This is a genomic window from Bradyrhizobium sp. B025, from assembly GCF_042257955.1.
Taxonomy (GTDB): domain Bacteria; phylum Pseudomonadota; class Alphaproteobacteria; order Rhizobiales; family Xanthobacteraceae; genus Bradyrhizobium; species Bradyrhizobium diazoefficiens.
In genome coordinates, this window is sequence record NZ_CP170150.1 from 5,719,407 (window position 1) to 5,776,661 (window position 57,255).

General features: G+C 63.4%; 49 protein-coding genes and 3 pseudogenes (2 of these 52 running past the window's edge). 21 read left to right on the forward strand and 31 right to left on the reverse strand.

Going from position 1 to position 57,255, the window contains the following annotated elements:
* The 3 genes in view from ACE10W_RS26785 to ACE10W_RS26795 are tightly spaced (at most 32 nt apart) and all read left to right on the forward strand, a layout consistent with a single transcriptional unit that may run on beyond the window.
* On the forward strand, positions 1-513 hold the 3' portion of the coding sequence (locus ACE10W_RS26785; RefSeq protein ID WP_011088678.1) for an SDR family NAD(P)-dependent oxidoreductase. Its footprint begins 198 nt before the window's first position; 513 of the gene's 711 nt are visible here — the last part of the coding sequence; its start codon lies off the left edge, out of view; its stop codon occupies positions 511-513.
* Between the two features lie 19 nt (positions 514-532).
* Positions 533-769 (forward strand): 4-oxalocrotonate tautomerase family protein, encoded by a 237-nt coding sequence (locus tag ACE10W_RS26790; RefSeq protein WP_028173203.1) that lies wholly within the window; start codon positions 533-535, stop codon positions 767-769.
* Positions 770-801: 32 nt separating this feature from the next.
* Positions 802-2,034: a YbfB/YjiJ family MFS transporter gene (locus ACE10W_RS26795; protein ID WP_038967043.1), complete on the forward strand. Its 1,233-nt coding sequence runs from the start codon at positions 802-804 to the stop codon at positions 2,032-2,034.
* A gap of 25 nt (positions 2,035-2,059) precedes the next feature.
* On the opposite strand, the gene ACE10W_RS26800 is transcribed toward ACE10W_RS26795, so the two are convergent.
* The 7 genes from ACE10W_RS26800 to ACE10W_RS26830 form a co-directional block, all read right to left on the reverse strand.
* Positions 2,060-2,701, reverse strand: a complete 642-nt coding sequence (locus ACE10W_RS26800; protein WP_162494130.1) for a phasin family protein — start codon at positions 2,699-2,701, stop codon at positions 2,060-2,062.
* Positions 2,670-3,332: an AAA family ATPase gene (locus tag ACE10W_RS26805; RefSeq protein ID WP_375762077.1), complete on the reverse strand. Its 663-nt coding sequence runs from the start codon at positions 3,330-3,332 to the stop codon at positions 2,670-2,672. Before ACE10W_RS26805 ends, ACE10W_RS26800 begins: the two co-directional genes overlap by 32 nt.
* Before the next feature lie 142 nt (positions 3,333-3,474).
* Entirely contained in the window at positions 3,475-4,941 is a 1,467-nt protein-coding gene (locus ACE10W_RS26810; protein ID WP_161534285.1) for an NAD(P)/FAD-dependent oxidoreductase, read from the reverse strand.
* A gap of 51 nt (positions 4,942-4,992) precedes the next feature.
* Entirely contained in the window at positions 4,993-5,412 is a 420-nt protein-coding gene (locus ACE10W_RS26815) for a nuclear transport factor 2 family protein (protein WP_011088684.1), read from the reverse strand.
* 169 nt (positions 5,413-5,581) lie between these two features.
* On the reverse strand, positions 5,582-7,003 hold the full coding sequence (gene ahcY, locus ACE10W_RS26820; RefSeq protein WP_011088685.1) for an adenosylhomocysteinase: 1,422 nt from the start codon (positions 7,001-7,003) through the stop codon (positions 5,582-5,584).
* A 123-nt stretch (positions 7,004-7,126) separates the two neighbouring features.
* On the reverse strand, positions 7,127-8,323 hold the full coding sequence (metK, locus tag ACE10W_RS26825) for a methionine adenosyltransferase (protein ID WP_011088686.1): 1,197 nt from the start codon (positions 8,321-8,323) through the stop codon (positions 7,127-7,129).
* Positions 8,324-8,386: 63 nt separating this feature from the next.
* Positions 8,387-9,742 (reverse strand): hypothetical protein, encoded by a 1,356-nt coding sequence (locus tag ACE10W_RS26830; protein ID WP_028173200.1) that lies wholly within the window; start codon positions 9,740-9,742, stop codon positions 8,387-8,389.
* A gap of 166 nt (positions 9,743-9,908) precedes the next feature.
* Between ACE10W_RS26830 and ACE10W_RS26835 the strand changes: the two genes are divergently transcribed.
* On the forward strand, positions 9,909-11,627 hold the full coding sequence (locus ACE10W_RS26835; protein ID WP_375762078.1) for a caspase family protein: 1,719 nt from the start codon (positions 9,909-9,911) through the stop codon (positions 11,625-11,627).
* A gap of 125 nt (positions 11,628-11,752) precedes the next feature.
* Here ACE10W_RS26835 and ACE10W_RS26840 read toward each other — a convergent pair whose 3' ends face one another.
* The 6 genes from ACE10W_RS26840 to ACE10W_RS26865 all read right to left on the reverse strand — a co-directional run bounded on the left by ACE10W_RS26840 (position 11,753) and on the right by ACE10W_RS26865 (position 17,631).
* Positions 11,753-12,871: a cobalamin-independent methionine synthase II family protein gene (locus ACE10W_RS26840; RefSeq protein ID WP_011088689.1), complete on the reverse strand. Its 1,119-nt coding sequence runs from the start codon at positions 12,869-12,871 to the stop codon at positions 11,753-11,755.
* A gap of 21 nt (positions 12,872-12,892) precedes the next feature.
* Positions 12,893-13,609, reverse strand: a complete 717-nt coding sequence (locus ACE10W_RS26845) for an ABC transporter ATP-binding protein (protein ID WP_028173199.1) — start codon at positions 13,607-13,609, stop codon at positions 12,893-12,895.
* Positions 13,602-14,357, reverse strand: coding sequence for an ABC transporter ATP-binding protein (locus ACE10W_RS26850; RefSeq protein WP_304547836.1), 756 nt, complete (start codon positions 14,355-14,357; stop codon positions 13,602-13,604). The genes ACE10W_RS26845 and ACE10W_RS26850 overlap by 8 nt, the downstream gene beginning before the upstream one ends.
* Entirely contained in the window at positions 14,354-15,382 is a 1,029-nt protein-coding gene (locus ACE10W_RS26855) for a branched-chain amino acid ABC transporter permease (RefSeq protein WP_060908257.1), read from the reverse strand. The genes ACE10W_RS26850 and ACE10W_RS26855 overlap by 4 nt, the downstream gene beginning before the upstream one ends.
* Positions 15,383-15,390: 8 nt before the next feature.
* The gene (locus ACE10W_RS26860; RefSeq protein WP_011088693.1) at positions 15,391-16,260 is read right to left on the reverse strand and encodes a branched-chain amino acid ABC transporter permease; all 870 of its coding nucleotides are present in this window, start codon (positions 16,258-16,260) and stop codon (positions 15,391-15,393) included.
* A gap of 192 nt (positions 16,261-16,452) precedes the next feature.
* A complete protein-coding gene (locus ACE10W_RS26865) occupies positions 16,453-17,631 on the reverse strand; it encodes an ABC transporter substrate-binding protein (protein ID WP_375762079.1) in 1,179 nt (392 codons plus the stop codon).
* Positions 17,632-18,159: 528 nt separating this feature from the next.
* On the opposite strand from ACE10W_RS26865, the gene ACE10W_RS26870 reads away from it, so the two are divergent.
* On the forward strand, positions 18,160-18,444 hold the full coding sequence (locus tag ACE10W_RS26870) for a hypothetical protein (RefSeq protein WP_060908259.1): 285 nt from the start codon (positions 18,160-18,162) through the stop codon (positions 18,442-18,444).
* Positions 18,445-18,605: 161 nt separating this feature from the next.
* Here the strand turns inward: ACE10W_RS26870 and purU are convergent, their stop codons facing one another.
* Positions 18,606-19,469 carry a formyltetrahydrofolate deformylase gene (gene purU / locus ACE10W_RS26875; RefSeq protein WP_060908260.1) on the reverse strand — a complete coding sequence of 288 codons (864 nt, stop codon included), beginning with the start codon at positions 19,467-19,469 and terminating at the stop codon, positions 18,606-18,608.
* 159 nt (positions 19,470-19,628) lie between these two features.
* On the opposite strand from purU, the gene ACE10W_RS26880 reads away from it, so the two are divergent.
* Positions 19,629-20,468, forward strand: coding sequence for a uroporphyrinogen-III synthase (locus tag ACE10W_RS26880; RefSeq protein ID WP_375762080.1), 840 nt, complete (start codon positions 19,629-19,631; stop codon positions 20,466-20,468).
* Positions 20,469-20,485: 17 nt separating this feature from the next.
* On the opposite strand, the gene ACE10W_RS26885 is transcribed toward ACE10W_RS26880, so the two are convergent.
* Positions 20,486-21,166 (reverse strand): redoxin domain-containing protein, encoded by a 681-nt coding sequence (locus ACE10W_RS26885; protein WP_011088698.1) that lies wholly within the window; start codon positions 21,164-21,166, stop codon positions 20,486-20,488.
* Between the two features lie 21 nt (positions 21,167-21,187).
* Positions 21,188-24,505 (reverse strand): adenylate/guanylate cyclase domain-containing protein, encoded by a 3,318-nt coding sequence (locus ACE10W_RS26890; RefSeq protein WP_375762081.1) that lies wholly within the window; start codon positions 24,503-24,505, stop codon positions 21,188-21,190.
* A 504-nt stretch (positions 24,506-25,009) separates the two neighbouring features.
* Between ACE10W_RS26890 and ACE10W_RS26895 the strand changes: the two genes are divergently transcribed.
* Positions 25,010-26,260 (forward strand): MFS transporter, encoded by a 1,251-nt coding sequence (locus tag ACE10W_RS26895; RefSeq protein WP_375762082.1) that lies wholly within the window; start codon positions 25,010-25,012, stop codon positions 26,258-26,260.
* 9 nt (positions 26,261-26,269) lie between these two features.
* Here ACE10W_RS26895 and ACE10W_RS26900 read toward each other — a convergent pair whose 3' ends face one another.
* Positions 26,270-26,944: a Crp/Fnr family transcriptional regulator gene (locus ACE10W_RS26900; protein ID WP_375762083.1), complete on the reverse strand. Its 675-nt coding sequence runs from the start codon at positions 26,942-26,944 to the stop codon at positions 26,270-26,272.
* Between the two features lie 337 nt (positions 26,945-27,281).
* Here ACE10W_RS26900 and ACE10W_RS26905 point away from each other — a divergent pair, with 337 nt between their 5' ends.
* The 6 genes from ACE10W_RS26905 to ACE10W_RS26930 all read left to right on the forward strand — a co-directional run bounded on the left by ACE10W_RS26905 (position 27,282) and on the right by ACE10W_RS26930 (position 34,403).
* Positions 27,282-28,103, forward strand: coding sequence for an ABC transporter ATP-binding protein (locus ACE10W_RS26905; RefSeq protein WP_011088703.1), 822 nt, complete (start codon positions 27,282-27,284; stop codon positions 28,101-28,103).
* Positions 28,100-30,031, forward strand: coding sequence for a long-chain fatty acid--CoA ligase (locus tag ACE10W_RS26910; protein ID WP_375762084.1), 1,932 nt, complete (start codon positions 28,100-28,102; stop codon positions 30,029-30,031). The genes ACE10W_RS26905 and ACE10W_RS26910 overlap by 4 nt, the downstream gene beginning before the upstream one ends.
* A gap of 68 nt (positions 30,032-30,099) precedes the next feature.
* Positions 30,100-30,993, forward strand: coding sequence for a branched-chain amino acid ABC transporter permease (locus tag ACE10W_RS26915; RefSeq protein WP_011088705.1), 894 nt, complete (start codon positions 30,100-30,102; stop codon positions 30,991-30,993).
* A gap of 3 nt (positions 30,994-30,996) precedes the next feature.
* Positions 30,997-32,070, forward strand: a complete 1,074-nt coding sequence (locus ACE10W_RS26920; RefSeq protein ID WP_011088706.1) for a branched-chain amino acid ABC transporter permease — start codon at positions 30,997-30,999, stop codon at positions 32,068-32,070.
* Positions 32,071-32,116: 46 nt separating this feature from the next.
* Positions 32,117-33,400: an ABC transporter substrate-binding protein gene (locus tag ACE10W_RS26925; protein WP_375762085.1), complete on the forward strand. Its 1,284-nt coding sequence runs from the start codon at positions 32,117-32,119 to the stop codon at positions 33,398-33,400.
* A 163-nt stretch (positions 33,401-33,563) separates the two neighbouring features.
* A complete protein-coding gene (locus tag ACE10W_RS26930; RefSeq protein WP_375762086.1) occupies positions 33,564-34,403 on the forward strand; it encodes an ABC transporter ATP-binding protein in 840 nt (279 codons plus the stop codon).
* A 60-nt stretch (positions 34,404-34,463) separates the two neighbouring features.
* On the opposite strand, the gene ACE10W_RS26935 is transcribed toward ACE10W_RS26930, so the two are convergent.
* The gene (locus tag ACE10W_RS26935; protein WP_375762087.1) at positions 34,464-35,618 is read right to left on the reverse strand and encodes an AGE family epimerase/isomerase; all 1,155 of its coding nucleotides are present in this window, start codon (positions 35,616-35,618) and stop codon (positions 34,464-34,466) included.
* Between the two features lie 86 nt (positions 35,619-35,704).
* Here ACE10W_RS26935 and ACE10W_RS26940 point away from each other — a divergent pair, with 86 nt between their 5' ends.
* Complete coding sequence (locus tag ACE10W_RS26940) at positions 35,705-36,928, forward strand: phenylacetate--CoA ligase family protein (protein WP_375762088.1); 1,224 nt, start codon at positions 35,705-35,707, stop codon at positions 36,926-36,928.
* A 2-nt stretch (positions 36,929-36,930) separates the two neighbouring features.
* On the opposite strand, the gene ACE10W_RS26945 is transcribed toward ACE10W_RS26940, so the two are convergent.
* The 4 genes from ACE10W_RS26945 to rfbF are packed head-to-tail and all read right to left on the reverse strand — an operon-like array spanning position 36,931 to position 40,984.
* Positions 36,931-37,896 carry a hypothetical protein gene (locus tag ACE10W_RS26945; RefSeq protein WP_375762089.1) on the reverse strand — a complete coding sequence of 322 codons (966 nt, stop codon included), beginning with the start codon at positions 37,894-37,896 and terminating at the stop codon, positions 36,931-36,933.
* The gene (locus tag ACE10W_RS26950; protein ID WP_375762090.1) at positions 37,889-39,130 is read right to left on the reverse strand and encodes a class I SAM-dependent methyltransferase; all 1,242 of its coding nucleotides are present in this window, start codon (positions 39,128-39,130) and stop codon (positions 37,889-37,891) included. The genes ACE10W_RS26945 and ACE10W_RS26950 overlap by 8 nt, the downstream gene beginning before the upstream one ends.
* 25 nt (positions 39,131-39,155) lie before the next feature.
* Positions 39,156-40,217 (reverse strand): CDP-glucose 4,6-dehydratase, encoded by a 1,062-nt coding sequence (rfbG, locus tag ACE10W_RS26955; RefSeq protein ID WP_375762091.1) that lies wholly within the window; start codon positions 40,215-40,217, stop codon positions 39,156-39,158.
* Positions 40,214-40,984: a glucose-1-phosphate cytidylyltransferase gene (gene rfbF, locus ACE10W_RS26960; RefSeq protein ID WP_375762092.1), complete on the reverse strand. Its 771-nt coding sequence runs from the start codon at positions 40,982-40,984 to the stop codon at positions 40,214-40,216. Before rfbF ends, rfbG begins: the two co-directional genes overlap by 4 nt.
* 202 nt (positions 40,985-41,186) lie before the next feature.
* Between rfbF and ACE10W_RS26965 the strand changes: the two genes are divergently transcribed.
* Complete coding sequence (locus ACE10W_RS26965; protein WP_375762093.1) at positions 41,187-42,125, forward strand: glycosyltransferase family 2 protein; 939 nt, start codon at positions 41,187-41,189, stop codon at positions 42,123-42,125.
* A gap of 298 nt (positions 42,126-42,423) precedes the next feature.
* Positions 42,424-42,630: a hypothetical protein gene (locus ACE10W_RS26970; protein ID WP_375762094.1), complete on the forward strand. Its 207-nt coding sequence runs from the start codon at positions 42,424-42,426 to the stop codon at positions 42,628-42,630.
* A gap of 695 nt (positions 42,631-43,325) precedes the next feature.
* Here the strand turns inward: ACE10W_RS26970 and ACE10W_RS26975 are convergent.
* A complete protein-coding gene (locus tag ACE10W_RS26975; RefSeq protein ID WP_375762095.1) occupies positions 43,326-43,883 on the reverse strand; it encodes a D-glycero-alpha-D-manno-heptose-1,7-bisphosphate 7-phosphatase in 558 nt (185 codons plus the stop codon).
* A gap of 400 nt (positions 43,884-44,283) precedes the next feature.
* Between ACE10W_RS26975 and ACE10W_RS26980 the strand changes: the two are divergent.
* From ACE10W_RS26980 to ACE10W_RS26990, 3 genes and pseudogenes are all read left to right on the forward strand, one after another.
* A pseudogene (locus ACE10W_RS26980) lies at positions 44,284-44,476 on the forward strand (endonuclease); the annotation flags it as partial.
* An 895-nt stretch (positions 44,477-45,371) separates the two neighbouring features.
* Positions 45,372-47,258, forward strand: coding sequence for an acyltransferase family protein (locus ACE10W_RS26985; RefSeq protein WP_375762096.1), 1,887 nt, complete (start codon positions 45,372-45,374; stop codon positions 47,256-47,258).
* Between the two features lie 204 nt (positions 47,259-47,462).
* A pseudogene (locus tag ACE10W_RS26990) lies at positions 47,463-47,671 on the forward strand (transposase); the annotation flags it as partial.
* A 641-nt stretch (positions 47,672-48,312) separates the two neighbouring features.
* Here ACE10W_RS26990 and ACE10W_RS26995 read toward each other — a convergent pair.
* The 3 genes from ACE10W_RS26995 to gmd form a co-directional block, all read right to left on the reverse strand.
* Complete coding sequence (locus tag ACE10W_RS26995; RefSeq protein ID WP_375762097.1) at positions 48,313-48,501, reverse strand: hypothetical protein; 189 nt, start codon at positions 48,499-48,501, stop codon at positions 48,313-48,315.
* Between the two features lie 199 nt (positions 48,502-48,700).
* Positions 48,701-49,675, reverse strand: coding sequence for a GDP-L-fucose synthase family protein (locus tag ACE10W_RS27000; RefSeq protein ID WP_375762098.1), 975 nt, complete (start codon positions 49,673-49,675; stop codon positions 48,701-48,703).
* Complete coding sequence (gene gmd, locus ACE10W_RS27005; RefSeq protein ID WP_375762099.1) at positions 49,656-50,726, reverse strand: GDP-mannose 4,6-dehydratase; 1,071 nt, start codon at positions 50,724-50,726, stop codon at positions 49,656-49,658. Before gmd ends, ACE10W_RS27000 begins: the two co-directional genes overlap by 20 nt.
* Before the next feature lie 209 nt (positions 50,727-50,935).
* Here gmd and ACE10W_RS27010 point away from each other — a divergent pair, with 209 nt between their 5' ends.
* Together ACE10W_RS27010 and ACE10W_RS27015 are read left to right on the forward strand one after the other, a co-directional pair.
* On the forward strand, positions 50,936-51,496 hold the full coding sequence (locus ACE10W_RS27010; protein ID WP_375762100.1) for a D-glycero-alpha-D-manno-heptose-1,7-bisphosphate 7-phosphatase: 561 nt from the start codon (positions 50,936-50,938) through the stop codon (positions 51,494-51,496).
* Positions 51,493-52,719: a glycosyltransferase family 4 protein gene (locus ACE10W_RS27015; protein ID WP_375762101.1), complete on the forward strand. Its 1,227-nt coding sequence runs from the start codon at positions 51,493-51,495 to the stop codon at positions 52,717-52,719. The genes ACE10W_RS27010 and ACE10W_RS27015 overlap by 4 nt, the downstream gene beginning before the upstream one ends.
* 39 nt (positions 52,720-52,758) lie before the next feature.
* On the opposite strand, the gene ACE10W_RS27020 is transcribed toward ACE10W_RS27015, so the two are convergent.
* The 5 genes and pseudogenes from ACE10W_RS27020 to ACE10W_RS27040 all read right to left on the reverse strand — a co-directional run.
* Positions 52,759-53,949: a glycosyltransferase family 4 protein gene (locus tag ACE10W_RS27020; protein WP_375762102.1), complete on the reverse strand. Its 1,191-nt coding sequence runs from the start codon at positions 53,947-53,949 to the stop codon at positions 52,759-52,761.
* Complete coding sequence (locus ACE10W_RS27025) at positions 53,946-54,875, reverse strand: NAD-dependent epimerase/dehydratase family protein (protein ID WP_375762103.1); 930 nt, start codon at positions 54,873-54,875, stop codon at positions 53,946-53,948. Before ACE10W_RS27025 ends, ACE10W_RS27020 begins: the two co-directional genes overlap by 4 nt.
* 199 nt (positions 54,876-55,074) lie before the next feature.
* Positions 55,075-56,136, reverse strand: coding sequence for a Gfo/Idh/MocA family protein (locus tag ACE10W_RS27030; RefSeq protein ID WP_375762104.1), 1,062 nt, complete (start codon positions 56,134-56,136; stop codon positions 55,075-55,077).
* 219 nt (positions 56,137-56,355) lie between these two features.
* Positions 56,356-56,505: pseudogene (locus tag ACE10W_RS27035) on the reverse strand (DapH/DapD/GlmU-related protein); the annotation flags it as partial.
* Positions 56,506-56,897: 392 nt separating this feature from the next.
* A protein-coding gene (locus ACE10W_RS27040; protein WP_375762105.1) for a methyltransferase domain-containing protein crosses the window boundary here: on the reverse strand, positions 56,898-57,255 show its end. 494 nt of this gene lie beyond the right edge of the window; 358 of the gene's 852 nt are visible here — the last part of the coding sequence; its start codon lies beyond the right edge, outside the window — the gene reads right to left on this strand; the stop codon is at positions 56,898-56,900.

Sequence of the window (57,255 nt, forward strand, 5' to 3'; positions counted from 1 at the left end):
GCCGTCGCCCGCTTCGGCCGCGTCGACACGCTGGTCAACAATGCCGGCATCTTCGTCGCAAAGCCGTTCACGCAGTACACCGCCGAGGACTATGCGGCGGTGATGGGCACCAACGTCGCGGGCTTCTTCAACATCACGCAGCTCGCCATCGCCGAGATGGAGAAGCAGGGTTCTGGCCATATCGTGCAGATCACGACGACCCTGGTCGATCACGCCAATTCGAACGTGCCCTCGGTGCTGGCTTCGCTGAGCAAGGGCGGCCTCAACGCCGCGACCAAGTCGCTCGCGATCGAATACGCAAAGCGCGGCATCCGCGTGAACGCAGTGGCGCCCGGCGTCATCAGGTCGCCGATGCATCCGGTTTCGACGCATGCCGAGCTCAGCGCGCTGCATCCTGTCGGCCACATGGGCGAGATGTCCGACATCGTCGATGCCGTGCTCTATCTCGAGGGTGCGTCCTTCGTCACCGGTGAGATCCTGCATGTCGACGGCGGCCAGAGCGCCGGCCACTGAGCGCGAGAGGAGAGACACCATGCCCATCGTCACCATTCAAGTGACCCGCGAGGGAACGACGCCGGGCGCGGCGTCACTCACGGCGGAAGAGAAGGCCGCGCTGATCAAGGGATCGAGCCAGCTCCTGCTCGACGTGCTCGGCAAGCCGCTCGATTCCACCTTCGTCGTGATCGAGGAAGTCGACACCGACAATTGGGGCTGGGGCGGCCTGCCCGTGCCGGAATTCCGGCGTCGCCGCGCCGCCCAGACAGGATGATTCGCGCGCGATCGAGCGCGCAGGAGGATGACATGACCAACGCAGATACGAAGCAGCACGTTGAGACCCGGCCGCATCAGCGGCCGGGATCGGAATCACGGCAGATTTGGCGATATGCGGTGGCGGGCTTGTCCGCCTCGCTGGTCGGACTTGGCCTCGCCCGCTTCTCCTACACGCCTCTGATCCCGGCGCTGATCGCGGCAAAGTGGTTCAGCGCGTCGGATGTCGTCTATCTCGGCGCGGCGAATCTTGCCGGTTACCTTGCGGGCGCACTCGCGGCCCGGGCCGTCGCCACCCGCGTCGGCGCGGTCGGCGCGTTGCGTGCGATGATGCTGCTCGCAACGCTCTCTTTCTTTGCCAGCTCCGCCCCGGTGTCGTTCTCCTGGTTCTTCGCCTGGCGCTTCCTGTCGGGTCTCACCGGCGGCGTCATCATGGTGCTGGCGGCGTCCGTCATCCTGCCGCACATTTCTGCCGCGAGGCGCGGCATCGTCGGCGGCGTGATCTTCGCGGGTGTCGGCCTTGGCGTCGCCGCGTCGGGCACGCTGGTGCCGCTGCTGCTGCAACAAGGCCTGCAGCAGAGCTGGTATGGTCTTGGCGCCCTCTCCGCCCTGCTCACCCTCGCAAGCTGGTGGAACTGGCCTGCGGAAACGAAGGCTAGTGCTGCGCCTTTGCATCACGCGAAGCACCACCATGCATCGACGGCGGCCCGCGCGCTGCTGGTCCAATACGGCCTCAACGCGGTGGCGCTGGTGCCGCACATGGTGTTCATCGTCGATTTCGTGGCGCGCGGGCTCGGCCAGGGCATTGCCGCGGGATCGCGCTACTGGGTGCTGTATGGTCTCGGCGCGATCGTCGGCCCGCTCGTCACCGGCCATCTTGGCGACCGGTCAGGCTTCGGTCCGGCGCTGCGCGCAGCCTTCCTGATCGAGGCGGCGGCCGTGCTGCTGCCGACCGTCAGCACCGCGCCGGTTTCGCTGATCGTGTCGAGCGTCGTGGTCGGCGGCTTCACGCCCGGCATCGTGCCGCTGGTGCTCGGACGAATCCACGAGCTGGTCCCGCACGCAACCGAGCAGCAGCGCGCGACATGGAGCCATGCCACCACCAGCTTTGCGCTGTTCCAGGCGGCCGCGGCTTACGGCTTCTCCTGGATCTATGCGCAGACCGGGGGCGACTATCTCGTGCTGTTCGGTTTAGGCGGCGGCGCAGCGGTCCTGGCGCTCGCGATTGATCTCGGCCTCGCACTGATCGTCCCGCGCAGATCCTGAGCGCGATGACGGCAGGCGAGCGGTGCTACCCGGCACCGGGCTTTGTCATGATTTGAGCAAGCGATCGCAGCAGCTCGGTTTGCTTCAGGACCAACTCACATTGCTGTCGCGCATGCGTGCTCGACAGCTCAACCAACTCCGCCAGGGTTCTCGCACGGCCCAACTCCCGCGCATACTCCAAGGTCGCGCCCGCATTGACTTTCATCAGTTCGAGCACGACGACGCGACACTCAGCCGCCGTTCCAATTGCCTCGATGAGGTGGCCTTCTCCGGCGGCGATTCCATTGGCCTCCGATACCACATCGGCCAGCCGTGGCTTGGCGAGGTCCCTGGCATAATCCAGCGCAGCGTGAGCACCAGTCTTCATGCCGTCCAAAGCACGCGCCTGACAATCCTTGGCGATGTCCACGATGAGATCAATGGTGGTAGTGCCCGGAGGTTCAGGTCTTGCAGCGATGACGCCGGCCGCTTCTTGTACCGGAACAATCATCGGAGCGGGCACAGCTTGCGCGATCTGCGGCGCATCTTGCAGGACGGCGGAGACCGAGCCCGGCGGCATCGCCAAGCCCTCGTCGACGGCGCGGCTCACTTCGGCCGCCAGCTCCACCAGCGAGCGACGCCCGGCGCGTGCAACGTCAGCAGGCTGTCTTGAGCGCGGCTTGCCCATGATCATTCGACTCCACGATAAGGCGCTCCGAGATCCAACCCCACAGGGCCGCAATTTCCTCCGAGGCTTTTCCCTCCGGCGCGTACTCGGTTACGCCCAGCCCTGCCCCGAGCGCATCCTGGTGGTCGTTGCGCTGCCCAATGAAGGGGAGCGCAAGCAAGCCGAGCGAGTTGAGCGACGTGGCAGCTTCGCTCAACCGCCCCCTCCGTGTGGGCGCCTGATTGAGGATGAAGGCAAACCGGCGATCGAGCCTGCGGGTAGCGATCAGCGTTGGTATTGCGGCTTCGATATCGGCCGGGCTCGGACGAGCCGGGATGAGACAAAGATCGGCACTGGCAATGGCGCGCGTCGCCAAGGCATTGTTCGTGGCAGCTGTGTCGATGATTGCGAGCCAAACCCCTTCGGCCTTGAGGCGGGATATCACCGGCTCGATTTCGCTGGGATCGGTGACGCAATCGACGCGAGGATAGGGCTTCTCACGGCGCCCTTTCCATCTCGAGATCGTACCTTGCGCATCCGCCTCAATGAGAGCGACGCGCTCGCCGCGCTGCATCGCTGCCACCGCCAGCCCAACGGACAGCGTACTCTTGCCGCTTCCGCCTTTCTGCGTGACCAGAGCAAGGATGTACATGTTCCGCGTTCTCCTCAGGACGGCAACAACGTGGAACTCAGACCCCGCCGGAAATAAACTTCTTGCAGCGCAAAAATTCTACCCCAAGTCGCGATTCGTCTCAAGCGATCGCGAGCCTCTCCCGGTAATTTACGTAGCAAGATCAGGAGTATTGCATCACACCGTCGTCGATCCGGCCGAAGCGCAAGGAGACGATGTCGAGGGCATAGTTCTGGTACAGCCGCCACGGCTGCTTCGAGCCCTGCTTCGGCATCTTGGCGACCGAGCGCTGCACGTAACCCGAGGTGAAATCGAGCGACGGCTGCGCGGTGATCGTCGGATCGTCATTGTGCGGCATGCACTGGCGGAAATTGTGCCGGTCCATGTAGTTGATGAGCCGGCAGACATATTCGCAGGTGAGATCGCATTTCAGCGTCCAGGACGCGTTGGTGTAGCCGAAAGCCGACGCCATGTTGGGCACGTCGGCATACATCATGCCCTTGTAAGTCAGCGTATTGGCGAAATCGACAGCGCGGCCGTCGACGCTGATCTCGAGACCGCCGACGACCTGGAGCACCAGCCCCGTCGCGGTGACGATGATATCGGCCGCGAGCTCCCGGCCGTCCTTCAGGCGGATCCCGTCGCGGGTAAAATTGTCGATCTCGCTCGTGACGACGGAAGCCCGCTGCTCGCGGATCGCCTTGAACAGGTCGCCATCCGGCACGAGGCACAGCCGCTGGTCCCAGGGATTGTAGCGCGGCGTGAAATGGGTCGCGACGTCGTAGTCCGGGCCGAGCGCCATCTGCACGCCTTTGAGAATGAGGTCCTTCACCTTCGCGGGCCTGCGCCGGCTGAGCTGGAAGAAGAACATCCCCCACATCACGTTGCGCCAGCGGATCAGATGATAGGCAAGCCGCGCCGGCAGGTTGCGGCGCAATTTGTTGGCGACGGGGTCCTGCGCCGGACGCGACACCACATAGGTCGGCGAGCGCTGGAGCATGGTGACCTGCGCCGCCTTCTTGGCGAGCTCCGGCACCAGCGTCACCGCGGTCGCGCCCGAGCCGATCACGACGACGCGCTTGCCGGCGTAGTCGATGTCCTCGGTCCATTTCTGCGGATGCACGATGCGGCCGGCGAAATCCGCCGCGCCCTTGAACTCCGGCGTATAGCCCGCCTCGTATTTGTAATAGCCCGAGCACATGAACAGGAAATTGCAGGTGAAGCGCACGACCTCGGTCGCGTCCTCGCCCGTGATGCGCTCGGCCTCCACGGTCCAGCGCGCATCCGGCGTCGACCACGCCGCACGCTTGACGCGATGGCGGAAGCGGATGTGCTTCGCGATGCCGTTCTCGGCCGCGGTTTCGCGCACATAGTTCAGGATCTGCGGCCCGTCGGCGATCGCCTTCGGATCAGTCCAAGGCTTGAACGAATAGCCGAGCGTGAACATGTCGCTGTCCGAACGGATGCCGGGATAGCGGAACAGATCCCAGGTGCCGCCGATGCAGTCGCGGCCCTCGAGAATGACGTAGCTCTTGCCCGGGCACTTCGCCTGAAGATGATAGCCCGCGCCGATGCCGGACAGGCCGGCACCGACGATCAGCACGTCGACATGTTCTTTGGCTTCGGCCATCGCGTTTCTCCCTCCACACAGGATGGGCGGCGCCGCGCCGAATTGCAACCGTCAGGTCGCTGCGGCGACTACGCAGGCCGTATCGAAATACTCGTAGAATTCGATCGCCTTGCCGTCCTTGAAGCGCCAGAAATCGAGCTTGGGCGTTTCGGCGAGTTTTCCGGTCCGCTTGTTGATCCAGGCGCAGGAGCCTCGCGCGACGACCGCGTCGCCCTGCGCCACGTATTCATTTATCGTGTAATGCTGCATGCTCCACTCGGACAGCAGCGTGTCGAAATAATCGCGGAGCTTCACGCTGTCGTGGTATTCCGTGGCAAATGCCAGCGGCTCGACGCCGCGCGGGATCGAGGCAAAGTTGATCTTCGGAGCAACGACGACGTCGAACCAATGGTCGACGCTACCTCCCTTGCTCTCGTTCCACCGGTGATAGGCGTCCTGCAAGATCTTGACGTTAGCGGCCTCGTTGGACATCGCACTTCCTCCACAATGCTTTCGGTGTCAGACAATATGTGCCGGGCAATGGGCCGCCCGCTGCGAAGGTGGCAGGCTTTTTCTGGCTCTACCTGAGAGCGTATCAGACGGGTGGGCAACAAAAAAGCCCCGGATCGCTCCGGGGCTTTGATGTTTCGATGAGGTCGGATCAGTAGCGGTAGTGATCGCTCTTGTACGGGCCTTCCTGCTTCACGCCGATATAGTCGGCCTGGTCCTTGCGCAGCTCGGTGAGCTTGACGCCGATCTTGGCGAGGTGCAGGCGCGCGACCTTCTCGTCGAGGGTCTTCGGCAGCACGTAGACTTCCTTCTTGTACTTGCCGTCCTTGTTGTTGGCGAACAGCTCGATCTGCGCCAGCGTCTGGTTGGTGAAGGACGCCGACATCACAAAGGACGGATGACCCATCGCGTTGCCGAGGTTCACGAGGCGCCCCTCCGACAGCATGATGATGCGGTGCTTGTCGGGGAATTCGATCTCGTCGACCTGCGGCTTGATGTTGGTCCACTTCAGGTTACGCAGACCCGCGATCTGGATCTCGTTGTCGAAGTGGCCGATGTTGCAGACGATGGCGCGATCCTTCATCGCGCGCATGTGCTCGATGGTGATGATGTCCTTGTTGCCGGTCGCGGTGACGAAGATGTCGGCGCGCGGGGCGGCGTCCTCCATGGTCACGACCTCGTAGCCTTCCATCGCGGCCTGGAGCGCGCAGATCGGATCGACTTCGGAGACCATCACGCGGCAGCCGGCCTGGCGCAGCGAGGCGGCCGAGCCCTTGCCGACGTCGCCGAAGCCCGCGACCATCGCGACCTTGCCCGACATCATCACGTCGGTGCCGCGGCGGATGCCGTCGACCAGCGATTCACGGCAGCCATAGAGGTTGTCGAACTTGGACTTGGTGACGCTGTCGTTGACGTTGATCGCCGGCCACAGCAGCGTGCCGGCCTTCTGCATGTCATAGAGACGATGCACGCCCGTGGTGGTCTCTTCGGAAACGCCCTTGATGCTCTTGGCGATCTCGGCGAAGTAGCCCTTCGGCTTTTCCTTGAGCTGCTTCTTCAGAAGCGCGAAGAAGACTTCCTCTTCCTCGGAGCCGGGCTTGTCGAGGAAGGCGGTGTCGCCGTTCTCGGCACGCAGACCGAGATGGACGTACATGGTGGCATCACCGCCGTCATCGAGGATCATGTTCGGATGACCGCCGCCGTGCCAGTCGAACAGCTTGGCGGTGTAGTCCCAGTATTCGGTCAGCGTCTCGCCCTTGACGGCGAAGACGGGAATGCCAGCGGCCGCGATCGCGGCGGCAGCGTGGTCCTGCGTCGAATAGATGTTGCAGGAGACCCAGCGAATGTCGGCGCCGAGTGCTGCCAGCGTCTCGATCAGCACCCCGGTCTGGATCGTCATGTGCAGCGAGCCGGCGATGCGCGCGCCCTTCAGCGGCTGCTTCGGGCCGAACTCCTCGCGGGTGGCCATCAGGCCGGGCATCTCGGTCTCGGCGAGCGAGAGTTCCTTGCGGCCGAAATCGGCGAGCGAAATGTCCTTGACGATGTAATCGGTGAAGCCGGGCTTCGCGTTCATAGGGGGTTCCTGTTTGTTTGACTCGTCATTCCGGGGCGCTCGCGAAAAGAGCGAACCCGGAATCCGGAGGATCGAGATTCCGGGTTCGCCGCTGTCGCGGCGCCCCGGAATGACGCAAGTGAACTAGAGCGCGCGCTTCAGCTGCTCGACGAGATCGGTCTTCTCCCAGGAGAAGCCGCCCTCGTTGTCGGGCGTGCGGCCGAAATGGCCGTAGGCCGAGGTGCGCGCGTAGATCGGGCGGTTGAGGTCGAGATGGCTGCGGATGCCGCGGGGCGTGAGATCCATCGCCTGCGCCGCCGCCTTCTCGAGCTGTTCCTCCGGCACTTTGCCGGTGCCGTGGGTGTCGATGTAGATCGACAGCGGCCGCGCCACGCCGATGGCATAGGCAAGCTGCAGCGTGCAGCGGTCGGCGAGACCGGCGGCAACGATGTTCTTGGCGACGTAGCGCGCGGCGTAGGCCGCAGAACGGTCGACCTTGGTCGGATCCTTGCCGGAGAACGCACCGCCGCCATGCGGGGCCGCGCCACCATAGGTGTCGACGATGATCTTGCGGCCGGTCAGGCCGGCGTCGCCGTCGGGACCGCCGATGTAGAACTTGCCGGTCGGGTTGATGTGCCAGATGGTCTTCGGCGTGATCCAGTCCTTCGGCAGCGCCTCGCGCACATAGGGCTCGACGATGTCGCGCACCTGGCTGGAGGTGAGGTCCGGCACCAGATGCTGGTGGGAGACCACGATCTCGCGCACGCCGACCGGCTTGCCGTTCTCGTACTGCACGGTGACCTGGCTCTTGGAATCCGGGCCCAGCACCTTCTCGCGGCCGGAGTGGCGCGCTTCGGAGATGAGGCGCAGGATCTTGTGGGCGTAGAAGATCGGCGCCGGCATCAAGTCAGGCGTCTCGTTGGTGGCGTAACCGAACATGATGCCCTGGTCGCCCGCGCCTTCTTCCTTGACCTCACCCGGCTGAAGCGCATCGACGCCCTGGGCGATGTCGGCCGACTGCGGATGCAGCAGAATCTCGATGTCGCAGGTCTTCCAGTGGAAACCTTCCTGCTCGTAGCCGATGTCCTTGATCGCGGCGCGCACGACGCCCTCGATCTGCTCGTTGGTGACGGACTTCGGGCCGCGGGTCTCGCCGGCGATCACGACCTTGTTGGTGGTCGCGAGCGTTTCGCAGGCGGCGCGGATTTGCCACGGGTCGATGCCGGCTTTCGGCCCCTCGCGGTAGAACAGATCGACGATTTCATCGGAGATCCGGTCGCAGACCTTGTCCGGATGGCCCTCGGACACGGACTCGCTGGTGAAGAGATAGGACGCGCGCATCAAGAAACCCCTTGTTCCGCCACTGCACGGCGGTTCGTTTGCGATGTTTACCTTTGGATTATGTCAATCACGCCGGCGCGAGATGACGTAGGATTCGTCAAGAAACCAGAGCCCGTTGTACTTTCTCAGCACGTCCCTGGCGGCATCCAGAGTGCGGCCGTTTTGAGTCATTTCTGCCAACCGGTCGTCCTCGATCTGAGCGACATACACCGCCGCATTCCACGCTGCAAAGGCCGTCGAGGTTCCGATAGTACCCGTCACCTCGTTGGGCAGCGCTTCCATATCATACCTGAAGATCGAGCGGTTGTCCGCGTAGGCATTAAAATTTAGGTCGCGGCCCAACGATCCGAGCTCGTACTTAACTGCGCGCAATAGCTCATGACGACTGACCGCGAAAGGATTTTCTCCGGGCCAGATTGCCTGGATCATTTCCATGCCCGGATCGTGACCATGGGAGTGAATACCGATCAGGCGCCCCCCCGGCCGCAATGCCCGCGCCAGAGGCGCAATGATCCGCTTTGCCCGGAAATTGACCGAGGACAGCGCACGGTATGGCTGCGATGCAATAACGAGGTCGAAATTGGCCTCGGTCTGGCCCGGCCGCGGAATGGTCGAATCCAGCAGGAACCGGTGATCCTCGCGATAGAGCACCAGGACGACCGGACGCTCGTAGAGCGGCATGGCCGTGCGCGGGCTGATCGCGGCGCGCCAGTTCTGCTCCAGGAACGGCCGCAGCTCTGCGATCTGCTGCTCGAACTCGCCCGACGAGGCGCCACGTAGCGGAACCTCGTGCCAGACGGTGGCGGCCGCCGCTGCGGGCGATGCCGGCGTGAGCCAGGGCGCCTCCGAATAGAACATGTTGGTGAAGACGAACACCGACGCAGGATGCTCGAAAATGCGATCCGGCACCTTCTCCAGCGTCAGGCGCAGGTCCTCGAGACTGAGCTCCTTGCCGGCGACATAGAACGGCATGTGCGGAAAGCGCTGGTGCGTCGCGCGCAGCACCCGCGCCAGCACCGTGCCGTCGCCGACGCCGGCGTCGAACAGGCGCAGCGCCGGCGGGCGCGGATGGATGGCGGCCAGTTCCAGCGCAACCCGGTCCGCGATCACCCGCTTTTCGCTACAGGTGTGGACGAACAGCAGATATTTCTGCCGGTTCTCGAAGAAACGGAAATTACCACGCGGATCGCGCTTTTCCGGAGGCACCTGAAGGCCTCGTGGCGGCGGCACGCCGCCGGCCATCGACGCCGCCATATAGGCCTGGATCCGCTCCAGCGTGTCGATGGTGATGCGCTTTCCCTCGCGCAGGCGATGCACCAGCTTCCCATCGTTCACCGCGCGCCGGCCAAACGTCGATTCCGCCATATCCGCCTTGCGGCAGAACTCGGTGATCTGGCTCAGGATTTCGTCGTTTTTCATGAGTGGGAAGGTGGTGGGCAGCGATGTTGGGTCCCACCTCTTAGCAAAGTCTGCCCACCGGGGGAATACCCTCGCTTGCTTTACCCCAGGTCCAACGACGGGAGCGTGAACCCCGGCGTACCGCCGGGCAACAAACAAGCACTTCTCCTCTTACGGGACGACCGCCATGCGCCGCCTGCTCGTCGCGCTCTGCCTGCTCACCGTCGTGCTGGGGTCGACGTCGGCCCAGGCGCAGGCGCGCAACCAGCTCGGGCCGCTCTGCACCACCGAGACCACCCCGGCGGACAAGATGGTCGACGCCTGCACCAAGATCATCGCGCTGAAGGTGTTCAAGGGCGAACAGCTCGCGACCGTCTATTTCTGGCGCGCGGTGGGCTGGAACAAGAAGGGCGACTACGCCAAGGTCATCACTGATGCCACGGAGGCAATCCGGCTGCAGCCGAGCCAGGCGGTCTATAACCTCAGGGGCTCGGCCTATTACGACAAGGGCGACTACGACATCGCGATCGCCGATTTCGACGATGCGCTGAAGCTCGGACCTCCCAGCGGCATCATCTTCCACAATCGCGGCAACGCCTGGCGGGGCAAGCACGACTACACCAAGGCGATCGCCGACTACGACATGTCGATCAAAGCCGATCCGAAATCGGCGTTCTCGTTCCAGAACCGCGGCATCTCGAAAGAAGCACTCGGCGATCTCGACGGCGCGCTCGCCGACATCAACCAAGCGATCCGGCTCGACCCGACGCTGCCGCAGCCGCTGATCAACCGTACCTCGATCTGGCGCGCCAAGGGCGATCTCGATCGCGCCATCGCCGATGGCAGCGAGGCGATCCGGCTCGCCGAGAAAAAGCCGCCGGCCAACATCATGACGCCGCCGAACAGCGTGCTGATCTCGGGCTATACCCATCGCGCGCTGGCCTATGAAGCGAAAGGCGACTACGCCCGCGCACGCGACGACTACAAGGCGACGCTGGCGATCGTGGCGTCGGACGCCGGCAGCAAGGCCAACCAGGCGACCGCAAAAGTGCGGCTGTCGCTGGTGAGCGATGCAGCTGTGCCGATCCCGCGCGATGCGCCCTCGCCCACGACGCAGCCGACAGCGGCCCCTGCCCCGCAGCAGACCGGCGCGGCATCCGCGCCCTCGCCTGCTCCGGCCGTGCGCGGCACGCGCATGGCGCTGATTATCGGCAACGGCGCCTATGCGCATGTGAAGGCGCTGCCCAATCCACCCAACGACGCCCGCGCCGTCGCCAAGAGCCTGCGCGACATCGGCTTCACCGTGTCGGAGGGCGTCGACCTCGACCGCGCCGCGATGCAGAAGATGACGCGCGACTTCCTGCGCGATGCGGCCCGGGCGCAAGTCGCCGTGGTCTACTATGCCGGCCATGGCGTGCAGGTGGACGGCCGCAACTATCTCATTCCCGTCGACGTCGAACTCAAGCCGGGCACGGCCATGACGGAGGCGATGATCGACATGGACACGATCATGGCCGGCCTCGACGATCAGGTCCGCACCAACATTTTGATTTTCGATGCCTGCCGCAACAACCCGATGGCACAGCAGGTGGCTTCAGCCGCTGCCAATCGCGGCATCGAGGGCGCCTCGGGCCTCGCGGCTCCGACGAGCCTCGGCGCCGGGGCGACACTCGGCGCCGGCACGCTGATCGCTTTCGCCACCGCACCGGGCCAGGTCGCGCTCGACGGCGACGGCGCCAACTCGCCGTTCTCCGCCGCGCTGTCCCGTCACATCGGCACGCCCGGGCTGGAGGTGCAGCAGATGCTCACGCGGGTGCGGGCGGAAGTGGTCTCGACTACGAAGAACAAGCAGGTGCCGTGGTCGAACTCGTCGCTGCTGGGTGAGGTCTACCTGGCGGAGAAGTGAGGACGCGCTTGCGCGTCGTCATCCCGGGGTGGTGCGCAAGCACCAGACCCGGGATCTCGAGATCCTCAGGTGCGCAAGCGCGCACCATAGTTCGCGCTACGCACGCCCCGGGATGACGCTGTGCCTCAGTTGCCCCACACTTCCTTCGCGATCTCCACCGCAAGGCTCAGCTTGGCCCACTGCTCTTCCTCGGAGAGGATGTTGCCCTCCTCGGTCGAGGCGAAGCCGCATTGCGGGGACAGTGCGAGCTGCTCCAGCGGCGCGAACTTGGCGGCTTCTTCCAGACGGCGCTTGATGTCGTCCTTCTTCTCGAGCTCACCGAACTTCGAGGTGATGACGCCGACCACGACGACCTTGTTGCCCTTGGGCAGGAAGCGCAGCGGCTCGAAACCGCCGGCGCGGTCGCTGTCGTACTCCAGGAAGTAGCCGTCGTAATTGGTGCCGGCGAGCATGGTCTCGGCCACCGGCTCGTAGCCGCCCGAGGAGATCCAGGTCGAGCGGAAATTGCCGCGGCAGACATGCGTCGTCACCACCATGTCGGCGGGCTTCTCGGCCAGCGCGTAGTTGATGATGCGCGCATAGATCTGCTGCAGGCCATCCGGATTGTCGCCGCGCTCGCGCGCCTTCTGCAATTCGTCCGGCGAGCAGAGATAGGCCCACACGGTGTCGTCGAACTGGAGATAGCGGCAGCCGGCGTCATAGAACGCCTTCACGGCCTTCCGATAGGTCTTGCCGAGGTCCTCGTAGAAGGCATCGAGATCGGGATAGACGTCCTTGGAGATCGACTTGCGGCCACCGCGGAAGTGCAGCACCGCCGGCGAGGGGATCGTCATCTTGGCGGTGACGTGGGCCTGGTCGGCGCACTTCTTCAGGAAGCGGAAATGGTCCAGCATCGGGTGGTCGTCGGGGAAGTCGAGCTTGCTGATCACGCGGACCGCATCGTGACGGGTCTGCACGCCGGCGAACTGGATGCCGGTGTCGGGGTGAAACAGCTCGCAGCCGGTGAGCTTGGCCAGGAAGTCGAAATGCCACCAGGAGCGGCGGAATTCGCCGTCGGTCGCAAGCTTCAGCCCGACCGAGGCCTGCTTGTGCACGACCTTCTCGATCTCCATGTCCTCGATCTTGCGCAGATCGTCGGCCGAGATCTCTCCCTTCTCAAGCCTGGCGCGGGCTTCCTTGATCTTGGCGGGGCGCAGGAGGCTGCCGACCTCGTCGGCGCGGAAGGGGGCTTTGGTTCGCTGCATTCTTGAACTCCCGAGGATTTTTTAGTGGGCCGCCGCCCCTGCGACTCCGAGGTGGCGCTCCAGGACCGAGGGGTCGGCCTTCAGCGCAGCGCTCGGGGCGTCGTGGACGATCGTTCCGCGTTCCAATATCACAACACGGTCGGCGAGCCCCAGAATCTTTTGCGCATTCTGCTCGACGATGATCGAGCAGATGCCGCCGGCGCGGGTGATGGTGCCGATCGCCTTCAACAGCTCCTCGACGATGATGGGGGCAAGGCCCTCGGTCGGCTCATCCAGCAGCAGGACCTTCGGGTTGAGGGTCAGCGCACGGCCGATCGCCAGCATCTGCTGCTCGCCGCCGGAGAGCTGGTTGCCAAAATTGCCCCGCCGCTCCTTCAGCCGCGGAAACATCTCGTAGACCTTCTCGACCGTCCAGGGACCGGGCTGGGCCACCGCGGTCATGTTCTCCTCGACCGTGAGCGAGCGGAAGATATTGCGCTCCTGCGGCACCCAGCCGATGCCAGCGCGCGCCCGCTGGTCGGGTCGGAGCGTGGTGACATCCGTGCCGGCGAGCGCGACGGTGCCGGAGAAGCGGCGGGTGACGCCTACGATGGAGTTGATCAGCGTGGTCTTGCCGGTGCCGTTGCGTCCGAGCAGCGCCAGCACCTGCCCCTCGGCGAGGCGCAGGGACATCTTCGGCAGCACCACCGCCTCGCCATAGCCCGCGCGCAAGGCTTCGATCTCGAGCAGGTCAGACATTGACCGCCTCCTCGCCGAGATAGACCGCCTTGACCTGCGGGTCGCGCGCGACCTGCTCGGGCGGGCCTTCTGTGAGCAGCGCGCCGGAGACCAGAACCGAAATCCGGTCGGCGAAGGAGAACACGAGATCCATGTCGTGCTCGATCAGCAGCACCGTGACGTCGCGCGGCAGCGCGCCGACCACGGCGAGAATGTCGTGGCGTTCGCTCTCGGGCACGCCGGCGGCGGGCTCGTCGAGCAGCAGCACGCGCGGCTTGGCCGCGATGGCGACCGCGATCTCGAGCAGGCGCTGCTTGCCGTAAGGCAGGGTCACGGTCTCTTCGTTCATCACATCGAGAAGATGGAAGCGCGTCAGGAGATCGGCGATCTCGCCGTTGACGTCGCTGCGCGTGCCCATCCGCCGCCACCAGTCGCCGCCATGGCCGAGGCGCTCGGAGACGGCAAGGCCGATGGTCTCGAGCGGCGTCAGGTCGGGATAGAGCTGGTTGATCTGGAACGTGCGCGACAGGCCGCGCAGCACGCGCTTGTGCACCGGCACGTCCGTGATGTCCTGGCCTTCCAGCAGGATGCGCCCGGAGTTCGGCTTCAGCACGCCGGTGAGCTGGTTGATGACAGTGGTCTTGCCGGCGCCGTTCGGGCCGATCAGCGCGTGGCGGGCGCCCTGCTCGATTCTGAGCGAGAGATCGCGGGTGACGCGCAGGCCGCCGAACTGCTTTTCGAGGTTCTGGGTTTCGAGCGCGATGGTCATGCGTCGCTCTCCGGCACGGCGACGACCGCCTTGCGACCGGCAACCTGCTTGATGATCAGGTTCGGCACATACAGCACCCAGCGATGCAGGCGCTGACGGCCGACCAGCACGATCACGACCAGCACGAGGCCGATCCAGAACTGCCAGTATTGCGGGGTGATGGTGGAGAACAATTCCTGGAGCATACGGAACACCACCGCGCCGACCAGCCCGCCATAGAGATAGCCGGTGCCGCCGATGACGAGCACCAGCATCAGGTCGGCGGAGCGCTCGAAGGCGAACACGTCGAGCGAGGCGATCGCGGTGGTCTGGGTGAACAGCGCGCCTGCGATGCCGGCATAGAACGCCGCCAGCGTATAGATCGCGATCAGGCGGCGGTTGACGGGGATGCCGATCGCCGCGGCCCGCAGCGGATTGTTCTTGATCGCACGCAGCGACAGGCCGAACGGCGAATGCACGACGCGGCGGGCGAACAGGAACAGCACGAACAGCACGGCCAGCGAATAGAAGAAGCCGGCCTTGCCGAACATGTCGAACGGAATCTCGCCAAAGATCGGCTGCATCTCGATGCCCTGCAGGCCGTCGGTCCCGCCGGTGATGTTGGAGAAGCGCTCGGCGAGCGCCTCCAGCAGCAGCGCGATGCCGAGCGTCACCATCAGCCGGGTGAGATCGACGCCGCGGATCACGAGGAAGCTGGTGGCGAAGCCCAGCACCATCGCGGCAAGGCCGGCCACGATCAGCGCGAGCACGGGCTCGTTGATGATCCCGTGAAGAGCAAGCAGCCCCGCCGCATAGGCGCCGACGCCGAAGAAGGCGGCGTGGCCGAGCGAGACGATGCCGGCATAGCCGAGGATGAGATCGAGCGACATCGCAAACAGCGCCAGCCGCAGGATGTCGGTCATGATCAGATAGCGCGTGGGAAATGCAAAGCCGCAGGCCAGCACGATCAGCCAGAAGGCGACTTCGCCATAGTGCCAGCGCGCATGGCGCTGGGCGTGATAACCGACGTCGGAGGAAGCGCTCATCGGCGAACTCAACGCGCGGCCGTGCGGCCGAACAGGCCGTTCGGGCGCCAGATCAGGATCACGATCATCATGGTGTAGATCACGAAGGGGCCCATCTTCGGCACGTAGTACTTGCCGGCGACGTCGCCGATGCCGAGCAGGAGCGAGGCCAGGAACGGGCCGGTGATCGAGGACGAGCCGCCGACGGTGACCACGATCAGGAAGTAGATCATGAACTTCAGCGGGAAATACGGGTCGAGGCCGAGGATCTCGGCGCTGAGCGCGCCACCGAGGCCGGCGAGCCCGCAACCGAATGCAAACGTGAAAGCGAACACCTGCGGCACGTTGATGCCGAGGCCGCTGGCGGCGCGCGGATCGTCAACGGCGGCGCGCAGCCGGCTGCCGAAACGCGTCTTGGCCAGCACCATCTGGAGCGCGATGGTGAGCAGGCCGCAGATCACGATGATCATCAGCCGGTAGCGGCCGATGCCGACGCCGAACAGGTCGAACTGGCCCTGGAGCGCGGCCGGCAGGTTGATGAAGACCCGCGACGAGCCCTGGATGTAGTCCACGGCCGCGACCGACATGAAGGTCAGGCCGATGGTGAACAGCACCTGGTCGAGATGGCTGCGCGTATAGAGATGGCGGTAGAGCGTACGCTCGAGCACGATGCCGATCGCCGCCGACGAGACGAAAGCGAGCGGCAGCGCGGCGAAGAACGGCCAGCCCATCCGGTTGACCAGCACCATGCAGACATAGCCGCCGGTCATGGCGAAGGCGCCGTGGGCGAGGTTGACGAAGTTCATCAGGCCGAGCGTGACCGCGAGCCCGCAAGCGAGCACGAACAGCAGCATGCCGTAGGCAACGCCATCGAACAGGTTGGTGAGGATAGAGGTCATCGTCTCAGCTTGGGTTATCGGTCATGGCCGGGCAAAAGCACGAAGTGCGTCTTCAAACAAATGTCCCGGCCATCCACGTTCTTGTTTCGGCTCTCGCGTGGATGCACGGGTCAAGCCCGGGCATGACGAGAGCGGGGCGCGAGATCCCGGGCTCGCGCCAATGCGCGCCCCGGGATGACGCGCTTTCGCGCGTCACTTCTTGGTCTTGCCGAGGTCCTTGACGGCTTCGAAGGTCGCGAACTCGACATTGTAGAGCTCGCCGTCGACCTTCTCGACCTTGCGGATGTAGATGTTCTGCACGATATCGCGCGTCTCGGGGTCGATCGAGATCGGGCCGCGCGGGCTCTCCCACTTCTGGCCCTTCATCGCCTCGACCAGCTTGGTGCCGTCGGTGTCGCCACCGGTCTTCTTCAGCGCCTCGTAGATCAGGTGGATGCCGTCATAGCCGCTCACCGCCATGAAGCCCGGACGAGTGCCGAAGGCCTTCTTGTAGGCCGCGACAAAATCCTTGTTCATCGCGGACGGATGCGCCGCCGAATAAAGGTGCGCGGTGACCGTGCCGAGCACGGCATCGCCCATGTTGTTGAGGAGGTCGTCGTCGGTGACGTCGCCGGGGCCGATCACCTTGATGCCGGCCTTGTCGAGGCCACGCTCGGCATACTGCTTCATGAAGTTGCCGCCCTGACCGGCCGGCACGAACACGAAGATTGCGTCGGGCTTGGCGTCCTTCATGCGCTGGAGGAACGGCGCGAAATCGGGATTCGCGAGCGGCGTCTTGACCTCTTCGACCACCTCACCGCCGCCGGCGGTGAAATTCTGCTTGAAGAAGTTCAGCGCGTCGTTGCCCGGCGCGTAGTCCGAGGTCAGCGTCGCCACCTTCTTGATGCCGTTCTTCACCGCCCAGTCGGCGATGATGGTCGAGGACTGCGCCAGGGTGAAGCTGGTGCGCACGATGTAGGGCGAGCGCTCGGTGATGATGGAGGTGCCGGCCGCCATCACGACTTCCGGAATCTTGGCCTGCGTTGCCAGCGGCGCGGCGGCGAGGGCTGCCGGCGTCACGCCGAAGCCGGCGATGAAATTGACCTTGTCGTTGACGATCAGCTCTTGCGCGGCGGTCTTGGTCTTGTCGGGAATCGCGGCGTCGTCCTTGAGGATGATCTCGATCTTCTTACCGGCGACGGTGTCGCCCTTCTGCTGCATGTAGAGCTTGATCGCGTTCTCGATCTGCTTGCCGGTCGAGGCCTGGCCGCCGGTCATCGGCAGGATCAGGCCGACCTTGACGGTGTCCTCGGCCCTGGCCGGCGCGACAGCCACAAAGCCTGCAATGGCGGCCACCGCGGCTGCCCAAGAAAGTTGTTTGCGTTCGAACATCAGAGTGTCCCTCCCCTTGATTCCTGACCTCTTGTGCGGCGAACCGAGTGCCCGGTCCTTGCCTCACTCTAGCTCACGCGCGAGCCTTATCGCGCGCCACATGGCGTCCTTGGCGCCCCCCTTGTCAATCGGACGTTTGGCGACCATTCGGCGCAAGCCGAGCGTCCCGATTTCCGACGGCGGGGAGTGATGTCGCGGTTACGTCGAGGTGACCCGAACGCCCCGACCTTGGCCGCTTTTATTTGTACGATTGTACAAATAAAATGGACCTGTCAACGAAAAAGCCCCCTCGCCGGGCCAAGCCACGTTGTCGCGAGGCCGGCGCCGCAGTCTAGAAACGCGACGGGCCGCGTGGATGGAAGATTTCGTCTTTCTTTTGCAGAATTGGTACATCTGGGGCCTCGCGCCGGCTCCAACCCGGTAACTTATTACCTACCTCGAATAAGTCTATTTTACCTTGTTGAAGGCTACTCTCGCGGCGCCAGCCTGACCCGGCGTCCAACCAGACCGAACCAGCGCGCCCCCACAATGCCCAAGCCTTTCCGCTCCCTCCTGCCCCTCCTCGCGCTTGCCGTGGGGCTGTCCGGCTGCGGCACGGTCAATGAGAAGCTGTCGGCCGGCGTCGGCGATTACGTCCCGCAATGGGCCGGAGGCCTGCCGGCCGACGCCCCGCCGCGGGCAGGCACGCCGCAATACGACGCCTACATGAAGGAGCGCGAGCGCAAGCGGCTGCTGCCGGCGGCCGATCGCGAGAAGGAAGAGCAGGCGCAGAAGGGCGCGACGGGCACTCCGTCGAGCGGCGCGGTGCGCTAGGTCGGTGCGCTCCCTCGCCCCGCTTGCGGGGAGAGGGTTGGGGTGAGGGGGAGTCTCCACGGGGACGGTGACAGTTGGAGTCGCGGAGAGTCCCCCTCACCCGGGTTGCATCTTCGATGCAATCCGACCTCTCCCCGCAAGCGGGGAGAGGTGAAGACACATCAATCCATAAACACCACGGTCTTGCGGCCGTTGGGGATGACGCGGTCGTCGAGATGGTAGCGGATCGCGCGCGCCAGCACGCGGCGCTCGATGTCGCGGCCCTTGCGGACGAGATCTTCGGGCGTGTCGCGGTGGCTGATGCGCTCGACGTCCTGGTCGATGATCGGGCCCTCGTCGAGATCGCGCGTGACGTAATGCGCGGTGGCGCCGATCAGCTTCACGCCGCGCTCATGGGCCTGGTGATAGGGTTTTGCGCCCTTGAAGCCGGGCAGGAACGAGTGGTGGATGTTGATGCAGCGCCCCGACAGTTTGGCCGACAGATCGTCCGACAGGATCTGCATGTAGCGCGCGAGCACGACGAGATCAGTTCCGGTCTTGGCGACGAGATCGAGGATCTGCGCCTCCTGCTCGCGCTTGCTCTCCTTGGTCACAGGCAGATGGTGGAACGGGATGCCGCCGAAATCGAGCCCGGCATAGACCTCGCGCGGATGGTTGGAGACGATCGCGGTCGGGACCATCGCCAATTCGCCGGTGCGCCAGCGATAGAGGATGTCGACCAGGCAATGGTCGGACTTCGACACCAGCAGCATCACCTTGCGATGCGCGGCGCGGTCGCGCATCTGCCACTCCATGCCGAAGCGCTCCGCGATCGCGGCAAAGCCGGTCTGGAGCGCGGTGAGTTCCACGGCGAGATCGGCCGCGGTGAACACCACCCGCATGAAGAACTTCTTGGTCTCGACGTCGTCGAACTGCTGGGCGTCGAGAATGTTCTGTCCGTTGTGGGCCAGGAAGGTCGACACCGCCGAGACGATGCCGGGGCGATCCGGACAGGACAGGGTCAGGACATATTGATGATCGGGCATGGCTCTTGATGAAGGTTTGGGCAAATGATGCGGAACAACTCGCGATTTGCGCCCTGCTCTATCACCGACCCCGCCCTTGTGCCAATCCCAAGACTTGCTTCTACATAAAGTGCAGAGTCAGGATGAACGGACCATTGCGATTTGTACCGGAGCACGCCCATGGCCGACCGCTTGAACGGCTACCGCATCCTGATCCTGGAAACGCGCGAGGAGGCGCAGTTCTCAAAGCTCCTCGCCGAGCAAGGCGCCGATGTCGTGCAGTGCCCGATGTTCACCATCCACGATGCGCCGGACCCGGCCCCGGTCGAGGCCTGGATCCGCCGCGCCATCGACAGGCCGTTTGACGATCTCGTGCTGATGACCGGCGAAGGCCTGCGGCGGATCATGAAGCTCGCGCGGACCCGTGGTCTCGACCAGGCTCTGGTCGCGGCCCTCGCCAAATCGCGAAAATTCACCCGCGGGCCGAAGCCCGGCAAGGCGCTGCGCGAGATCTCGCTCGAGGCGCAGCAGACCACGGAGAAGCCGACCACCGAGGGCGTGATCGAGATGCTGGGCAAGCTCGACCTGAAGGGGCGGCGCCTCGGCCTCCAGCTTTATCCGGACAAGGACCACAGCACCCTGACCGGCGCACTCTCGGCGCAAGGCGCCGAGGTCGATACCGTGCTGCCCTATGTCTACGATTCAAAGGCGGCGGATGCCAACATCGTCGCCGCCATCGACGACATGGCGGAGGGACGGATCGATTCCATCGCGCTGACCAATCTCGGCCAGGTCCGCCGCCTGATCGAAGCCGCAAAGGCACATGGCAGCGAAGCGAAGTTCCGCGCAGGGTTGGAGCGGACGCTGATTGCGTCGGTGGGCCCTGCGGTGTCGGGGGAGCTCGCCGCGCATGGCCTGCGCACGGACATCGCACCGGCGGAAGATGCGTATTTCATGCGGCCGCTGATTTCGGCGATGGCCGCAGCGCTCGCCGAGAAACGGCCGAAGGTGGCGGGTTAATCACCAGGCGACGATGCCTAGCTCGCCACCTGCGAGGCGGCCGACATCAACTCCTGGGGGCTCGGAGCCCCGAACATGCGCTGGCCGCCTTCAGGAACCTCAGTAAAGGTCCAGCGCACGATCCCCTCGCGATCGAGCAGGAACTGGCCGAACAGCTGGCCCTGGCCGGTTGCCGCCATGCGCTGATCGGCCTCCATCATCTCGTAGCCATCCTTGTTGTTGAGGTATTCGGCAGCCGCCAGCCGATTCATCGGCCCCGGCGTTTCGCCGGGCATATCGACCTGCATGCTCATGACGACGTCCATACCCACCTTGCGCGGCCACTCGGTCTCGTGGTCCGTAAACTCGAGATTGGGCAGGCCGAACGCGCGGTGCGAGACCCGCTCGGGGTCGGACGCGGCGAGCAGATCGGGCAAGGGATGATAGCGGAAGTAGAGCCGCGCGCGTTCGATGGGCGTATTCACGACCGTGAGACTTTCGACGCCCTTGTCGCGCAGCGCTGCGCCAAGTTGCGCCTGTGCCGCGATATGGCGCCGACAGAACGGGCAGTGCAGCCCTCGAAACAAGCCGATCAATATCGGGCTATGCCCACGAAAATCCTGGAGCGCGATCGTTCCATCGCGTGTGATGGCGTCCAGCACGATGTTCGGTGCGCGATCGCCCGGTTGAAGCGGTCCGTCGACATGAAGTTCTGACATGGTTGAACTCCTTCATATGACCTAGTCGAGAAACGGCAGTACGATCAGCCCGGCGGGATCAAGCCCGTGGCGGGCGCAGACATCATGGGCCAGCGCGAAATATCGGTCGGCCTCGGGCATGTCGCCTCGATCAAGGCTTAGCGTGGCGAGACCATCATAGCATGGAAAAAGCTGCTGCGGTTCGCCGGTTTCGTTCGCCACCTCGATTGCCTCGTTGTAGCAGAGGGCGGCCAGATCGGGGCGGAAATGGCATTGATGGATTTGCCCGAGCACGATCAAGGGCACGGCGAGATGCTCGCGCTGATCGAGCGCACGGTCGATTTCGATCGCCTTTTCGGCAGCCGGCACCCCTTCTTCGGTACATCTGTCCGTGAAGGTGCAACAGGCAACGGCAAAATTGGCAAGAAGACGCGCCTGGAAGCCGAGATCCCCGATCCGACGCGCGACATCGAGTCCACGCCGGCAGACCTCCACGGCTTTCGCCGGGTCGACAATCGTGTAGAGCACACCGAGATTGGTGTAGCCGCGGCAGGCTACGTTGAGGAGGCCGGCAGTTTCGGCGGCTGCAACACTTTGCTCCACCTCGCGCACCGCCTCCTCGTGTCGTCCAAGCCGCGCCAGCGCAACCCCCTTGGTGTTGAGGGCCTCCGCAATGGCACGTGCCGCCTCGAGCCCACCCTGCTCGTCCGCGTCCGCCGGTACGGACCGTGCATAGCCGAGCGCCTCGTCTGCCCATCTTGCGGCGGCCACGTGATCGCCCGTCCGAAACGCGAGACGGCCGCGCTCCTGCAAGAGATGCGCCCACTCGATGGGCGCGTCGATCCCTCCAAGCAGGTTGGCCGCCTCGGCGTAATGCGTCTCTGCCTTGATCCGCTTGCCGGCGTCCCACAGCAATCGGCCAAGCTTGCGAAGAATTCGCGCTTCGCTGATCCGGTCCTCTAGGGCGCGGTGCCCCTCCAACGCGCTCTGATAGTGCTCCTCGGCCGTGTTCCGGCGGCCAGCCGCGCCACAGAGGTCCGCGATCCGCTCGTACAGGACCAGACGTTCCGGCTCCCGTTCGCCGCCGGCCAACAGCACGGCGAGGGCCTGTTGGTAGAGACGGATGGCATCGTCATTGGCATAGCTGGCGCGTGCGCGATCGCCTGCCGCGCGCAGATAGCGCGCGCCTTTCGGCTTGCTCGCGCTCAGACTGAAGTGATGTCCGAGCAGTATGAGATCTTCGAGGCGCTCGGGCTCATGGCCATACAGCCTCTCGAGCGCCCCACCAATCCGTCCATGAAGCTCGATCCGGCGCTGCAGAAGCAGGTTTTGATAGATCACGTCCTGAAGCATGGTTTGCGTGAAGCGGTAGGTCCGCAGCGAAATCGAGTTCGAGCCCGCGATCTCCTCGACGATTTCCGCGTCGCACAGAAGTTCGAGCCCTGCTTCGACCCTTGCCGGCTCGGTTGCCGCCGCACCGAGAGCAGCCGCATCAAAACGCGGGCCGATCACCGCGGCCTCCTGTGCCAGGCGGCGCACCTGATGCGGCAACCGGTCGAGACGCGCCAGCAACAACGCCTGAATGCTTGCCGGAATATCGGCGGCTTCATCCGACGTCATCCGCCACTGCACGCCGTCGCGCTCCAGGGTGCCGGCTTCGATCAGGCCGCGTATGATCTCCTCGAGGAAAAGCGGATTGCCGCCGGCGCGATCGAGGATTCGACTGAACAGACGTCCCGGTGGTTCACGCCAACCGTGACTGAAATAGGCCGCGAGCAGCCTTTGCCCGTCGGCGTCGCCAAGCGGGGGCAGCCGGAGGGTTGTGTGACTGATCCTGCTCGAACCGAACTGGTCCGGTTCCAGCATCGGCCGATGCGTAAACAGCAGCATCAGCCGCGTCCGCTCCAGTCGGTCCATCAGGAAGCGCAACGCTTCAAGCGACACCGCATCGGCCCAATGCAGATCCTCGACGATGATCAGCAGTGGCGACAGTGCCAGGCGGCGTTCGAAGACGGTGCGGATCGCGAAGAATATCTGCCGGCGGAGCTGTTCGGGCTCGACGTGCCTGAGCACGGCGTTGGGGTCGCCGAGGCCGAGTACGTGCAGATAGAGGGGCATCAGGCGGTCGGCCTCGTCAGTCGCGAGACCAAGCTCCGACAGCGCTTCGGCGACCTTCGCCTCCGCCTCGGTGGCGCCCGCCTTCTGCGCGATGCCATAGGCGCTGCGCAGCACGGCGGCGAGTGTGCCGTAGGACTGTTCGCCGAGCGGCGAGCACGCCGCCTGCCGGATCGCCACGCCTGCGAATCGATCCTGATCGCGGATGCGGGCGACAAACTCCCTGACCAGGCGCGTCTTCCCGATGCCGGCCTCACCGACCAGCCGCACCAGTTGAGCCGCGCCGCCGCACGCGAGATCAAGGCTGCCGATCATGCGCGCAAGCTCGGCGTCGCGCCCGATCAACGGCGCATTGAGGCCCAGCGTGTCGAGACCTCGCGCCGCACGGGGCGTGTCGAGCGGCTCCTTCAGACGGTGGAGCAGTACGCTGCCCATCTTGCCCTTGAGCGAGACCTCGCCAAGCGAGTCATAGGAGAACGCATGCCGCGTCAGACGGTGGGTCAACGGCCCGACCAGCACCTCGCCCGGAGCCGCCATCGATTGTAGTCGCTGGGCGGTATTCACCGTGTCGCCGGTCACCGAATAGGATTTGGCAACACCCGCACCGAGCCCGCCCGCGACGACGTGCCCGGTGTTGATGCCGACATGGAGCAGCAGCGGTGAACCTGCATACGCCTTCGCGCGTTCGCTGAGGCGCGCCGTCCGGTCGATCATGTCGAGGGCAGCGCGCACCGCCCGCTCTGGGTCGTCCTCGTGCGCCGCCGGCGCACCAAACAGAGCAAGCAGCGCATCGCCGATGAATTTGTCCACGAAGCCGCCGAAGCTTTGCACCGCGGCCGTCAACTCCTCGAACAACCCGTTTTGAAGCGTCTGCATGACCTCGGGGTCGAGCCGCTCGCTCATCGCAGTGAAGCCGCTGAGGTCGGCAAACAGCACGGTGATGGTGCGGCGGTTCGCCTCGCTGTCGATCTTGTCCAGCTGAGGTCGAAATGCGGCTTGAGCCTCCTCCGCCGGCGCGAGCGGCGGAGAGGAGGACCGGATCGGGAGCGTCGTCGGGCTCGTCCGCGCCGATGCCTGCCCGCCTGTGGGGGTCTCAGAGACGAAGGCGCCGCATTTCGGGCAATAGGCGAAATCCGGCGCGCATGGAAAGCCGCAGCCAGGGCACGCGTTCGGCTGCTTCGTGCCGCACTTCGGGCAGAAGGCAAAGCCGCTCTGGACCTCCAAACCACAGCAAGAGCAGTTCATGGGTCAAGACCTCGCGGAAGCCGCGATGGTGCCATCTCCTGGACCTGCCGGACGGGCCCAGGAACCGGGCAAGCATGGGCTCGTCGCACGGGAAGAGCAAGCGGTGGTCGGTTAACGGCCGCGCGCGCGGCCTCACCCCTCCCCGCAACCGGACCGTCTTTCGGTGCTGAGGATAGACACCCCCGGCGATCGTCGCCCGCGCTTATCTCGGCCTCTCCGACGAGCTTTCGCGCAAGCCACACCGCCTCGCCGTAGCGGGTCTCCTTCGCGAGCGACGTAGTGCGCTGCATCAAGGCGAGCATGTCCTGCGGACCCGCCTGGGAAGGCGACACGACGACGCTCACGAGAAACAGCGACCCCAGAAGCCGCGCGGCAACCTTGTGGCGTTCGAGCGGGTTGGTATGCGGCAGCGCTGATTGACACGAGCAGTGTCAGCGCTACGTTGCCGGATTAGAAAGAACAAGAATAAGGGCAGGGAATCGCCGTGAAACCCGTCATTGCATCTTGAGCACATCCGCGCTCGCGCCATTCCGCATCCGCAACTATCGCTTCCAGTGGCCGTCCGACCTGCTCACCTCCTGGGCGTTCGAGATCGAAACGCTGGTGCTCGGCTGGTACATCCTGGTCGAGACCGGATCGGTGCTGCTGCTGACCATTCTCGCCTCGCTGCAATATGTGGGAACGCTGGTTGCACCGGTGCTCGGGATGATCGGCGACCGCATGGGTCATCGCGATCTCCTTGTCGTGCTGCGCCTCACCTATACGGCGCTCGCCTCGACCATCATGGTGCTGGCACTGACCGGCCGTCTGGCGCCACTCAACGTCATGATCATCGTTGCAATCATGGGCCTGATCCGCTCCTCCGATCTCGGCATTCGCAGCGCGCTGCTCGCCGACATCATGCCGGCCAAGCAGCTGGTGGGCGCGATCGGCCTGTCACGGACCACCCAGGACAGCGCCCGCATTGCCGGAGCGCTGACAGGCGCCGGCCTCTTCGCCGTGCTCGGCATTGGGTTGGTGTATGCGGCAGTCGCCAGCCTCTACCTCGTGGCCGCGATTCTCATGTCCTGCCTGACCCGACCGGAAAGGACCGTTGCCACGATAGACCTGCCGGCGAACAGCCGCGCCGTTTCAAAACTGCTCGACGAGCTGAAGGAAGGGATTGTCTACGCCTGGAATGGCCCCGGAATGGGCGCCGCGCTGTGTGTCGCCTTCCTCGCCAATCTCACCGCATTTCCCTTCACGGGCGGATTGCTGCCCTACATCGCGCGGGACATCTTTCATACAGACCAGACCGGGCTCGGCTATCTCTCGGCCAGCTTCGCCGTCGGCTCGCTGATCGGCTCCATCACGCTCAGCCTGGTCGGCGGCCTGCGCATTGCCCGGCTTCTGATCGGCGCGACGCTGGCCTGGTACGCCATGCTGCTGGTGTTCGTCGAAATCAGGACCATGCCCGTCGCCATGGCCTGCCTCGCTCTCGCTGGCATCGCCCAGAGCATGTCGATGATATCGGCCGCCGTGATCCTGATGCGCACGGCGAGCGCGCATCTGCGCGGCCGTGTCATGGGCGTCCGCATGATGGTGATCTACGGCTTGCCGCTCGGATTGCTCGCGGCCGGCAGCCTGATCGACCTCATCGGCTATTCCGCGACGGGCTCGCTCTATGCCGTCTCGGGGTTCATCGCGATGGCGGCGATCGCGGTGCGCTGGCGCGCGGACCTCTGGCCCCTGCACGCCCCCGCCAATGCGCGATGACGGGGCGCCCTAGTCCCCGTACCCGCGCAGCCGCTCGATATCGAGGATGGTGACGCCGCCATATTCGAGTCGCAGCAGGCCCTCCTTCTCCAGCCGGTTCAGCGCGCGATTGGCGTTCTGGCGGGACATGCCGGAGAGCGCCCCGATCTCCTCCTGGGTGATCTCCAGATGCGCGGTCGATTCCGGATAGAGGATCGGGTTGAACAGCGAGGCGATGCCGCGCGCGAGGCGCGAGGTCGCATCGAGCGTACGGTTGACCTCGAGCATGCCGATGAACTGGCCGAGCCGCTCGTTGAGCTGGCGGACCAGAAAGCGGTTGAAGCCGACGCTGTTCTCGAACAGCCACATGAAGGCGCTGCGCTCCATCAGCGCGACACGGCTGTTGCGCAGCGCGACCACGTCGTAGCGGCGCGGCTCGTTCTTGAGCACGCTGCCCTCGCCGAACCAGGCTCCCGCGGTCAGCCCGGCAAGGCTCGTCTCCTTGCCGTCGCGCGACACCCCGCCCATCCGGGCAAGGCCAAAGACCATGCCGGCCCAATAGCCGAACGTGTCGCCGCGCATGAACACAGCCTCGCCGATGCCGTAGGACCGCTCCGTGATTCCGGCGCGAGCGACCTCGATCTCAGCTTGCGTGAGCTCGCGCGACCAAGCGGCGATGCGCTTCAGTTGATCCTCTGAAATCATGATCCCGAAGCCAGCCGCACCGTTTCGTCACTCCGCCCTTCTGTTGCACTGCAACACGACCGCATCCACCGCCATCCGACGAAAGATGAAGGCCGCCTCGCCTGAAAAACTTTGTCGCAGAATTGTCAGGCCGGAGACATTTCAAAATAGCGCTTTCCCCTATTGAGGGCCACCTCGGGCGATGCGGCTTTTGATCCCTAACGGGAGCGAGAGCCTCGCGGGTCCGGTCGAGACCAATAGCTGCATGGTCTGGCCGGCACGACCGTACTAGGATCGCCCGACAGGAACCGACGAAGAGCGCCAAAGAAAGCGCCATCACCGGGGAGGGACTTGTTTGGTGGCTACCAGTCTTGAAGTGCGCGGCGTGTCTTTGCGGTTCGGCGGCGTCCGTGCGCTGACCGATGTCGGCTTCGCCATCAAGGAGGGCGAGCTGTTCTCGATCATCGGCCCCAACGGGGCCGGCAAGACCTCGATCGTGAACTGTATTTCCGGCCGCTACAAGCCGACCGAGGGCCAGCTGTTCTATCAGGGCCGCGACATCACCGGCCTGACGCCGAACGCCCGCGCCTCGCTCGGCATCGGCCGCACCTTCCAGAACCTGGCCCTGTTCCACCACATGAGCGTGCTCGACAACATCATGGTCGGCCGCCATCACCTGTTGAAGAACAATTTCCTCACGGGCTCGCTCTACTGGCTCACCGGCGCGCGCAAGGAAGAGCTCGCGCATCGCCGCAAGGTCGAGGAGATCATCGACTTCCTCGATCTCCAGTCGGTGCGGAAAGCGCAAGCCGGCACCCTCTCCTATGGCCTGCGCAAACGCGTCGAGCTCGCCCGCGCCATGGCGCTGGAGCCGCGCCTCATCCTCCTCGACGAGCCGATGGCCGGCATGAACTTCGAGGAGAAAGAGGACATGGCCCGCTACATCGTCGATCTCAACGAGGAATTCGGGATGACGGTGGTGATGATCGAGCACGACATGGGCGTGGTGATGGACATCTCCCACCGCGTCATGGTGCTGGATTTCGGCCGCAAGATCGCCGAGGGCGATCCGGGTGCGGTGCTCGCCGATCCCCACGTCAGGCGCGCCTATCTCGGCGAGGAGGACGAGGTGCTGGTCGATCCGGACGATGCGCCGCCGGCGCAGGAGAGCGCGGCATGATGGATTATGCAGGCCGCGTCGCGCAGGCCGATACCTATCCCAAAATGCTCCGGCTCAACGCCAGGGAGCATGGCAACGAGATTGCGCTGCGCGAAAAGGATCTCGGGCTGTGGCGTGTCTTCACGTGGAACGATTACCAGACGCGCGTGCGCGATTTCGCGCTCGGCCTCGTCGAGCTCGGCCTTGGCCACAACGACGTCATCGGCATCATCGGCGACAACCGGCCGGACTGGGTCGCCGCGGAAATCGCCACCCACGCGATCGGCGGCCTGAGCCTCGGGCTCTACCGCGACGTACTGGACGAAGAGGCCTCCTATCTCCTCAATTATGGCGAGGCGCAGCTGGTCTTCGCCGAGGATGAGGAGCAGGTCGACAAGCTGCTCACCCTTGCCGACCGCGTGCCGCGGCTGAAGCACATCATCTATTCCGACCCGCGCGGCATGCGAAAATATGACGACCCCAGGCTGCTGTCGGCGGAGAAATTCGCCGAGCTCGGCCGCGCCCGTGCTGCGCGCGAGCCTGGGCTTTACGACAAGCTCGTCGACGCCACCAAGGGCGAGGATGTCGCAATCCTCTGCACCACGTCAGGCACCACCTCGCATCCAAAACTCGCAATGCTCGCCGCCGGCCGCGTGCTCGGCCATTGCGCGACCTATCTCGCCTTCGATCCGAAGGGACCCGACGACGAATACGTCTCGGTGCTGCCGCTGCCGTGGATCATGGAGCAGGTCTATGTGCTCGGCAAAGGCCTGCTCTGCCGGATGAAGATCAACTTCGTCGAAGAGCCGGACACGATGATGAACGATCTGCGCGAGATCGCGCCGACCTTCGTGCTGTTCGCCCCGCGCGTCTGGGAATCGATCGCCGCCGACGTTCGTGCCAAGGTGATGGACGCCACGCCCTTCAAGCAGCGCCTGTTCGATATCGGGATGAAGTCGGGCCTGGCCGCGCTTGCAGACGGCAAGCGCTCGGGTTTTGCCGACGCCATCCTGTTTCGCGCGCTGCGCGACCGGCTCGGCTTCACTCGCCTGCGCTCGGCTGCGACGGGCGGTGCGGCGCTCGGGCCCGATACCTTCAAGTTTTTCCAGGCGATGGGCGTGCCGCTGCGCACGCTCTACGGCCAGACCGAGCTGTTGGGAGCCTACACGCTGCATCCCGAGGGCAAGGTCGATCCTGACACAACGGGTGTGCCGATGGCCGACAGCGTCGAGATCCGCATAGACAATGCCGACGTCCACGGCGTCGGCGAGATCGTGGTGCGGCATCCCAACATGTTCCTCGGCTACTACAAGAACCCGGAGGCAAGCGTTGCCGACATCAAGGACGGCTGGATGCTGTCGGGCGATGCCGGCTATTTCAACGCCAACCGGCAGCTCGTCGTCATCGACCGCATCAAGGATCTCGCCGAGACCTCGCGCGGCGAGCGCTTCTCGCCGCAATTCATCGAGAACAAGCTGAAATTCTCGCCCTATATCGCCGAAGCCGTGGTGCTCGGCGCGGGCCGCGACGCGCTCGCGGCGATGATCTGCATCCGCTACTCCATCATCTCGAAATGGGCGGAGAAGAACCGCCTCACCTTCACGACCTACAGCGACCTCGCCTCGCGGCCCGAGGTTTACACGCTGCTCCAGAAGGAGGTCGAGACCGTCAACGCCACGCTGCCGCCGGCGCAGCGCATCTCGCGCTTCCTGCTGCTCTACAAGGAGCTTGATGCCGATGACGGCGAGCTCACCCGCACGCGAAAAGTGCGCCGCAGCGTCATCAACGAGAAATACGCCGGCATCATCGACGCGATCTACCGCGGCGATGCCGACATCCCCGTCGACACCGTGATCCGCTTCCAGGACGGCACCACGCAGAGGGTGCGCACCACGCTGCGGGTGGTGGATCTGGGCGGCCCCGGACATCTGGCGGAGGCGGCGGAGTGATGTCGCTTCCAATGCAGACCGCACCAGCAATCGATCCCCCCTCCCTGAGAGGCGAAGGATAGCATAACATGAACACCGCCTTCCTCATCCAGCTCCTGGTTAACGGCCTCGTGGTCGGCACGCTCTATGGCGTGGTCGCGATGTCATTCGTGCTGATCTACAAGGCGACGCAGGTCGTCAATTTCGCGCAAGGCGAGCTGCTGCTGGTCGGCGCCTGGGTGTGCTGGGCCTTGCTTGCGAAATACCAGGTGCCGTTCTGGATCGGCATGCCGATGACGCTGGTGTTCATGTTCGTGTTCGGCATCGCCATCCAGGTCCTGATCCTGCGGCCGATGATCGGCGAGCCCATCATCTCGGTGATCATGGTGACGATCGGCCTCTCGACGGTGCTCCAGGCCACGCTGAAATGGATGTTCGGCGTCAACCCGCAGCCGTTCCCGCGCGTGTTCGAGAGCCAGTCCGTCAGCTTGTTCGGGCTACAGATCCAGACCGTCTATGTCATGAGCCTCGTGGTCTCGGTCGCGATGATGATCGGCATGGCCTGGTTCTTCCGCGCTTCCAAATACGGCCTTGCGATGCGCGCCACCGCGTTCAACCAGCAGGTCGCGCAGTCGCTCGGCATTTCCGTGAAAAGCGTGTTCGCGATGGCCTGGGCGATCTCGGCAACGGTGTCAGCGGTCGCCGGAGTGGTGGTTGCCGTGGTGAACGGGGTGTCCTCGGGCCTCGCCGCCTACGGCATCAAGGTGTTTCCGGCGGCGATCCTCGGCGGGCTCGATTCCGTCGGCGGCGCCGTGCTCGGTGGCATCATCATCGGCTTGCTCGAGAACGTCGCGCAATATGTCGACAGCGAGTATCTGCACTGGGGCAATCTCTACGAGATCGCGCCGTTCTACGTCCTCATCATCGTGCTGATGATCAAGCCCTACGGCTTGTTCGGCACCCACGACATCGAGCGGATCTGACCCATGGCCGGCCCTGCCCTCATCCCTGCTGGTGATTTCCGCACCTCCTACGCGGCCGACACCACGATCTTCCCGACGGCCACCAGCCGCAATTTTGCGATCGTGGGCGTGCTGCTGCTCTGCCTCGTGCCGCAATTCCTCGGCGGCTACTGGCTCAGCATTCTGATCCAGATCGGCATCTTCTCGATCGCGGCGCTCGGGTTGAACATCCTGGTCGGCTTCACCGGCCAGATCTCGATCGGGCATGCCGCCTTCTTCCTGCTCGGCGCCTTCACCTCGGCCTACATCTCCAACAATGCGCCGATCCCGGTGTTCTTCGCGATCCCGCTCGCAGGCGTCGTCACCGCGCTGGTCGGGCTGGTCTTCGGCATTCCGGCGGCGCGGCTGAAGGGGCTCTACCTCGTCATCGCGACGCTCGCCGCGCAGTACATCCTGCTCGACTTCTTCTCCCGCGCCGAATGGTTCACCGGCGGCTCGGTGCCGGCCAGCGCCAATCCGTTCTCAATCTTCGGCTTCACCCTGCGCGGCGACAAGCAGTATTTCTACGTCGTGCTGGCCTACGTGCTGGCGAGCTACATCCTCGTCACCAATCTGATGCGCACGCGCGACGGCCGCGCGCTGGTGGCGATCCGTGACCATTATCTCTCCGCGGAGATCATGGGCATCAACCTCACCAAATACCGCACGCTGTCGTTCGGCCTCGCCGCCTTCTTCGCCGGCATCGCCGGCGCGCTCTATGCGCACTACCAGCTCGTGGTCTCCCAGGAAGGTTTCGGCATCGAGCGCTCGATCCTGTTCCTGGCGATGATCATCATCGGCGGCACCGGCTCTATCATGGGCACGCTGATGGGCACCGCCTTCGTGGTGCTGCTGCCGGAGTCGATGGAATTCCTCAGCATCTATTTGAAGGGCGGCGCGATCGACAAGGCGCTGTCGCTCAACAACAACATCACCTTCCTGCGCGAGATCGCGATCGGGGTGATCATCATCGCGTTCCTGATGTTCGAGCCTGACGGGCTCGCGCATCGCTGGCGGCAGATCAAGGCGTACTGGAAACTCTACCCGTTCTCGCATTGAGAACGGGAAACTTACTAACCAACGAATAAACAGGAGGAGGCAACCAATGAAGACAAAATCCCTTTTGAGCACTGCATCGCTCGCGCTGGTGATCGCCGCATTCTCGGCGAGCGCGCAGGCCCAGATCGCGATCGGGCATCTCGCCGACTATTCCGGCGGCACCTCCGACGTCGGCACGCCCTACGGCCAGGCCGTCGCCGACACCTTCGCCTGGGTCAACAAGAATGGCGGCGTCGGCGGCAAGCAGATCAATGTCGACACCAACGACTACGGCTACCAGGTGCCGCGCGCGATCGCGCTCTACAAGAAATGGTCGGCGCCGGACAGCAAGGTCGCGGCGATCATGGGCTGGGGCACCGCCGACACCGAGGCGCTGACCGGCTTCCTCGCCCAGGACAAGATCCCCGATCTCTCCGGCTCCTATGCCGCCGCGCTGACCGATCCCGAAGGCGTCAGCGGCAAGGCCAAGCCCGCGCCTTACAATTTCTTCTACGGTCCGAGCTATTCGGACTCGCTGCGCGCGATGCTGATGTGGGCGGCCGAGGACTGGAAGGCCAAGGGCAAGCCCGGCAAGCCGAAATTCGTTCACATGGGCGCCAACCATCCCTATCCGAACGCGCCGAAGGCCGCAGGCGAAGCCATGGCGCAGGAGCTCGGCTTCGAGGTGCTGCCGCCGCTGGTGTTCGCGCTCACACCGGGTGACTACAGCGCGCAGTGCCTGAGCCTGAAATCCTCCGGTGCCAACTACGCCTATCTCGGCAACACCGCGGCCTCCAACATCTCCGTCCTGAAGGCTTGCAAGACCGCCGGCGTCGAGATTCAGTTCCTCGGCAATGTCTGGGGCATGGACGAGAACGCCGCCAAGACCGCCGGAGATGCTGCCAACGGCGTGATCTTCCCGCTGCGCACCGCGGTGAGCTGGGGCGGCGATGCGCCCGGCATGAAGACGGTGATGGAGATCTCCAAGATGTCCGACCCCACCGGCAAGGTCTACCGGCCCGTACATTACGTCGCGGCGGTCTGCTCGGCGCTCTACATGAGGGAGGCGCTCGACTGGGCTGCCAAGAACGGCGGGGCGACCGGCGAGAACGTCGCCAAGGGCTTCTACCAGAAAAAGGACTGGGTGCCAGCCGGAATGGACGGCGTCTGCAATCCCTCGACCTGGACCGACAAGGACCACCGCGGCACGCTGAAGGTCGACCTCTATCGCACCAAGATCGCCGGTGCGACCGACGGCGACCTCAACGATCTGATGGCCAAGGGCACGATCAAGCTCGAGAAGGTCAAGACCGTCGAGCTGCCGCGCAAAGCGGAATTGCTGGGGTGGTGAGCCTCACTACTCCCACACACGCAACTGTCATCCCCCGCCTTGTGCGCAATTGCGCACTGGAGCGGGGGATCCAGTACGCCGCAGCTTCTCGATGAACCTTCGGCGCCTCTGGAATACTGGGTCACCCGCCTTCGCGGGTGACGACAGCGGAGAATGAAGACACATGTCCCAAACTATCGAAGCAACCCGTCCCGGTCCCACTGCCGTGCCCGCGCCACCCCTTCTCGGCGTGCGCAACATCGAGGTCGTCTATGACGACGTCATCCTGGTGCTGCGCGGCCTCAGCCTCGACGTGCCCAAGGGCGCGATCGTGGCGCTGCTCGGGGCCAATGGTGCCGGCAAGTCGACGACGCTGAAGGCGATCTCGGGGCTGCTCAAGACCGAGGACGGCGAGGTCACGCGCGGCGAGATCCTGTTCGAGGGCGAGCGCATCAACGGCATCGACCCCGACAAGATCGTCCGCCGCGGCATCTTCCAGGTGATGGAGGGGCGCCGCATCGTCTCCGACATGACCTCGCTGGAAAACCTCAAGCTCGGCGCGTTCACCCGCAGGGACCGCGAGGTCGATGCCGACATCGACATGGTCTTCAACTATTTCCCGCGCCTGAAGGAGCGCACCGGCCTTGCCGGCTATCTCTCCGGCGGAGAGCAGCAGATGCTCGCGATCGGCCGCGCGCTGATGGCACGTCCGAAGATGATCCTGATGGACGAACCGTCGATGGGCCTGTCGCCGCTGCTGGTGAAGGAGGTGTTTTCCATCATCCAGAAGATCAACCGCGATCTCGGCGTCACCATCCTCCTGGTCGAGCAGAACGCGCGCGCCGCGCTGTCGGTGGCGGGCCACGGCTACATCATGGAGCAGGGCAAGGTCGTGCTCGACGGCACCGCCGACGAGCTGCGCGACAACGAGGACGTCAAGGAGTTCTACCTCGGCGGCGCCGGCGACCAGCGCAAGAGTTTTAAAAACCTCAAGAGCTTCAAGCGGCGCAAGCGTTGGCTGTAGCGTTTTCAAGCGAAGTGGGAACCGGTTCGCGTGAAGAAAACGCGTCAAAACAAAACTGCTTTAACCTTCCAAAACCTGCCCCGCTTCCGTGACTGCGCAGAGAACATGATAGAACGACGACGCAGGAATGGTGTCGATCAGCGACTTGCCGTCGCGATCGAACTGGTCGTACCAGCCGCCCCGAACGGGATGGTTGAGATAATGCCGCTCGAGCCGCACCAGCGCGGCGCGCGCTTCCTCCGCCGCGCCGGCCTCGCCGGATTCGGCCTGCGCGATCCACGCTTTTGCGATCTCGGTCTGCGGCCACAGCCGGCGCGTGCTGCGGCGGATGTTGCCGCTTGCATCGCCCTCGTCGATCAGGCAGCCCGTCGCCTCGTCGCGATAGCGCAGCGCGGTCGTCAGCAGTTCGCCGCGCCGCTGCCCGGTCGGACAGCCCGTGATGCGTTCAAATCCCTTCAGCAGCCAGACCCATTCCGCCTGATGGCCCGGCTCGACGCTGACCGGCTCGATCTTGGACCAATCCTCCTCGAAATACTCCGACAGCACGTGCTTCTGCTTGTCGTAGAGGTTGGCGAGGAACAATGCGAAGAACTCGCCGGCGCGGTTCTGGAACGACAGGTCGTGGGTCGCATCGAAGCACGCGATCATCGCCTCGAACAGATGCATATGCGGGTTCTGCCGGCGCGGCAGCGAGACCGGCAGACCTTCGTGGACGCCGCCATGCGGCGAGCGCAGATGGCCGTCGAGGAAGGCGAGCAGCGCGTCGATCTCGGCGCGCACCTGCGCATCCCTGTCGAGAGCGTAGACCGTCGCGAGCGCAAACAGGATGAAGGCGTGGTCATAGGCATCGCGCCGGCCGTCCAGCACCGCGCCCTCCGGCGTCAGCCGGTGCACATAGCCGGGCTTGCTGTCGGGCGATTTGGCCTTCGCCAGCAGGTGCTCCAGCCCCTTCAGCGCGATGGCGCGCCCTTCCGGATACCAGCCCATCTGCGCCGCCTTGGCGTAGCAGTAGATCTGGCGGGCCTGCACAAACACGCGCCGCGGCGCGGCGGCATCCGCCGTGCCCTCGCGGTGCAGCCGGTCGATGAAGCCGCCCGCTTCATGATCCCAGCCGACGGTCGACCACAGCGGCATCGCCTCCTCGATCATGCGGCGTTTCAGGCGCGCGACGACGCCGGCCGTCTCCTCCGCCGCCATGATCGGTTCCTCCGCCATCTCGCTCTCTCCACGTCCCGACAATGGCCGTCTGATACCCATGCCAGCGGCGGCGCGCAACGGATGCCAACACGGAAAGATCAGCCATGACCGCCCATTACGACGCCCTCGAGAAGCGCGAGCAGGCTGCGCGCGAGGCCGAGCTGTTTTCGCGCCTGCCCGCCGTGCTGCGCAGCGCGATGACGGCACCCGCCTATGCCGAGCGGCTGAAGGACATGGATCCGGACGCCGTGACCACGCGCGCGGCGCTGGCGCGCCTGCCGGTGCTTCGCAAATCGGAACTGCCGGCCCTGCACAAGGCCTCGGCGCCCTTCGGCGGCTTCGTGGCGGCGGCACCAGGCTCGTTCGCCCGGCTGTTCACCTCCCCGGGTCCGATCTTCGAGCCGGAGGGACGGCAGGCCGATCCGTGGCGCGGCGCGCGGGCGCTGTTCGCGGCCGGGTTCCGCGAGGGCGACATCGTGCTCAACACCTTCAGCTACCACCTCACGCCCGGCGGCTTCATCTTCGATTCGTCGGCGCGCGCGCTCGGCTGCGCGGTGATCCCCGCAGGTCCCGGCAATGCCGAGCAGCAATTCGAGCTGATCGAAGCCTACCGTCCCGTCGGCTACAGCGGTACGCCGGACTTCCTGAAGATCCTGCTCGATGCTGCCGCGACCACGGGCCGCGACGTCTCCTCGATCAAGCGCGCGCTGGTCTCGGGTGCGGCCTTCCCGCCCTCGCTCCAGGCCGAGATCAAGGCGCGCGGCATCGACGCCTACCAGGCCTTCGGCACCGCCGATCTCGGCCTCATCGCCTTCGAGACCGAGGCCCGTGAAGGCATGGTCGTGAACGAGGACCTGATCATGGAGATCGTCAAGCCCGGCACCGGCGATCCCGTGGCGCCGGGAGACGTCGGCGAGATCGTCGTCACCTCGCTCGACCCGCACCATCCCTGGATCCGGCTTGCGCTCGGCGATCTCACCGCCGCGCTGCCGGGCACCAGCCCCTGCGGTCGCACCAACATGCGCATCAAGGGCTGGATGGGCCGCGCCGACCAGACCACGAAGGTCAAGGGCATGTTCGTCCGTCCCGAGCAGGTCGCCGAGATCGCCAAGCGCCATCCCGCGCTCGGCCGCCTGCGCCTCGTCGTCACTCGCCAGGGCGAAACCGACGCGATGACGCTGAAAGCGGAAACGGCGGCGGCGAACGAAACACTGCGCGAGGAGATCGCAAGCACATTGCGGGCGGTGACGAAACTCGGCGGCGCAATCGAGCTCGTGGGCCCCGGCACGCTGCCGAACGACGGCAAGGTGATCGCGGATGAGCGCTAGCGTCAGCCTGCCTGCGAAAGCCAGGAGGCCTGCTCGATTCGCATCCACAGCGCGATGATGTCACGTTGACGCTGCGCATGGCCCGCGTCGGACTCGCTGAGCGAGCGGCACAAACGTGCCAGCACGTCGACCCTGGGATCGCGGGCGCCCCTGGAATCTCGGGCGACCTTGGGATCGCGAACGTCGACCGAGGCCGGCTCGACCGATGCGAAGGGATCGGACTGGTCCACGAGCGTAACGCGCGGATCCGCGGTGATTCTGAACCAGGTCTGTGGCGCGCGGCTGTCGACACGCAGCGTGAATGGCGGCAGCGCCTTGGCCGTGAACACGGCCTCCCATGACGATGTCTCAGCGTCGGACGGTCCGCCTACCACCGACGACGAGACCTCGTCGTAACCGAGCTCTGCAAGAAGCGCGATCAGATGGATGCCGTAGAAGCGGAGAGCACCGCCGCCACTGGCGTCGAACCGCTTCCAGTTCGCGAGATTGGCGCGGTAGTGATGCGCCATGAAGCTCCAGTCCAGCGAAAGGCCATCGGTTCTCTCGCCGAGCACCGCGCGAAGCCGCTCTGCCCACGGCATGAAACGAAAGGTATAGCCGACGCGATAGCGCTTGCCGGCGCGCTCGAACGCCTCGATGAGCTGCGCCGCAAGCTGCGGCGTCGGCGCGACCGGCTTTTCCAGGATCACCTCGCGGATGTCGGGCATGTCTGCCAGCCGCGCCATCCAGCCGGCCTGATCGCTGGGGCGAAGCGCAACCACCGCACCGCTCGCCTGTGCCAACGCCTCCTCGGTGCCGGCACACCAAATCACCTCGGGCACATATTGGACGAGCTCGCTGCGCCCGCCGACCACCGCACGGTAGCGCTCCGGCAGCGCCACCTTCATCCCGCACTCGATCAGCGCAGGCAGATATCCATACATCCCGAAACCCGATCCGAGGATCGTGAAAACGGGCGCCTCAGGCATGGAAATCGTCCGCGCCGAGCACGTCGATCACCGGACCTTTGTAACCGTTGTCCTGGAGATACTGGCGGATCTCGCGCGAGATGTGCCAGGCGAGATTGAGCAATGGCTTACCCTGGTCGCCATGCGCGAACAATTCGTCGTCGGACACGATCGGAATGCGCGTGCCCGGCACATAGTGCCCGATCTTGATCGAGCCGGGTTTCTCGTGGACGGCAATGATCTCCTTTTCGGTCAGCCCCAGCAACTTGACAAGGATCGCCGCACGGCCCGGAAACGCCTTGGCCCTGACCGGACCATGCGCCGCGATGATCTTCATCAGTTCTTCGCCCTTGCGCGCCTTCCAGAGCTCGACGTCGCGTGCGATTTGGGCGAATTCAGCTTCGAAATTGTTTTCGCGCGCGACGATCTCGGCTGCGACGGCATCGCTCTTCGCCGCATGTCCGAGAATGACGCGGATATTGCCGCCATAGCGCGCGGGAAACTCGACATTGACGATGTCAAGGCCGAGCGATCTCGCGATGAAGCTGAACGATTTGTACGAATAGGTCCGCGGATGCTCGTGGTAGAAGGTGTCGAACTGATGCCGGTCCAGCACCGCGCCGAGATAGTGGTTCTCGATCACGATCACCGTCTCGGGCCCGAGCAGCGCCTTCAGCGCCGCAAGCACGCCGTTCAGATCCTCGATATGCGCAAAAACGTTGGTGAAGGTGATGATGTCGGGCGTGCCGACGGCGCGACGGATCTCGGCCGCGGTCTCCGTGCTGAGATAGTTCTGCACCACGAAATGGCCCTTGGCGGCGGCGTCCTGCGCCGCGCCGGTCGGCTCGATGCCGGCCGTTGTCGCGCCGGCCTCACGGAAGAAATCGAGCAGGCTGCCATCGTTGCAGCCGATGTCGAGCGCGATCTTGCCGGTCAGCGGCCCCATCCGCTCCACGCAGGTCGCCACGAGACCCTTCATCCCCGAGAGCACATCGGCCGTGAAGCGCGAGCGGTAATGGTAGTCCTTGGGGAAGAGATCCTCTTTCGGCACCTGGAAGCGCTGATGGCCGGTGGCGCAAGTCGGGCAGAAATCGATCTGAATCGGATATTCGCGGCACTGGCGCGACTCGCCGACCGCCACCAGGTCGTCGCACAGGGGATGCAGGCCGAGATCGAGCACCGGCACGAGCTTGTCGCTGCCGCAGACCTCGCAACTCTTGATCTCGGTAAGCGGTCTCGGCGACGTGGTGGCCATCATATTGATCCGATTTGAAGAGCGGCTAGTCCCGCTTTGTGTTCATGAAAGCGTCGATCTGGTCAACCATCACCGGCTTGACCGCGGCGCCCTGCTCGAACGCCTTGTACCACTCCACCACGGCGGAGGCGGCACGATCGAGGCCCCAACGCGGCGCCCAGCCGAGATGAGCCCGCGCCTTGGAGCTATCCAGTGACAGCAGCCGCGCCTCGTGCGGATGCTGTCCCGGCTGCGGCATCTGCTGCGGCGGAACACCCCACAGCAGCGCGAGGCGATCGACCAGCCAGCGCACCGTGCGCACGCTATCGGCCTCGGGGCCGAAATTCCATTCGCTGGAGAAGGCAGCCGGATCGCGCCACAGATGCTCGGCGAGCAGAATGTAGCCCGACAGCGGCTCGAGCACGTGCTGCCAGGGCCGCACCGCATCGGGATTGCGGACCGGGACGGGCTGTCCGTTGCGGATCGCGGCGATCACATCCGGGACGAGACGATCCTGCGCCCAGTCGCCGCCCCCGATCACATTGCCGGCGCGGGCGCTGGCGAAGCCGATCCGGCTCGCTCCGGAGAAGAAGGACGACCGGTACGCCGCCGTGACCAGTTCCGCACAGGCCTTGCTGCTGGAATAGGGATCCTTGCCGCCGAGCGGATCGGTCTCGCGGTAGCCCCAGACCCACTCCTTGTTATCATAGCATTTGTCACTGGTGACATTGACCACCACGCGCACGCCGGAGGTCCGCACCGCCTCGAAGACGTGCACGGTGCCCATGACGTTGGTTGCATAGGTGCCGACCGGATCGTCATAGGATGCCCGCACGATCGCCTGGGCGGCCATGTGAAACACGATCTCGGGCTGGAATCGGTCGAACACCGCCTTGACCGCGAGCGGATCGCGGATATCGGCGAAGACCGAGTCGATGTCCTGCGCAGTCTGCGCCAGATCGAACAGGTTGGGCGTCGTCGACGGCGGCAGCGCGAGACCCGCGACCTCGGCGCCGAGATGGCGCAACCACGCGACCAGCCAACCACCCTTGAAGCCAGTGTGCCCGGTGACGAGAACACGCTTGCCGCTCCAAAAGCCGGGATTCATTGCCAACGCTTCCAGGGCGCCTGCCCGCTCTCCCAGAGTTGCTCCAGATGCACCTTGTCCCGCAGGGTGTCCATTGCCTCCCAGAAGCCGGCGTGGCGGTAGGCCGCAAGCTGCCCGTCCTGCGACAGGCGCTTGAGCGGCTCCTGCTCCCAGATGGTGGCGTCGTCCCCGAGATACTCGAAGATCGCCGGCTCCAGCACGAAGAAGCCACCGTTGATCCAGCGGCCGTCGCCGCGCGGCTTCTCCTCGAAATGCCTGACCACGTCGTCGCCGATATCGAGCGCGCCGAAACGCGCCGGCGGCTGGATCGCGGTGACCGTGGCGTGACGTCCATGAGCGCGATGAAACTCCCGCAGCGCGCCGATGTCGACGTCCGCGAGCCCGTCGCCGTAGGTCATGCAGAACGTTTCGTTGCCGACATAGTCCTTGATGCGCCTGAGTCGGCCACCGGTCATGGTGTTGAGGCCGGTGTCGACCAACGTCACCTTCCAGTGCTCTGCGAACTTGTTGTGCACTTCCATCGCATTGTTGGCGAGGTCGAAGGTGACGTCCGCCATGTGGAGGAAGTAGTTCGCGAAATATTCCTTGATGACGTAGGACTTGTAGCCACAGCAGATGATGAATTCGTCGATCCCGTGCGACGAGAAGATCTTCATGATGTGCCAAAGGATCGGCTTGCCGCCGATCTCGATCATGGGTTTCGGCTTGATGTGGCTCTCTTCGGTGATGCGACTCCCGAATCCACCCGCCAGAATCACGGCCTTCATGCTCATACCCGCCCAGCAGAAGAGGTCACATCAGAGCGATTCTCGCAGTCTTGTCAACAAGATCGGGCCCCGCCGCCCTTTCGGGAGCGGTTGAAGTTGTCAGCCTACCTGCTAAAGAAAATGTTTGAAAGATGGCAATCCCACTACCAAGCGCGGCATTCGTCCAATTCCGGCCCCGCGGCAAGGACGTCCTGGAGGATTGATGCGAAAGAAGATCAGCCTTGTGACACCCTGCTACAACGAGGAGGCTGGAATCCGCGAGTGCTACGCGGCGGTCAAGGACATCTTTGACCGCGAGCTTCCGGGTTACGAGCGCGAGCACATCTTCTGCGACAACGCCTCGAGCGACCGAACCGTGGAGATTCTCAAGAGGATCGCAAGCGAGGATCCCTCGGTGAAGGTCATCGTGAACGCCCGAAACTTCGGCGTACTGAGGAACACCTACAACGGCGTGCTGGCCTCGACAGGCGATGCCACCGTGCTGTTCATGCCCGCGGATTTGCAGGACCCGCCGTCACTGATCCCGACTTTCGTCAAGCATTGGGAGCAAGGCTACGAGATCGTGTTTGGCATCCGGGCCCGGCGCGAAGAGCCTCTCCTGAGCCGAACCGCGCGGCATCTCTACTACAAGATGATCAGCCGGATGTCCTATGTCGACTATCCGGCCGACGTGGGCGACTACCAGCTCGTCGACCGCAAGGTGCTCGACGCCATGAAGCAATTCGAGGACGTCCAGCCCTTCATGCGGATGATGCCGTTCGAATGCGGCTTTCGCTCGATCGGCGTGCCCTACACCTGGCTGGCGCGCAAGCACGGCATCTCCCGCAACCGGCTGTCGAGCCTGATCGACCAGGGGCTGCTCGGCGCCATCAGCTTCTCGACCGTGCCGCTACGTGCCGCGTTCTTCTTCGGACTGATCATCTCGTCGCTGAGCTTCGCCTATGCGTTCGTCGTGTTTCTGCTCAAGATCGCCGGCTTCGACATTGGTCCGCATGGCATCCCCACGATCGTCATCGGTCTGTTCTTCTTCGGTGGCGCACAGCTGTTTTTCCTCGGTGTGCTCGGTGAATATATCGTGGCGATCTTCAACCAGGTCCGACGACGGCCGATTGTGGTCGAGCGCGAACGGGTTAATTTCTGACTGACCTGACGTCTAGTGACGACCGGGCCTTCAGGGCCCGTCGACCATCGAGGCGTCGCGGGTGGCCGTCACGCCCTGGGTCCGCAGCGCCTGTTTTCCGCGGGCCCCAAAAGCAAACGCAAACAGCGTAAATATAATCAGTCGCGTCTCGGAAAGTCGGCAATCACAACAATTCCCACAGCAGCGCCCTGCTCCGAGTTCGCGCTCGTGAATCTTAACGGGCCGTAACACCTATTGTGCGGCGGCACCATGTTAGCTAAAATGAAGTCTGTTACAGTGCCAGTTGCGTCACGGAGCCATGATTTCGTACAAGCAGTATTATATCCAGCGATACGAGCACGGCGATAGGCGCTGGATCGCCCGTGTCACGCGCGCCGACGGCCAGAACATCCGCACCATCCTGCCGGCTTCCGAGCATCCTTATCTCGATACGAAGCCGACCTCATCCCCCGAGGAGGCCGAGGAGCTTGCCAAGGAAGGCATCGACTTCGGCGGTGTAGTTTAGCAGGCTCCTTGAGAGCTTACGTCTCCGCTTTTGCACGCGAGATCTCGCAACAGCTTCGGCGCAAGGTGAATTTCGGTTTTTTCGATGTGATTGCGCGACCGATCGACAGTTGTACGTCCGATCGCCTACCGACATGCCGACCCAATTTGCGGAGGACGCCTATCTCAGGCTCGAATCCGGCCAGTGAGGAACCTCATCGGCGGGGGCCGGATCGACGAAAGTTCTGCCGCACTTATCGCGTAAACTACAAAATGACCGACGGTGATGACGATAGCGAGCAGCGGCAGCGCTACGAACACGATCCAATCGGGTGATACTCCGTGGCTTGATCCCTTATTGATTCCAGCTTGGATGGTCCAGCCCGGCTTATGGTCCTCATGCGGCATTTCGCTTCACGCGCTTGAGCGCTCGCCGTTGCCGCGACAGGGCAGCCTTCTCATACCGCTCCAAGCTGGCTTGAGCCAGATCTCGAAGTGCGACTTCCATATCCGCGCCTTTGACGCAAGAACTTCATTGAACCCATCGAAACCAGAACCATCGGCAGCATCCCAATGCGATAAACCATGCCGATAAGCGTTGCGGTCCCAGCCCTTGGTGGGCCGGTGCTCTTGGCTGCGTTTGCGCGATTGGCTTCGATTTGTCGTTTTGACGCTACTTCGAAATCGAGCGATCCGTTGGTCGCGAAGACAACGGCCTCAATCCTCCGTTCCCACGCCTCCGCAATGCGACCGTGATCGATCCGGAGGATAGGACCGATCCGCCAACAACGGGACAGTGAACGTATGGAGGTTTGATCCATCAAACAGATAGGCCGCTATTCCGGCCGCTTGCGCCGCATCAAGGTCGCTCTGCTTGTCGCCGATCATGAAGCTAGCATCGATATCCACTGCGTACCGCTCAAGCAGCGCTCTAATCATCCCCGGCTGCGGCTTGCGACAGTTGCAAAGGACACGGTACCGCTCAATCAGGCCGTCGGGATGATGGGGGCAGAACTCAAACGCATCGATATGCGCGCCGACTCTGGCAAGCTCACGCGACATCCATTCGTGCAAATTGCGAACATGCCGCTCTTCATAAAACCCCCTCGCAATTCCCGATTGGTTCGTTACGACGAAAACGAAATACCCGGCGCCGTTGACTGCTTTTACGGCCTGTTGGGCTCCTTCTACCCACCGGATCTTGTCCGGATCAAAAGCATAGCCATCGTCCTCGTTGAGGACGCCATCGCGATCAAAAAAGACTGCCGGACGCATTAAGCTCATTAGCCCACGCTGGAAGGTATACTAGCCATATTCCGACAATCACTGCTTCATTTCAACATGCCGCGCGCTTGGACAGGACTCCTGCCGGCGCCGCGCAGCCCTCGGGCGTAGATTGGCTTGGTTTTGTCGTTTTGATGCTGGTCAGCGTCTTCGTCGCCCTCGTCTCAAACGCGTGAGAACAAGGGCCATTCCTGCCGCCAAAACGAGCAACAATGTTGCCGCAGAAAGGACTGGTGTTCCGGTGCGATTGGAGCGTTACTGAGTCGGCCGGGCGCCAACGCCGATTGTAGCGCCGGTATCTCTCCTCGCGGACGCGGGGCTTCGGGCGGTGCGCGGCTTGTTCTGGGTAGGAGATACCGGTGACAACCGTTCAAACGAATGGCGCAGACGCATCATCAGGTTGAACCCGAACGACCGTCGCCATTTCATCGGCGGTTCAGACGCCCGCATCATCATGGAGGATGACCAGGAGAGCCTGATCCGCCTTTGGCGCGAAAAACGCGGCGAGCCTGAGGATCTTTCGGACAATCTCATTTGTCCAGCTCGGCACGGTTACTGAGGTCTTGAACCGCGCCTGGTACCAGCCCCCTATGAACCACTGTTTTGCCCGACGACGCAAGTTCCATTTCGGTTTTTCGATACGCCGCTACGCGTCGCCGGCCGCTGACGACTCGTATAGTTGCTCGCCAACCGAAATGCCGATCCAAGTAGCTCGGTTATCTCAGATTTGAATTGGGCCACGGAGGAACCTCATCGGCGGGCCGGAGTCGACGAAGGTACGGCCGGACCATTGCGTAGAGCAGGAGAAGGCCGACGGTGATGGCCACCGCCAGCAGGGGAAAAATGAAATTCATAAAGCCTCACAAGTCTTCGAAGTAAATGCTAGGAGGGATCCATCCATATACCTTCAATCGAGAGAGGTCCAAGGTTCGATCCCTTGTGCGGCCACCATCAAACGTCCCGATAATCCGGTACTCTTCGCGATTTCCTCCCAGCGCCTATTCGGCAGGTGCAGGCACGAAAAAGCAGAACTAGGCAGCAACGGGGGAAGGACCGGGAATTTGTTCACCCCACGTCCTCGGCATTTACAGAAGCTTAGCTTCCGCTTCTCCATCCCACTCCAGCTCGCAAAGCACCTCGGTATCAACAGACGTTTCCGCGGTGAAGTGCTTCGCATTCTCCGTCGGAAGCCCTTGAGCTGCCTCCTCCGCCTTGACTTTTGACTCACAGTGGTCGTGGAAGGTTCCTGCGATAGTCCTACTCGCCCGTGTGGGCAGCGGCAGGCGTCGGCTCGTGGTGGCCGGTCGGAGCTGCGACAACGCGCTGTTGGCCGAGGGCCGGGAAGCGCAGGTTCCTGAACGGCTATTAGCTCGTTCGCCAGTCAGCTGAGCAGCTTTGCCATTGAAATCTTACGGTAACGCGATCTAAGTCGTTCAGGTGGACCGGACAGATTGGTATCAAAAAACGGCGATACGGGCAATGGGCGGCTTCAATTACAGAGCGGACGTGGACGGTTTGCGCGCGCTTGCGGTCGGGGCCGTAATCGCAAACCACGGTTTCGGGCACTATTGCCCCGGGGGCTACGTTGGGGTCGACGTATTCTTCGTGATTTCCGGTTTTTTGATCACATCTATCATAGTCGACGAGATTTCCGCTGGCGCTTTCAGTGTGGCCAAGTTCTACGCTCGGCGAGTCCGTCGAATTTTCCCAGCCCTGATTCTTGTCCTCGCCGCGGTTTCGGTCTTCGGCTGGCAACACATGATGCCAAACGAGCTTTTATCGCTTGGTCGGAACGTCTTCGCGAGTGCTCTCTTTTCCGCCAACTTGATGCTATTATCCGAAGTTGACTACTTCGACCTAGCTGCAAGAAGCAAGCCGCTGCTTCATCTTTGGTCGCTTGGTGTTGAAGAGCAATTCTATCTTGTCTGGCCGCTACTGCTGAGCGGATTGGCTACCTGGCAGCTATCGGCGCGGAAGGCTATCGTCGCTGTCTCGGCGGTCTCCCTTCTCTTAAGCGTCTATCTCACGCGAACTCATCCTGCGGCTGCCTTCTATCTGCCATTGACGCGAGCTTGGGAATTGGGTGCTGGCGCTTGCCTTGTGCTGTTCCGAACTGAAATCTCGTCGCTTTTGCGCTCGAGTCTTTCCCGAGAACTTTCGGGTAATCTCGGTATTGTGGCGATCGCGGCCGCCGCTGTCCTGTTCAACGAAAAAACGCCGTTCCCAGGGGCTGCAGCAATTGTGCCTGTGTTAGGGGCTGCCCTGTTTATCTCAGCGCCTGGGTCATTCGCGAGCACGGTGCTTTCAGCCCGTCCGCCAGTTTTCATTGGTCTTATCTCGTATCCCTTGTACCTATGGCATTGGCCAATTCTCGTCTTTTCTGAGCTTTACGCCATGCATCCGCTGAGTATCCGCGAGCGCGCGTTGTGCGTGCTTGCCAGCGCGCTGGCTGCCATCCTCACGTTCCTTTTCGTTGAAAAGCCGATCCGCCGCAGACCGCTTGTAATTCCGCCGCTGTTTGCGGCAATGAGCGCTATGGCCGCCCTTGGAATCGCGACAATCAAGGCTGACGGATTTTCGTACCGAATACCGCAAGAGATCCGTCAAGCGGCGGTGGTCGTTCCTGGGCGCGACTTCATCCGATACGGCGAGTGCCATGTCTCTGCGACAGACCACGCTCAACTCTCTCCCAATTGCATTGAGAAAACCCGCAAGCCTCTAATTGCGGTTTGGGGGGACAGCACGGCTGGAGCTCTTGCGGCCGGGCTTTACCAACTCGACGATCACGTCAGGCCTGGAATCGCCCAATTCACGTTGAACTCATGTCCCCCGGTTCTTGTCGATGCTCGCGAGTTGCCGCCCGACTGTGTCGAAGCCAATAAAGACATCCTCGCTCGCATTACGCGCGCGAAACCAGATGCAGTCCTTTTGCATGCTATTTGGAACCTGTATTGGCAGGAGCCCATCATCGGACCGACCGTCCGCGCCCTGCAACAGGCCGGAATTCGCACAATCATTGTTGGCCCGGTCCCCATCTGGGAGCAGCCATTGCCGCGACTCTATGCGGAATACTACGCGGCTCGGAGAACAGTCCTTCCGGAAAGAACGTCACAGTTTCTCCGCCCGTTGGTAGAAGACGGGCTGCATCAAACATCGGACAACCTTGGTGTCCGCTTCTACTCGCTCCGCGCAGTGCTTTGTGATCCGACCGGATGCCTGACTCGCACGTCCCCCGAGATTCGCGACATCGTCCAATCAGACTTTGTTCATCTGGCGCCGTCTGGCGCAAAATTTGTCGCGGCAAAGATGGTCCAAGATCTAGGGATCAAGCGAGATCCCGATTCCGCGAACGGCAACGAAAACTGACGGCTCTGGCAAAAGTTGCTCGTCAGCATCCGCTGCTCGATCCAAACAGTATTGCAGCACCACACTCGCTCGAGCGGCGCCCCGCTCGAATGCATGGCGCTTTAGGTACCTGCCAGCATGCGCTGATCAGCCATGCCATGTGACCTTGCCCCATGGGCCTAATCCAGTTTGAAGTTCGCTCTGGCCCACGACAAGGACCAGAGCATGAAGCGCAACCGCTTTTCGGAAGAGCAGTCATCGGGATTTTGAAGGAGCATCAAGCCGGTGTGTCGGTCCCCGATCTGTGCCGCAAGCATGGCGTCAGTGACGCCAGCATCTACAAATTGTAGGCAAAGTTCGGCGGGCCGGAGGTGTTGCCCATGCGGCTGAAGACGCTGGAGGACGAGAACACGCGGCTGAAGCGGCTGCTGGCTGTCAATCCGCGTTCAAATATTGCAGGCCGAACGACACCCCCATTTGATGGTAGAATGAACGTAGCATTCCCAATTGCCAGTGAAATCCACGCACTTGCCGTGCTTCAAGGCCAGCCCTCGCTGCCTGATGACGTACGCGCGGAGCGAAGCTGACAGATAACCTTGGCCGGTAGCAAAACCGGGGAAGCATCCCGAGTTTTGCTTTTCTGGCATTGGAAATTCGTTTACCAGCGGGGCTGGATATGCCTCCGGACTTGGCGGACAAGGCCTTCCGGCGGCCGTCGTGCTCGGCGCTCACGTATCGGCAGAAGCCCAGGTCGGGCGCCGTGCTCCCTTGCGCAAGTCAGCATCCAATTCGCTGAGGAATCCATATGGAGGGGTTCTCATACCGTACGTTCCTCGGGAGCGAATCAGTCTCGCGATGGCGGAAACAACAACGTTGACGCCACCTTCGCAACGCGACCTCGCTCCAGAGGGACTGTGCTGGCAGCTCACCAAGGAACGTAGAGGGCGACGAACAATGCTGTTGCAACTGGAACGGTTAACCAGAGTAAGCTCTTGATGGATACCATGATACCATCTGCCCTAGTCTGAAATTCCTTCGGAAGCCACTGGGACTGCAATTGAATACCCCCTTCCATTCACCGCACCGCGTTGGCCGCGCGCCTTGGCCGCCTAGCCATTGCGGCGATCGCGCTGGCCTCAAAAGCAAGCCCATATTGTTCCGCGATCTCCAAAAAAGCATTCTTTTCAAGCTCCTTCGAGGCGGCCTCCGCTTGTTCCAAGCAGACCATCCGCAATCGTTGCAACTCCTTAAGTTGCCTCTTCACGTGCGCCTACCTCTCTGCAGATAGACTGTATTCGCGCTGGTACAAACCATGCGTGAGCTGATGAATTCAACTCAACTGAGAGCCTATTAGAGGTACGAAGTTAAGCCGGTTACGTGGCGATCTTTGTTTGAGCGCTCCATTTGTTTGTAAATTAGAGCTCCACACCTCTCTCAGCAGCAGAGTCAGCAGAACCGAGAGTTTAACTCTTAGCAATCGAGCTCCCACTTCGCACACAATGCTCGGTCAGAAAAGCCGCATATGCGAGCCTCAAGCCGTCTTGAAGCGAGGTCGTGGCGCGCCAGCCGAGCTTGTCGAGGCGGCTGACGTCGAGCAGCTTGCGCGGGGTGCCGTCGGGACGCGACGTGTCGAAAGAGATCTCGCCGCTGTAGCCGACGATGTCGGCGACGAGGCGCGCGAATTCGGCGATGGCGATGTCCTCGCCGGTGCCGATGTTGACCAGTTCCGCGCTGGAATAGGTCTTCATCAGGTGCGCGCAGGCATCCGCCATGTCGTCGACATAGAGGAACTCGCGCCGTGGCGTGCCGGTGCCCCACACCACGACATTCTTCGCGCCCGTGACTTTGGCCTCATGGAAGCGGCGGATCAGGGCAGCGACGACGTGGCTCATCTCGGGGTGATAATTGTCGCCGGGGCCGTAGAGATTGGTCGGCATCACGCTGATGAAGTCGCAGCCGTACTGGCTGCGATAGGCCTCCACCATCTTGATCCCCGCGATCTTGGCGATCGCATAGGGCTCGTTGGTGGGCTCCAGCGGGCCTGTTAGCACCGAGTCCTCGCGCAGCGGCTGCGGCGCCAATTTCGGATAGATGCAGGAGGAGCCGAGGAACATCAGCTTCTCGGCGCCGCTCTGATGCGCGGCCTGGATCACGTTCGCGGCGATCGCGATGTTGTCGTAGATGAACTCGGCGCGCAGCGTGTCGTTGGCGACGATGCCGCCGACCTTGGCCGCGGCCAGGAACACCACCTGCGGCCGCACCTTTGCGAACCAGTCGAACACCGCGGCCTGGTTGCGCAGATCGACCTCGCGGCGATCGACCGTGACCAGCCGGACGTCTTCCTGCGCGAGCCGGCGCACGAGCGCGCTGCCGACCATGCCGCGATGGCCGGCGACGTAGACGCTTTTGCCTTTCAGCTCAAACGGTGCGTTTGCCATGGCCCGCGTCCCGCTTCGCCTCGGCCAGATCGCTGCTCATCATCTCCGCGACAAGCTCCGCAAACGTCCGCTTCGGCGTCCAGCCGAGCACCTCGCGCGCCTTGCTGGCATCGCCGATCAGGAGGTCGACCTCGGTCGGGCGGAAATAGGTCGGATCGATCTTCACGACCGTCTTGCCGCTTGTCTCGTCGATGCCGGTTTCCTCGACGCCCTTGCCGCGCCAGACGATGCGGCGGCCGACCTGCGCAAACGACAATTCGACCATCTCGCGCACCGAATGCATCTCGCCGGTGGCGAGCACGAAATCATCCGGCTTGTCGGCCTGCAGGATCTTGTGCATGCCCTCGACATAGTCCCTGGCATGGCCCCAGTCGCGTTTGGCCTCGAGATTGCCGAGATAGAGCGCCTCCTCCAGACCGACTTCGATGCGGGCGACGCCGCGCGTGATCTTGCGGGTGACAAAGGTCTCGCCGCGGATCGGGCTCTCGTGGTTGAACAGGATGCCGTTGCTGGCGAACATGCCGTAGGCTTCGCGGTAGTTCACCGTGATCCAGTAGCCGTAGAGCTTGGCGACGCCATAAGGCGAGCGCGGATAGAACGGCGTCGTCTCCTTCTGCGGGATCTCCTGCACCAGGCCGTAGAGCTCGGAGGTCGAGGCCTGGTAGAACCGCGTCTCTTTCTCCATGCCGAGGATGCGGATCGCCTCCAGCAGGCGCAGCACGCCGATGGCGTCGGCATTCGCGGTGTATTCCGGGCTCTCGAAGCTGACGGCGACGTGGCTTTGCGCCGCGAGATTGTAGATCTCCGTGGGACGGATCTGCTGCACCAGGCGGATCAGATTGGTCGAATCCGTCATGTCGCCATAGTGCATCAGGAACGGAACCTCGCCGGCATGCGGGTCCTGGTAGAGGTGGTCGACACGCGCGGTGTTGAACGAGGACGAGCGCCGCTTGATGCCGTGCACGACATAGCCGAGCGACAGCAGATATTCGGCGAGATAGGCGCCGTCCTGGCCGGTCACGCCGGTGATGAGAGCGATGCGTTTGGTCATGGCTAGCCTAAATCCCGCAGCATTTCAAAATGGATGGACCTATATTAAGCGCTCCGAAGCGCATTCCCGCGCGCCTTCTTGGACATATCGCCACTCCCGGGTCAACCCCAGGGCATGTCCTAGCGATAGATTGACCCGGAGCACAATCGTGATACTGAGCACGCTCAAGCGATGAGGTTGCATTGGCAGGTTTACCGCGGGGAGCGTGATTGTCGGGCCGGAATGTCCCGAGCCCAGAGAGCACAGCGATCGACCGGGTGCTGCGCCCTGCCGTTTTCTTCGATCGTGACGGCGTTCTGAACGTCGATAGCGAACATCTGTTCGAGATCGACAGGCACGTCTGGATCGGCTGCGCGATCGAGGCCATAAAAGCCGTCAATGATGCCGATTATTTCGCCTTCGTGATCACCAACCAGTCGGGCGTGGCCACGGGGGTTACCAGGAGACTGATATCCATGGTGCACGATTGGATGGTGGGTCAGCTGGCAACGCATGGTGCGCGGATCGATGCGTCCGAATATTGCCCGTTTCATCCGGATGGGCGGGTTGAACATTACCGACGCGCAAGCGAGCGGCGCAAGCCACAGCCCGGCATGATCATCGACCTTTTCGAGAAGTTCCCCGTCGACGCAATCACGAGCTTCGTGGTTGGTGACAAGCCGTCCGACATCGAGGCGGCGCGTGCGGCCGGCCTGGCGGGCCATGTTCTTTCCTGCCGGCAATCTGCGGGATTTTATCTTGCCGCTCCTGGCGAACGGGTAGCCTCGTGACGCCGACTCCGAGCTTCATCCTCGCGACGGAATTCTATCCGCCGGACCCGAGCACGACGGCGACCTATCTCGGTGCGATCGCGAATGCGATCGCCCTCGACATTAACGTAGTCGTCCTATCGGGAACGCGGGGCTCCGCAAAGCCGAAATGCGGCAACTACACGCCCGAGATCGTCGAGATCGCGAATAGGAGGCCGCCCAAGCACGCGCTCGCAAAACGCCTCATCGCAAGCTCGATGCTCGCCATCCGCTTGTTCTGGGCCGTCTACAGACGGGCGCGTCCGGGCGACGTCGTCATGTCGGTCACGAGTCCTTTCACTCTGCCCTACGCGATCACGCTTGCCGCAAGGCTGCGGCGCGCCAAGACGGCGCTCCTGATCTACGATCTTTATCCGGAAGCGCTGATCGCTTCCGGCATCGCGCGGCAGACGTCCCTCGTCGCGCGCGCCCTGCGCCTCGCCAACGGCTGGCTGTTCCGATCCCTCGACGCGATCTTTGTCATCGGCCGTGACGTGGCCCCGCTGCTGCTGCGCTACCCGCGCGTGCGCGCGGACGTCATCCATTTCGTCCCGAACTGGACGTTGCTGCCGATCGGCTTCCGCTCGCCGGATGCCGAAAACCGCCTCAAGCGCCTTCGCGCGTCGCAGTTCCTGGTTGGCCTGTGCGGCAATCTCGGCTTCACGCACGCGCCCAGCACCGTGTTCGAGGCTGCGCGGCTATTGCGGCACGAGAAAGGGATACACTTCGTTCTCTCCGGCTGGGGCGTCGGCTGGACCGAGCTGAAGACCTTGCAGGCTTCGGAGAATCTCGAGAACGTCACCCTGCTCGATCCCGTACCCGAGGAACAGCTCGCAGAGTTTCTGGCGGCAGCCGACGCCTGGGTCATCCCCTACCGACGCAATGTTGCGGGTGTTTCGATTCCGAGCCGGCTCTACAATTTCCTCGCGGTCGGACGCGCGGTCATCGTCGGAACGGAGCCGGGTTCCGAGGCCGGACTTGCCGTCGCGGAGGAAGACATCGGCTGGGTCGTTCCGGCGGAAGACGCTGCCGCGCTTGCGCAGGCGATATCCGAGGCCGTGGCCGATCCGGCGGCAACTCTTGAACGGGGCCGGCGGGCGGCGACCGCCGCGCTGAAATACAGCGAGCAGGCCTCCACGCTGCGCTACCGCGACATCGTGCGCCGCCTGCGGGAGAGGGAACGAACCCGAGCTGAACGTCCGTGATCGGCATCGCGGTCAGCGCGCAGTCTGGAGGCGACCGCGCTACTGATCGGCAGGCATTTGGCCCGACTGCCTCGGCCTGCGTGCGGCAGCGCGCTTGATGGCGTCGGTAAAATCAGCCGCGAACCTTGTGACCCGCCCTTCCACCGATGGTCCCAATTCCTTCGGCAGCAAAGGTCCGGTCTTGGCAGCAGCCTCGGCAAGGTGCGCGGCTAGAGCTTCCGCATCGTCGACGTCGAAGTAGCTTTCGGCGCCGTTGGTCTGCTCGAGATGGACATCCAGATTGGAGATGATCATCGGCACTTCGAACGATTTCGCTTCTTCGACCGTCGTGCTCCAGCCTTCGAAGCGCGAGGGGTTGATCAGCGCCCGGCACGACCGGAGCAGCGCATAAACATGCGCGAGCGGGATCATGCCGAGATAGCGGAAGTTTTCCTGCAGGCCGCGCTTCTCAACCTCCTGCATGATGCTGTCGAAGTACGCCGGAGGTTCGTCGGGCCCGCCTGAGACCGCCACGACGGGCTTGATCCCTCGGCCAGCCAGTATCGTGAGCGCATCGAGAACCAATTGGTGATTCTTGTGACGCCAGAATTGGTTGGGCAGATAGAAATATTGCCCCGGCAACTCATAAAAACGGATGATCTCGCCCGGGTCCGCCGCGAGAAGGTCGTCGGTCGGGCGACTGGCGAACTTGACGACGGACATTTGATTTCGTGCACGGGCATAATAGCGCTTGCAGTCGTTGAGAGCGCTTTCGCTGCTCAGGATAATCGAACGCCCCGACGCAAGCTGCGCGCGGAAACCGATCTCGCGGCGCCACCAGGCTGCTTTCGAAAAAAGGTGAGGAAGGCTCCTGTGCTGCAGGTCGGGAAACCACGCGACCACGGGAAACGGAAGCCGCCAGCCGAAGAAGCGCGCATGTTCAAATACGACATCGACACGTGCTTCGTCGAATGCGGCCGCTGCGGCGTGATCGATCCCGGCAACGAGTGCGCTCGTCAAGCCGGAATGGTCGCGCTCGAATGCCCTGCGCTTGACGACTTCAACACCGGGAATCCGTGCAAAGGTCGCCAGATCGTTGTCGTCGTCAGACAGGCCCGCAAACACCACAGCTTCCAGCTCGCCGGGACGATATCTGTGCAGCGCGACGAACAGATTACGGAGGTAGTTGAATCCTCCAGCATGCAGGCGACGGGGTATGAAGGTAAAACCGACACGTAGTGGCGGGCTCAACGAATCTGCTCCTTGAACCAGGCAACGTAGTCCGCGATGCCAGCCCGAACGGCGATTTGCCACTCGAAGGACAATGCATTCAGCAGACCGGGATCGGCAACGAGGCTGAAGGGGTCGCCTGGACGTGTCACACCTGAGAACTCGATGGAAATTCTCCCTCCCCAACTGCTGGCGATGGATCTGGCGATATCGGCAACCGATGTGGCAACGCCTGAGCCTCCATTGATGACACCGACCGGCTGATCCTGCCGGTTGTCGCCGATGCGCACCAGCAGCCGCGCGACATCGCGTACGTCAGTCCAATCCCGCTGCTCTTGTCCGGTTCCTCCGAGCTTCAACACACCAGCGCCTTCGCTCAGGCGCGCGCAGAGGTCCCATAGCAACTGCTTGCGCAGATTGGCGCCATAGACCGAGAACAGCCTCACGATCGTGCTCTGCAAGCCGAAGGTGGCCGCGTAGCTGCGACAGAGCTGCTCGATCATGAGCTTGTGCTGCCCATAGGGAGACACCGGATTGGTCGGGGCGCTTTCGCTCATGCGCTCCGCATTGCCGGCTCCGTAGACCGCCGCGCTGGACACGACCACAAGGTGACACTCGGGTGCGCTGGTCCGCAGCCATTCCAGCAGCCGGGCCGACGTTGCCACGGTGCGCGAAAAATCCTCGTAGGGCTGCGCTATGGACGCGCCAACGGACGATCCGCCCGCAAGATGGAATAAAACGGTCGGCAGCCCCGTGTGTACCGCCAATGCACCGAGATTGGTGGAGTCGACCTCGCCGTTGAGCCAATGGCCCATCCCAAGCCGGCGCCTCTCGGGTTCATCGAGCGCGCCGTGTCCAAGACCGTGGACGCCGGATCCCCGCTGGGCAAGCTCGCGCGTCAAATACCTGCCGATAAATCCGTTCGCACCGGTGACCCAGATTGTCATGATAGCGCCCAATGCCCACAGCCTGCCGCATTCATCGAAACGTAGCGAAACATAACCAACATCCAGAGGAAGAAAAGCGCGTTCAAGCCAGTTCTGCCCGCCCGGCAAACGTGAAAGCGGCCTCTCCGCTGCTGCTGCACGGCGGCATCCGGCTGCTCTCAACCTTCAATGCAAGCGAAGCTGCGTGGCTGCGGTGTGATCACGAGGCGATGCCGAGGCGACCGCGACGCGGCACGAAGCGGAGGAAGACCTCCTGCCCCGTCTCGATGGATTCGTAGAGCGCCGAGATTAGTTCGAGGCTCTTGCGTCCCTGGAGCCCATCGACCAGCGCGGCGCCCCGATCCGACAGGCACTCGACGACATGCTGATAGTAGGCCTGGTGGCCGAAGCCGTAGACGTTTGGCGGGTTGACCGAGAACTTCTCGACCACCTCCTTGTCCGACGGCAGCTCATCGACGAAGCGCCAGTGCCGGATGTGGTTCATGGCGAAGCCGCCGACCTCCACCGTGCCTTTTTCACCGAGGATCGACAGCGAGCCTTCGAGATCGGAGGGACGGACAGCCGTCGTCGCCTCGATGATACCAAGAGCGCCATTGCGGAACTTCAACGTCGCAACCGCGGTATCCTCGGTCTCGATCTTCACCAGCGCGGTGGTGCTGCGCGCATGAACACTGACGACGTCGCCGAAAAACCATTCCAGCATGTCGACGTGATGGCTGGCCTGGTTGGTGAGGACGCCGCCGTCATACGCCCAGGTGCCGCGCCAGGGATCCTGATCGTAATAGGCCTGATCCCGGCACCAGCGCACGCGGACCGTGCCGAGCACGAGTTTGCCGAACCGGTTCGCCTCGAGTGCCTCACGCGCTTTGACGATCGGAACGTTGAACCGGTTCTGCTTGACCACGAAAAGCTTTACGCCCGCCTCGTCGCAGGCGCGGATCATGTCGTCGGCGTCCTGCAATCGCAGCGCCATCGGCTTCTCGACCACCACGTGTTTGCCCGCCCGCGCGCAGGCGATCGCATGCTGCGGATGAAGGCCGCTCGGGGTCAGCACCACGACGACGTCGATGTCCTTGCGGGCGAGCATGTCGTCGATGTCGTAATGGGCGGGAACCCCGAACTTGGCGGCGAGCGCATCCGCCCGCGCTTGCTCGGAGTCACATACGGCAACGAGCCGAGCCCCCGCGATATGGTTGCCGCCCAATAGATCGGAATGACGCTTGGCAATGCGCCCGCAGCCCAGCAGGCCGAACCTGATCATCTCATTGTCCTTTCCACGGGCCGCCCGGCGAAACGGCCGGCAGACGTGTCTATAGTCGAAATAGTCGATATGAATCAACCCTTAAGCACCGCTGTCGCGGCGCGGCAGACGCCGGCCGCGCGCATTGTGACGCTTCCGGGTACGGAAGACGGGCTGACCGAGCTCTCGCCCGATAATGGATCAGCTTCTCTCGGCTTGGTCGGGATCGGCTTCGATCGTCTTTACGAGCGTTGCCGGATTACCGGCCACGACCGCGTGGTCGGGCACGTCTCTCGTCACAACCGAACCGGCGGCGACGATCGCACCCGACCCAATGGTGACACCTCGCATCACGAATGCTCCGGCACCGATCCAGGCATCCTCACCGATCTCGACTGCGCGTTCGTCCAAATCGAGCTCGGCGGGGTGTCCCTTCGTAAATATCTCCCTGATTTGCCTGTGGCGCTGGCCGGCATCGAGGGGATGGGTGAGATTATCGAAGATGTTCACATTGTGGGCGACGAGAGCGCGGTCGCCAAGACGAATTCGCAACGCGGACCAGATCCTGGAATTCTCCCCTATATAACACCAGGACCCGACTTCGATGCGGCCGCCGTGAGCAAAGGTCAAAAGCTCTCCACGGACGATGCTGTTGGCACCGATCGTGATGCAATCCGAATCCCCCCGGATATTGCGGATCCTCGCGGTCCGCATCAGGCGCGCGTCCTTTCCGAGCCGACATGTCGCCCGTCCAAGCAACTGCTGCAGTCGGTAATCTATGTTCATTTGGTCAATTGAATGCAGACGATGGCGCGCGCGCATCCGGCCAGATCATCCAGCCGGCCACGCCCGCTATGCGGGTCGAATGCGGAAGCATCAACGACCTCCTGTTCCGATGCCCGACGCCATCCGGATCTCTTGTATTGAAAGAATTCAAGCTCACAGGCCGAAGGCGCGAACTCCTGGATCAGGATATCCAGCATCTCCCTGTCGAACAGATGAAACCAGCCGAAGTTTTCGTACCTGCCGAAAGGCACGGTGATCAGGCATTGGCCGTTCGGCGCCAGGAGCCGCTTGAACTCACGAATTGCATCCCTGAAGCCGTATTTGTCGGTCTCGGCCTTGGCCTGGTCGCTGGTG

Bases quoted from the DNA above. Each gene is read 5' to 3' on its own strand.
- ACE10W_RS26790 (WP_028173203.1), top strand. From the start codon at position 533: ATGCCCATCGTCACCATTCAAGTGACCCGCGAGGGAACGACGCCGGGC.
- ACE10W_RS26795 (WP_038967043.1), top strand. From the start codon at position 802: ATGACCAACGCAGATACGAAGCAGCACGTTGAGACCCGGCCGCATCAG.
- ACE10W_RS26800 (WP_162494130.1), bottom strand. From the start codon at position 2,701: ATGGGCAAGCCGCGCTCAAGACAGCCTGCTGACGTTGCACGCGCCGGG.
- ACE10W_RS26805 (WP_375762077.1), bottom strand. From the start codon at position 3,332: ATGTACATCCTTGCTCTGGTCACGCAGAAAGGCGGAAGCGGCAAGAGT.
- ACE10W_RS26810 (WP_161534285.1), bottom strand. From the start codon at position 4,941: ATGGCCGAAGCCAAAGAACATGTCGACGTGCTGATCGTCGGTGCCGGC.
- ACE10W_RS26815 (WP_011088684.1), bottom strand. From the start codon at position 5,412: ATGTCCAACGAGGCCGCTAACGTCAAGATCTTGCAGGACGCCTATCAC.
- ahcY (WP_011088685.1), bottom strand. From the start codon at position 7,003: ATGAACGCGAAGCCCGGCTTCACCGATTACATCGTCAAGGACATTTCG.
- metK (WP_011088686.1), bottom strand. From the start codon at position 8,323: ATGCGCGCGTCCTATCTCTTCACCAGCGAGTCCGTGTCCGAGGGCCAT.
- ACE10W_RS26830 (WP_028173200.1), bottom strand. From the start codon at position 9,742: ATGAAAAACGACGAAATCCTGAGCCAGATCACCGAGTTCTGCCGCAAG.
- ACE10W_RS26835 (WP_375762078.1), top strand. From the start codon at position 9,909: ATGCGCCGCCTGCTCGTCGCGCTCTGCCTGCTCACCGTCGTGCTGGGG.
- ACE10W_RS26840 (WP_011088689.1), bottom strand. From the start codon at position 12,871: ATGCAGCGAACCAAAGCCCCCTTCCGCGCCGACGAGGTCGGCAGCCTC.
- ACE10W_RS26845 (WP_028173199.1), bottom strand. From the start codon at position 13,609: ATGTCTGACCTGCTCGAGATCGAAGCCTTGCGCGCGGGCTATGGCGAG.
- ACE10W_RS26850 (WP_304547836.1), bottom strand. From the start codon at position 14,357: ATGACCATCGCGCTCGAAACCCAGAACCTCGAAAAGCAGTTCGGCGGC.
- ACE10W_RS26855 (WP_060908257.1), bottom strand. From the start codon at position 15,382: ATGAGCGCTTCCTCCGACGTCGGTTATCACGCCCAGCGCCATGCGCGC.
- ACE10W_RS26860 (WP_011088693.1), bottom strand. From the start codon at position 16,260: ATGACCTCTATCCTCACCAACCTGTTCGATGGCGTTGCCTACGGCATG.
- ACE10W_RS26865 (WP_375762079.1), bottom strand. From the start codon at position 17,631: ATGTTCGAACGCAAACAACTTTCTTGGGCAGCCGCGGTGGCCGCCATT.
- ACE10W_RS26870 (WP_060908259.1), top strand. From the start codon at position 18,160: ATGCCCAAGCCTTTCCGCTCCCTCCTGCCCCTCCTCGCGCTTGCCGTG.
- purU (WP_060908260.1), bottom strand. From the start codon at position 19,469: ATGCCCGATCATCAATATGTCCTGACCCTGTCCTGTCCGGATCGCCCC.
- ACE10W_RS26880 (WP_375762080.1), top strand. From the start codon at position 19,629: ATGGCCGACCGCTTGAACGGCTACCGCATCCTGATCCTGGAAACGCGC.
- ACE10W_RS26885 (WP_011088698.1), bottom strand. From the start codon at position 21,166: ATGTCAGAACTTCATGTCGACGGACCGCTTCAACCGGGCGATCGCGCA.
- ACE10W_RS26890 (WP_375762081.1), bottom strand. From the start codon at position 24,505: ATGAACTGCTCTTGCTGTGGTTTGGAGGTCCAGAGCGGCTTTGCCTTC.
- ACE10W_RS26900 (WP_375762083.1), bottom strand. From the start codon at position 26,944: ATGATTTCAGAGGATCAACTGAAGCGCATCGCCGCTTGGTCGCGCGAG.
- ACE10W_RS26910 (WP_375762084.1), top strand. From the start codon at position 28,100: ATGATGGATTATGCAGGCCGCGTCGCGCAGGCCGATACCTATCCCAAA.
- ACE10W_RS26915 (WP_011088705.1), top strand. From the start codon at position 30,100: ATGAACACCGCCTTCCTCATCCAGCTCCTGGTTAACGGCCTCGTGGTC.
- ACE10W_RS26920 (WP_011088706.1), top strand. From the start codon at position 30,997: ATGGCCGGCCCTGCCCTCATCCCTGCTGGTGATTTCCGCACCTCCTAC.
- ACE10W_RS26925 (WP_375762085.1), top strand. From the start codon at position 32,117: ATGAAGACAAAATCCCTTTTGAGCACTGCATCGCTCGCGCTGGTGATC.
- ACE10W_RS26930 (WP_375762086.1), top strand. From the start codon at position 33,564: ATGTCCCAAACTATCGAAGCAACCCGTCCCGGTCCCACTGCCGTGCCC.
- ACE10W_RS26935 (WP_375762087.1), bottom strand. From the start codon at position 35,618: ATGGCGGAGGAACCGATCATGGCGGCGGAGGAGACGGCCGGCGTCGTC.
- ACE10W_RS26940 (WP_375762088.1), top strand. From the start codon at position 35,705: ATGACCGCCCATTACGACGCCCTCGAGAAGCGCGAGCAGGCTGCGCGC.
- ACE10W_RS26945 (WP_375762089.1), bottom strand. From the start codon at position 37,896: ATGCCTGAGGCGCCCGTTTTCACGATCCTCGGATCGGGTTTCGGGATG.
- ACE10W_RS26950 (WP_375762090.1), bottom strand. From the start codon at position 39,130: ATGGCCACCACGTCGCCGAGACCGCTTACCGAGATCAAGAGTTGCGAG.
- rfbG (WP_375762091.1), bottom strand. From the start codon at position 40,217: ATGAATCCCGGCTTTTGGAGCGGCAAGCGTGTTCTCGTCACCGGGCAC.
- rfbF (WP_375762092.1), bottom strand. From the start codon at position 40,984: ATGAAGGCCGTGATTCTGGCGGGTGGATTCGGGAGTCGCATCACCGAA.
- ACE10W_RS26965 (WP_375762093.1), top strand. From the start codon at position 41,187: ATGCGAAAGAAGATCAGCCTTGTGACACCCTGCTACAACGAGGAGGCT.
- ACE10W_RS26970 (WP_375762094.1), top strand. From the start codon at position 42,424: ATGATTTCGTACAAGCAGTATTATATCCAGCGATACGAGCACGGCGAT.
- ACE10W_RS26975 (WP_375762095.1), bottom strand. From the start codon at position 43,883: ATGCGTCCGGCAGTCTTTTTTGATCGCGATGGCGTCCTCAACGAGGAC.
- ACE10W_RS26985 (WP_375762096.1), top strand. From the start codon at position 45,372: ATGGGCGGCTTCAATTACAGAGCGGACGTGGACGGTTTGCGCGCGCTT.
- ACE10W_RS27000 (WP_375762098.1), bottom strand. From the start codon at position 49,675: ATGGCAAACGCACCGTTTGAGCTGAAAGGCAAAAGCGTCTACGTCGCC.
- gmd (WP_375762099.1), bottom strand. From the start codon at position 50,726: ATGACCAAACGCATCGCTCTCATCACCGGCGTGACCGGCCAGGACGGC.
- ACE10W_RS27025 (WP_375762103.1), bottom strand. From the start codon at position 54,875: ATGACAATCTGGGTCACCGGTGCGAACGGATTTATCGGCAGGTATTTG.
- ACE10W_RS27030 (WP_375762104.1), bottom strand. From the start codon at position 56,136: ATGATCAGGTTCGGCCTGCTGGGCTGCGGGCGCATTGCCAAGCGTCAT.